Source organism: Microcoleus sp. PH2017_24_DOB_U_A, assembly GCF_020738205.1.
GTDB lineage: Bacteria > Cyanobacteriota > Cyanobacteriia > Cyanobacteriales > Microcoleaceae > Microcoleus.
The window spans coordinates 5,837-63,507 of the sequence record NZ_JAEQCT010000035.1 but is presented as its reverse complement, the minus strand read 5'-3'; the positions used below and the strand labels follow the sequence as shown (position 1 = coordinate 63,507).

Genomic DNA, 57,671 nt, shown 5'->3' with positions numbered 1-57,671 from the left:
TTCGCCTAATTCTGTAGTGACACTCCGGCAAATCTTCACAAAACCTTCGACGCAGCCGATACTTGCCGGGATTCCCTGCATGATACCAGTTGCAGATGTTGAGGAGTCGATCGACCTTTTCTGAGAATTCGGCAGCAGATTGCCGTAGACTACAGGGGGAATCGGGCGATCGCGATCGGCTAACAGGCGATCGCGCCTCAGGCTAATCGTCTCCTGAAAAGAAACACTCGCACCGCTGCGAATCCACTGCTGAATCTCCCCAAATTCCAGATAAAAAATATCTCCTGGTTCCTGAAACACCTGCATTTCCAATCCGCAAGCTTCAATTGCCAAAAAAGTCCAGCGGAGATGAGCCAACAATCGTGCGTAAATTTCACTAATTTGGCTTTTAACTATAGCTCGTTCCTGACATTTATTTAAGCGCCACTTCTGAGCAAAAGTCAAGCTTAATTTTCCAGTTGCTGCTGAATTAGCAACAGTAGGTTTTTGAGCCAAAGTTATCAGCAATTTGCGGTAAGTTTCAGACTGTTCTCGCCAAGTAGGAACAGCGATATCAGTTCCCACTTCGCTCAAATATCCGTAAATATCCAGCCACTGTTCAAAGTCTGCTTGCAAAGCCAGACTTTCAGTAAATATCTGTGCTAATTGTGCGGCTGAAACATTCTCGCCTGACTGGTAAATAGCAACTTCTCGCAATTTCTCAGCCAACTCTTGCAAAGCTCGCACCGAAGCGATTTCAGGAGCAGTATCATTAACAAGCCAATCATCATCAACGCGAAAAATTGCTTTGCGAATTGCCAGCCCGATCGGCCCCAAGATATTGTAGTAAGTAATCGGCTTCAGCCACTCCTGAATTTGCTCAGATTTATCCAACAACTCACTTAAATCTTGGTAATTGGGCATGGGGCATGGGGCATGGGGCATTGGGAATTGGGCATTGGGAATTGGGAATTGGGCATTGGGAATTAATATTCCTTCTTCATTCTTCCCTCTTCCTTCTTCCCTCTTCCTTCTTCCTTCTTCCTTCTCTGACTTCTCCAGACTTTCGATTGCTGGTAAAAAAATAGAAGTGCGATCGCCCGCAAAATCTGCATTCAGCGCCCGCTCCCGCTGCACCAGACGCCACAAACCGGGTAAAGAGGGCAAAATCTTCCCCAAAGGTGGCTTACCCATCTTCTGCCCTCTGAGCAAAAACTCCAAACCCTGCTCCGGCAATCCCATCATCCGAAAGATTTCGCCCAACAAAGTCGCGTTAAAATAGGCGTGGGAACCCAGCAAAGTCGCCGTTTCCTTGAAATTTAGATTAGCAGCGCGATCGGCCAAAACCACCCGAAAAATCTCTCCCCAAACCCCACAAGTCAGCGGCCGATTAATCGACCAAGTTAGCGGGCGAATTGCACCAGGAATCACTTCTGCGGCAATAGTTCGAGTCCAAAACGGCTGCAAATTAGTAATCGGGCGGCTTTGCAAAATCCAAACTTTTTCCCCGTCCCAACTCCACTCAATATCCTGCGGGATGCCGTGAAAAAAAGCTTCGATAGCTTGCGCTTGTTTGACTAATTCAGCTAGAAGTTTTGGGTTAACAATTGAATTAATTTCGAGTTCGTTTAAAGTTTGTTGTAAAATTTCAGGCTGGGTAAAATCAACTTCCAAATGTAACGGAGTAACTTGTCCGCCGACAACAGATTCAGCACCTCCCGGCAAAGCTTCAATAATTATCTGGGAACCGCCATCTAAAGGATTGCGGCTGAACATAACTCCCGCAATTTTTCCCTCAATATAAGGCTGAATCAAGACAGCCATTTGAGTATCCGGGAGTTGTCGCTGCTGGCGGTAAGCCACAGCTTCGGAAGTCCAATAAGACTGACGGCAGCGGTGAATGCCAGCGATTAATTCTGCTTCAGTGGAAACAGGCCCGATAGTTTCATATTGCCCAGCCGCCGAACTAATATCGCCATCTTCTCCCGCCGCCGAAGAGCGCACAATCATGCGATTTTCGATTTGCGATTTTAGATTTTCGATTAAAGAATTAGGGATTGACAAATTTTCACTGTTTTCTGAATGCCCGATGCCCGATGCCCGATGCCCGATGCCCGATGCCCGATGCCCGATGCCCGATTCATTCAATAATATCCAGCCAGAAGGAACATTAAAATTAGCGCGTTTTAGTTGAGACAATCTCGCAGCTTTATCGCCGCAAATTTTAGCATCTAACGAGTCATCGAGAGAAAACAATTGTTCCGATTTAGATAAAGCCATATCATCACCCTGACTGAGATTAATTGCAGCTAATAAAACTCCCAATCCTGCTGCTGCTAAGAATTCCGGCAAAGATTGATGCCACACCCAAACCCAGATAGGCGTGCACAGACAGCCGCAGCGGGAAGCAAAGAGTCTCGCCCGATCGCCCTTTTGCCACAACCGCCGTGCCAAACCCCACACCAGTAGCCCCCAAATGCCAGAAGAGACAGCCACCGGCGGCGAAAATACCAAAAGACCCCAAACCGCGTTAGTCACGCCTCCACCTCGGGCGATCGCATATCTGGCCGCAACCAGAGGAATTAACAGGGCGATCGCGATCGCAGGTGAATCAGGAAACCAAAATCTCCCCGCCAAAACCGGCAGAATACCCCTGGCAATTTCCGCCAACACCGCAGCAATTCCCGCCAACTTCCCCCCGTGAATAAAAGCAGCCGACACCCCCACATTCCCCGTGCCCAACCGCCTCAAATCTTTACCGCCCAGCAGCCGCACCGCCCAGCGAGTAAGCGGCAAAGCACCCAGAGCAAAACTGGCGGCTAACAGAAGTGCGATCGACAACAGCGGCATAAAGGGGATTTTTAATTTCAATCTCTAAGTATTATGGCTGCAATTCGCTCAAATTTTCAGTCTTCGGATATATTGCACGATCGCCAATAGCACATAAAATACTAGAGAAGTACAGTAAATAAGGATTTGAACCAAATGGTAGAGAACAACCTAATGATTCCGATCGCAGTTCTTGGTGTTGGATTTGTCGCTGCGGTTAGTATCGGCTCCATTGCGTGGTATAATTCCAAGCGCCCCCCGGGTTGGGAATCCAAAGAACGGCCTGATTTTGTTCCAAAAGTTGATAAAGATGATTTGATTGCAGATGTTTCTGAGTCCAAAGGTAAATAATAAAAAGTTTATTGAGACGAAGAAAAACTGAGATAGGACTTGTGAATTAATGAGAAAACTTTGTCGTTGCACCCAGAACGCTGCAATTTTAAGGGCTGGGTTTTCCATTTTTCGCACAAGTCCTGTATTTATATTGTAATGAAGAACATATTAATAAATATTCTGATATCCTGTCTGGTAGAACAACCACAAGCAAAAAAGTTTATATTAGCGAATGCGGCGTTGCTGCTGCAACGGCATGAAAGACTCAATGTGAAAAAATGAAACAAGCCAGTCAGTCAATATAGCTGAATTTTCAAGTGATTCATTTTCATACCCTAATATAAGCAAGGTCGTTTTTTTTGAAGAGCAAGAAATCGCTGTCGGTGCGGTTGAGTTCGATATAAATTGAAAGAGCCGGATCGATCGCCATCACATCGCCGTTTTTGTAGGTTGTGGAGCCGGAAGTCATCAAAAAATCGGATTTTTGTCAAAAGTATTTTCGAGAAGGTCGATCGCACGTTACAATATGTTAAGAGCCGGCACCGCCTTTTGCAGTCAGTAACTCAGCTCTAAAGAGACTGAGCTTGTAAGAAATTGCAAGCTGTGCTGACCAGACCCCTGTTACAAGGAGACGTTATTTAGGTCATGATACCGGAGAATGCGACGCTAGTTTTCCGCTCTATCGTTTGCAGTCAAACAAACTTAAAGTCACTCTCGTTAGTGCTGCAAACTTAACAAGCCTTTATAACCAGGTCGAAGCGAACATTACACGCAAGTGGAGGGACACAACAATGTCCAATTTTATTTTCGTAGTTGACACAAACAAAAAACCACTCACACCTTGCAAGTCGTCAATGGCTCGTAAGTTGCTGACGGCTGGTAAAGCGGCTATCTTCAGAAGATTCCCGTGTACCATTATCCTCAAAAAGGCAGTAACAGCAACCATTGAATCAATTACTCTCAAATTAGATCCAGGTTCCAAAACTACAGGCATTGCATTATTGCAAGGTGAAAAAGTAATTTTTGGTGCTGAATTAACTCATCGCGGTCAAACTATCAAAGCAAGTCTTGAGTCCCGTCGTTCACTGCGTCGAGGAAGGCGAAACCGTCATACTCGTTACCGCCAAGCAAGGTTTTTAAACCGTACCCGCAAAAAAGGTTGGTTGGCACCATCCTTGCAGCACCGGGTAGAAACCACCCTGACTTGGGTTGAAAAATTACGCAGGCTTGCACCTATCGGTTTAATTGTTCAAGAGCTGGTCAGATTTGACTTGCAACAATTAGAAAATCCTGAAATTTCAGCTATTGAATACCACCAAGGCGAACTACAGGGTTACGAAGTTAGGCAATATTTGCTTAACAAATGGAACCGAAAATGTGCTTACTGCGACGCCGAAAATGTACCATTGCAAGTTGAGCATATTCATCCCAAATCTCAAGGCGGAAGCAATCGAATTTCTAATCTTTGCCTTGCTTGTCAGAAATGCAACCAGAAGAAAGGTACTCAGAACATTGAACAATTCTTAGCAAAGAAACCTGACATTCTGAGTCGAATTCTTACACAATCCAAGCGCCCCCTAAAGGATGCTGCTGCGGTAAATTCGACTCGATGGACGTTATTTGGTCGCTTAAAAGAAACGGGGTTGCCTGTTTTAACTGGCTCAGGTGGACTGACCAAGTTCAATCGTAGTCGGCTGCAACTACCTAAAACTCATTGGCTTGATGCTGCTTGTGTCGGTCAAGTTGAAGCGCTAGAATTATTAACAAATAAGCCACTGCTAATCAAGGCAACTGGACACGGAACCCGTCAAATGTGTCGCACAGACAAATTTGGCTTTCCATCTCGGTACGTTCCTCGAAACAAGTTTGTTAAAGGCTTTCAAACTGGTGACATCGTAAAAGCAATCGTCATCAGTGGCAAGAAAATAGGTGAATATGTTGGTCGGGTTGCAGTTAGAACGACAGGTTCGTTCAACATCTCAGCATCAGAATTGGTGCAAGGAATTAGCCATAAATACTGCAAAATAGTTCACAAAAAAGATGGCTACAGTTACGCATATTAGGATTGACGGGGACTGAAGTCCCCCGCGTCGCTTCCCTCTCAAGGCTAAAGCCGTTGAGTTTCCCGCATCCCGTATTAATTTTTATGAATCCAGAATCAACTCTCGCCAGACTACAAGCTACACTTCCCGACGGAAAACTGCCTTCTAGCTACGGGGTATACTTCAAAAACACCCTAGTAGCCCTGTGTCACGCCCTAGAAGACCACATCTTGCAAACCAGCAGCGGGGACGATCTCGCACTCAAACCGCTGGTTTTGGTGACGTTTCAGCAGGGAAAATGGTATTTGCAAGAAGCCGATCGCTACTTCGATATTGCTAAGGCTTCTCGACAAGTTGTCATCGGTGCAGTAGCCGACAGCGGTTTCGCTACCCACAAAACCGGTCAATTAGAAAATGTATCTTTAATAGAACTTGATGAGATCGACCCCATTATCCAAGAATGGAATTTAATCATCCTGGCCCCCACATACAAAGCAATGGTGCTTTGTCGCGAACTTACGGCCCAGGAATACTTGCCAGAGGGCAAGCCAGAAGTCGATACAGAGCGAAAATTCTACGGTTTGTGGTCGTTTGACCAGTCGTTGGTGTCGGCGTCAGCAGAAATTTTTATAGAACAAACACGACATTATAATCCCTCCCTAGCCGACAGTTTGCTAGAAATTCATCACGAAATTCTTGCTACCAAAGGCCCGCCCTTGGCAGACATTAGTGGCGTAGTATCCCGCATCGTTACTTACCTGCAAAGTTCTCAGCAGCAAATGGTGGCAATTAACCGCCAAACTCGCGATTTGTGGGAATTGGAAGGTCAAGCTTTGCGCGTCAGCCGCAATTTGAACGCCAACAAACTGCAAGCTTTTCTGCGGATGGCCCAGCGCGTAGACGAACGCGACACCTCAAATCCCACAGCTTCTTTGCAGGTGGCGGCTTTGTCGGAAACTTTGGGTCAATTGTTGGATTTGCCGGCTTTGCAACTGCGAAGGCTGCGGCTGGCGGGATTGCTGTTTCGAGTCGGCTTGGTTTCGGCGCCGAATGAGGTGTTCGATCGCACTTCCGATAAATTCGACCAAGGAACTCTATCATTTTGGCGCGATCGCAGTTTCATCGGTTCCCAACTCCTCCAAGCAATGCCGGAATTAGCACCAGTCGCCGAAATTGTCAAGCACAAACTCGAAAATTGGGACGGCAGCGGCAGGCCCGAGGGTTTGCGAGGTGAAGGGATACCCGTTGCTTCGCGGATTTTGGGTTTGGTCGCTTGTTTCCAAGACTTGACTCAACCGCGGGGCGATCGTCCGGCTTTGAGTTTGACAGAAGCTTTGGAAAAGTGCCGCGAACTGTCGGGTACTCGCTTCGATCCGGCTTTGGTGGAAACTCTCGGGAATGTCGTCAGACTCGCAGATATGGGTTTGATGGAGTTACCCACCCGCCCCAGCCAACTGCCTAATATCTGGTTGGAGGATTTGGGCGATCGCACGATCGCGGCAACTCCGGCATTGTAAAATAAGTTGGGTAATTCAGTGGACAGTTGACAGTGGACAGTGGACAGTTATTGTATGGTGCGTCAGGACTACGGATTTAGTACGAATTCCGCAACCTAATTTTCTGTTTACGGTGTGTACCCTAGTAATTGACAACTGCCAACTGACAACTGCCAACTGCCAACTGCCAACTGACTTATGACTTATGACTAAAAACTAATGACTCATGACCTCGAAGCCATACGCCAAGGCAAAATTCATATATTGGCCGGCATAGATTTAGCCGGCGCAAACTTAGCGGGAGCCGATCTCGCAGGTGCCGACTTATCTCAAGCCAACTTAACAGGAGCTAATCTCACCGGTGCTAACTTGCAGCGGGCGGTGCTGCGAGCAAACCTCCGCGGCGCAGACTTGAGCGGTGCTGACTTGCGCGGGGCTGATTTTCGGAATGCTGACTTGCGCGGTGCTTCTTTTGCTAATGCTTTAGTCCGCGATGCAAGTTTTGGGGGTGCTTTTTTGACGGCGGCCTCGATCGGCAATTTGGACTTGAGCGGTGTCGATTTGCGGGGAGCCGATTTGCGGGGTGCTAATTTGGCTCGCGCCATCTTGCAGCAGGCAGATTTGAGCAATGCCAATTTGTCCGGCGCAGACTTGTCGGGAGCTGATTTAGAAGAAGCTATCCTGAATGGAGCCGTACTGCGCGGTGCTAACCTGACGGGGGCTAATTTGCTCTGTGCTGCGATCGAACATACCGTCTGGGATGGAGCTTTGCTCGATCGCGCTTGTCTCCAAGGCACGCCCCTGAGTCCTTAAATTTCCAAAATGTTACTTTCAAGGCAGACAAAAAACAACTTCTGCTTATAAAGTGAATAAGCACAAGCTATTTTAACATTTCTTAATGAGAGGCTATAATAGCGACTGTAGATCAGCAAACGAATAAATGGTAGCAGCTTTGTTTAGCGGTACATCCTTTCAAGGTCAAAGTGGCGATCGCCTTGTCAGCAAAGTAGCAGGAGCTGCGATCGCAGCCTTATTCAAACGTTCTGAAAAGGCAGAAGCCAACATCCGAGTCGAACCTGTAGCCAAACTCTTGCAGGGAAGCATCGACGGTTTCGACTTCGTTGGCAAAGGTATGTTGATGTATAACGGCCTGCGTATAGAAGTGATGGAACTCTACTTGCAAGCACTCTCCATTGATTTTGGGGCGATTTTTGCAGGTCAAGTCAAATTGCGGCAGCCTACCCAGGCAAATATGCGAGTAGTCTTAAGCCGATCGGATTTAACCACCTCATTCAATACACCTTTTGTAGTTGAAAAACTCCAAAAGCTGAAATACCAAGAGCAATCTCTGTACTTTCAAAACACTGAAGTCAGCTTCGGAACAGACAAATCAATTCGGCTTCAGTCCGAGATTACGATCGGCCAGGACAGCGAACCAGTCAAAATAGATATTACAGCTCAATTGCAAGTAGAAGACCGGCGCAAAATCCAATTTGTCAGCGTTACTTACGGCGGTGACGGGCAAGCAGTAGACTTGGCTCAAGCTATAATTGCCCACGTAAATAACTTGCTAGACTTAGACAAATTTGCTTTAGAGGGCACTCAACTGCGAGTAGACCGCTGTCGAGTTCAAAACGACGAGCTGGTTTTTTACGGCTGGGCTGGCATCGAACAGTTCCCCAAAGGCAAGCGCTAAGCCTCAGCGTGCTGAGCTTAGCCGACCAATCAGATTAGTGGGAAAAATTTTATAGCTTAACAAAACTACCCGCCCCGGCGGGTTTTGCTATTTTAGCCACAGTTTTTCAGCTATGGCGTTGCTAGCCTAAAGTCTCTCTGTATTCCGGCGTATTTCCAGAACTAATCTGTCGCGGATTTAATATGTCAGCAACTGCTGACTTAAATTATTTTGAGCGAGAATTCATAGCGCGCCATCAAGCTTAAATTTAAGTGCAACAGAACTTATACAACGCATAATATGCGGACTAATTGTTAAGTACGTTGTTACACTTCGGCGCTGTTTATATGAAAGAGCGCTGAAGCGCAACTACGTACCTGTGCAAAGTAGCTTATTCACGGAGATTCTAGATATCTGCTCAAAATCAGCACTCAGGTTGAGGCGATCGCCCAAATAGTCTTGATAAACTTAGAGTGTCTTGGAGACAGAAACCGGGTTTGAGAGACAAAATTCTCTGGTGGGGCGATCGCAAAGATGGGAGAACCCGGTAAATAAGAGTCGCAAGGACGCAAGTCCTATTACAAAATAAATAACCCATAAAGAGGAAAAATGCTTGGATTTTATTTATTTGGTCTCTACCTCGCAGTCTTGTCCGTGTTTGCCGGGCCCAGCCGCCGCAGCCCGGATAAATGGTGGGTAGAAATCATCACAGATTTTCCCTACTGTACCTACTATTTTGGCCCCTTCGACACCGACAAAGAAGCCTCCAGCCACACTCCAGGCTACATCGAAGACTTGGAAAGCGAGGGAGCCAAAAGACTTAGCATCCGCATCAAACGGTGTCATCCTTCCGATCTCACCATCTGCGAAAGTGAATTCTCAGAGGGTATTGCTGCTTAATAATTTTGATAGTTCAGACTGCCGAAACCGGGTTTTTTGACTGAAATACTCCCTCTATCGTGAGAAGTATCAGTTAAACATCTCGGTTTTTCCGCGTCAATAGTTCGTCATATCATATGTCGATACCATAACAAAAAAGGTTCGTAGTGCGGACTTCAGTCCGCAGCCAAAGAGCGGACTGAAGTCCGCGCTACGAACAAAAACGGTTTGTAGTGCGGACTTCAGTCCGCAGCCAGAGAGCGGACTGAAGTCCGCGCTACCAACAAAACTGTACAGATATCCGTTCTGTGTGACTTTTCAATTATCTAAAAAGAGAAATAGAAATCGGAAGAAGCAAGGCGAAATCTTCCGCAACGATTTCAGCAATTAAAAACTTCCTCATCGTCGGGCGTGGTTGGTATAACTCAAGCCTCAACAATAAAATTAAGCATCGTTTGATTCTAGTTCTTGCTTTGCGGATTTTTTGGTAGATGTCATTAAAACTCAGCCTCTTCTCCACCAAAATGCTGATGTTAGCCAGCATTGACTCTCAACAATTACGACCGTTAAATCAGCACTGAGGACGAGTCGATCGAGCTATTTGTCCTGCTAACTTAAGGACAGTAAAAACTACTTGACTGCGGGGACACCTACTATGTTTGGACTTTATATATTCAGTATGTACGTCGCTGCTTTCTGGATACTCACTCAACCGATTGGCGGCAGTAGAGGTCGCGAGTGGTGGGTAGAAGTTGACACAGATTCACCCAAACGCACCTATTACTTTGGTCCTTACGAAAGCAAGGATGAAGCTTCTAATAATACCAACGGCTACATCAAAGACTTGGAGAAGAAAGGAGCTAAAAAAATTAGCATTAACATCAAGCAAGGTCGCCAACCAAGTCAGCTAAGAGCTACTGATGAGTAATGCCATTTTTTCAAAATCATGCAATGCCTTCAACAGTTGATAGTTGACTCCCAGAGAGCGATCTTTACCTAGAAGTCGGAGGATTGGAGTAATGAATAGTCTGATTTTAATTTCTGCCTCAAAGGCGGGCGGGTTTTCAACCAATTCTTTCTGGTAAGTGAGCGGGTGTGGCTCCATCCTTCAATCTCTGGCATTTCAACTACAATCTAATAGCAACCCACCTTAGGAATGAGAATTAAATAACTTACAATTTTTATTGTTCTTGTGGGATGGGCGTCCCGCCCGTCCTATCTGGACGGGCGGGACGCCCATCCCACAAATAGGTGTAAATTATTTAATTCCCGATCCTTACACATTGGGTGGACTAAACAGCCCGGACGTTCATTCCGCCCAACAATTTTCTTGTCGCCAGCTTTTTTTAAAGGTATAATATAAAGTTAGGTGTAAGCTAGGTGTCACGAGTCAATTCGTAGAGTGCGCCGCCATTCTTAAATCTCTGGCATTTCACCTACAATCTAATAGCGACGCACCTTACCGATTGGGTGAACTAAACAAACCCAACATTTTTTTGTAGCAACCTTTTTTCTAAACGGTATTAGCCGATCGCACCAGTAGTTGCTTTTGATATTGAAGATTAAAGCCCCATCTGGTTTAAAGTGCTGCGGGGATTAAAAGTGCGATTAGCCTTGATTTTTTCGTAGCATTCGCGTTCTACAGCGGTTAGTTCTTTCGGTGGGACGATCGCAACTTTGACCAACAAATCCGTGCGTTCGTCTTTCTTCGGTTTCGGCCATCCCTTCCCCCGCAACCGCAAAGACTGACCGGATCGCATTCCCGCCGGAAATTTTACAGTTATCATACCTTCAGGCGCCGGCAGTTCAATAGAAGCTCCCAAAACCGCTTCATCGGGAGTTATCGGCACTTCGCAGATCAAATTCTCTCCCTCAAACTGAAAGAAAGCGTGAGGTAAAACTTCTAACTTCAGGTACAAATCTCCCTGCTGCTTCGTGTACGGGTCAATTTGACCTTTGCCTTTCACTCGAATTTTGCTGCCGGTTTTCACTCCCGCAGGAATCGAAACCTCACCAGTAGCAACTCGCTTGGAAGTTCCCCGAAATGCTTCCCCCAGAGTCAGCGAAATTGTCACCTCAGTGTCGCGAGTACCTCCGGCGCTGCGGTTCTCGTAGCCAGCGAAATCTTCAAATCCGCCAAAACCAGTAGGCCCGCCGGTGCCGGTGCGCTGGCTGCTGTAATTCCACTTGCTGCTGCGGCTGCTACTACTACCTCCACTGCTAGCTGCGCGCCCCAGCAAGGCATTAATAAATTCGTCAAAACTGCCGTACTGGCTGAAGTCAACGCCACCAAAGTCTACATTCGTAGCGCCCCCGCCCGGCCATCCGCTGGGAGTTGCCGCCGCTTGCTTCCAGTATTGGCCGTATTGGTCGTATTTTTTGCGTTTTTCTGGATCTGAAAGCACTTCGTAAGCTTCGTTTACTTCTTTAAAACGAGCTTCGGCTTCTTTGTTCCCCGGATTCATATCCGGGTGATATTTCCGGGCTAGTTTGCGAAAAGTTTTTTTTATTTCATCAGCGCTGGCGGTTTTGTTGAGTCCCAAAATAGCGTAATAGTCTTTAAAATCTGTTGCAGCCATTAAGTAATCCTCTCTTTATTAGTTATTAGTTGTTAGTTGTTAGTTGTTAGTTGTTAGTTGTTAGAAAGAATAAATCCCAAATTAGCAGGATGGCGAGTTATAGCAACCACGCCTGACGGTGAGGACGTTCTCGCGTTGCACCTCTTCCTTCTTCCTTCTTCCTTCTTCCTTCTTCCTTCTTCCTTCTTCCTTCTTCAAATTATAGGTTATCAAAGTTTTGGACTCGATCGAGTTCGGTTGTTGCTTGCGGGACATCGCAATTTCCGCACCCCGCTGCTGTTGGAGATTTTGAGGAGTGCTACGTCTTCGCGATTTTGGTGTGGCTGCGATAGCTGAGGCGAACCCGGGAAAGCTGCTGCGGTTGTGGGCGCGATCGCCCGTTGGGTTGACTGCCACTGACGATCGATCTTTTTTTTACGGTGCGCCGTGCGATGGCTACGCCCCGGCTTACGCCTACGAACTTTTCTTTCTTTAGCTTTTCGCTCAATGCAAATCCTAGCAGGTTCTCATCAGCAACTCCCGTTCAATCTGCCGCCTTAATTTTGAGAATATTTTACCATAAAGCGTACATTAATTCAACAACCCTTCTGTATATTTTTTTCTTACCCTACTGGTGCTATACTTTTTTATTTTAACAGCACATCTATAGCTTTAAGTCACAAAATATACCAGAATCTATCTGCTGTCTGTTAACTAGAACACACACTTTGAAAAAAATTAAGATAAAATGGTAGCTCAATAACTTGTTAACGTTACGAGGGTGATAACATCATGAATTATTTGCTAAGTTGGCCTTGCGGCTGCTGCGACGATTGGAAAGATAGTTCCGAAAGTTGTGTGATGCTAAGAAACGGGCAGCGCATTTGTCAGTCGTGCTACGATCGCAAATACAAGAATCAGAAGCAATCCGCCAGACGCAGGCGATCGAACATACGCGTATCACCGCAGACCGTAACAGAGACTGTTCCTTATTAATGCGCCTGAGTTTGAATGAAGCCAAATATTTCGACAGCCTTGCACCAACAGTTGCAATTAATAATGAAGTAAAAAAAATATTTTCTTCATCAGTCATCAGTCATCGGTCATTGGTTATCTGTCACTAATTTATTTATTTATCATCAGTCACTGGCTGGCAGATAACAGATTTTAACTTAAAAAACTAATGACTGACGACTAATGACTAATGACTAATAACTAAATGATAGTTCCATCAGGAATCGTGGCGTTTTTCAGAACTACGACAATGCCGCTGCGGATGTAAAAACCTTGGCTCTCGCGGTTGGCTTCTTCCACTCGGTCTTTATTAATGATTTGAACGTTCCGGCCGATGCGGGCATTTTTGTCCACAATCGCGCGACGAATTGTAGTATCTGCACCGATACCGAGGGCGACGCCACCGTGGTCTAAACTCGAATGCCGTTCCGCGTCGGGTTCGTAGAAGTCAGCACCCATAAGCAGGCTATCTTGAATCGTACATCCAGCTTCAATGCGCGCTCGAACTCCCAACACAGAATGGTCAATGCGGCACTGTTTGAGAATGCAGCCTTCAGCAATAATTGATTCCGTCACGTGAGTATCTAAAAGCTTAGTCGGCGGCAAGAAACGCGGGCGAGTATAAATCGGCGCATTTTCATCGTAGAAACTGAAAGGAGGCTTAGGCTGTTTTGTCAGCGCCAAGTTAGCATCATAAAAAGCCTCAATCGTTCCGATATCTTCCCAATAATCGTCAAACAAATAAGCTTGAACGTTGTGGTCTTTTGAAGAATTCGGAATAATCTCTTTACCAAAATCAGTTTGGTTGGGAGATTCTTTCAGGAGTTTAATCAGAACTTCTTTTTTGAAGACGTAAATCCCCATCGAAGCAATGTAAGGACTTTCCTGAGCCTGCTGCGCTGTCAGTCCCAGTTTAGTAGTATCCACCTGCATTTGTTTGAGCGCATCGCCTTTTGGCTTTTCGCTGAAAGAAATAATGCGGCCGTTGTCGTCGATTTTCATCAAACCAAAATCTGAGGCCCGCTTCTCGTCCATCGGCAAAACGGAGAGGGTGATATCGGCATTGGTTTCGCGGTGTCTATCCACAAACTTTTGGTAGTCCATGCGGTAGAGGTGGTCGCCTGACAGAATCAAGTATTCGTCAACGTCCCACTGTTCTAGCAGCGAAAGATATTGGCGAACTGCATCCGCTGTCCCTTGAAACCAGTTGGGGTTTTCCTGAGTTTGCTGGGCGGCGAGTACCTCGACAAATCCCTCGGTGAAGCCAGAAAACTGGTAAGTGCGAGAGATGTGCCGGTTGAGGGATGCCGAGTTGAATTGGGTGAGGACGTAAATTTTGACTATTTGCGAGTTGATGCAGTTGCTCACAGGAATATCGATGAGGCGATATTTACCTGCGAGGGGAACTGCGGGTTTGGCTCGCAGTTTGGTTAGGGGGTAAAGGCGGGTGCCGACACCGCCACCGAGGATGATGGCTAAGACTTTTTTCAAGGAACTTTCTCCCTAGGATCTATGAACTCTCCAAGTCCAGTGTCGGATGGTGAGGGCTTCTTGACAAGGGGGGGAGCGAGGAAGTTTTGAGTTAGGAGTTCAGTCGCTGGCGCTGAAACCGGGTTGTTTAATCCAAATACTTCGTTCAAACCCTCAACAAAACTTAAAAAACGAGGTTTATGAGAGTTGGAGTGCGTCCGGGACTGGTGTTATGAGTTTTGAGTTGTGAGTTAAAATACTCATCGATCAATCATGGATATTTAAAAAAGTTGGCAGTTTTGAGTTGAAATACCTATCAATAAATAAGGGCTGTTTAATGAAAGAATCAGGTTAGGGCTAGAATCAGTTGTCAATTTTGTGAGATAGACTGCAAATTTGTGTGATATTTTGCGATCGGTCGATCGACAAAACTCGATCGAGCGTCTATTCTCTACCAAAAGCTAGATCTCCTAGAAACATCTGCTAATGTAGCCTAAGCCGTAAAAGACAGGAAAATTGTATGCAAATCCAAACGCCGGACTGGGTTAAACACGCGGTATTCTACCAAATATTCCCCGATCGCTTCGCTAAAAGCAAACAGCCGCGCAAACGCCTGCTGCAAAACTTCATCTGGGAAGAATGGCACGAAATCCCCACCCTCCAAGGCTACAAAGGCGGCGACTTGTGGGGCGTGATGGAACAGCTAGACTACCTGCAAGACTTAGGCATTAACGCAATTTATTTCACCCCGATATTTCAGTCGGCCTGCAATCACCGCTACCACACCCACGACTACTATCAAGTCGATCCGATGTTGGGTGGCAATCCAGCGTTTAAAGAGCTTCTAGACGCTGCCCACGCTCGCAACATCAAAATCGTCCTCGACGGCGTATTCAACCACGCCAGCCGCGGCTTTTTCTTCTTTCACGATATCCTCGAAAACGGCCCCCATTCTCCTTGGGTAGATTGGTTTAAAATAGAAGGCTGGCCGCTATCTGCCTACGACGGTAATTTTCCTGCTAATTACGCAGGTTGGGATGGCAATCGAGCCTTGCCGGAATTCAATCACGACAATCCAGAAGTGCGAGAATACATCATGGAAATTGCCGAATACTGGATTAAATTCGGCATTGATGGCTGGCGGCTAGATGTTCCTTTTGAAATTAAAACTCCCGGATTTTGGCAAGAATTTCGAGAGCGAGTCAAAGCAATTAATCCCGAAGCTTACATTGTCGGCGAAGTTTGGGAAGATGCGAGAGAATGGCTAGACGGCAGTCAATTTGACGGAGTGATGAATTATCTGTTTGCGGCGCCGACTATTGCTTTTGCAGCGGGCGACCGAGTAGATTTAGCTCAAATTGAAGGTCGTTCTTACCATCCATATCCGCCGCTGTTTGCTCAAGAGTACGGCGACAAAATCCAGCACGTTTTGGAACTGTACCCGTGGCCGATACAGCTAACTCAACTTAATTTGTTGGCGAGTCACGATACAGCCCGGTTGATCTCAATTGCTGGAGGCGATAAAGCTAGCGTAGAACTAGCTAATTTGCTGCTGTTAACTTTTCCTGGAGCTCCCAGCATTTACTACGGCGATGAAGTTGGTTTACCGGGTGCCCTCGATCCCGATTCTCGCCGCGGTTTTCCCTTAGAAGCTCACTGGGAACTTGAGGTTTTAGATTACCACAAGCAGTTGATAGCTTTGCGGCACAAATACGCTGCCCTCCGCACCGGAGACTACCAAATTATATTTGCTGAGGGAACGGTTTACGTTTTTGCCCGAATTTTGGGGGATGAGGAAATAGTTGTTGCTGTCAATGTAGCGACTGAAGAGGCAAATGTTAGTTTTGAAGCAGCTACTTTGAAATCTCCTCACGAGAAATTGCTGTTTGGTAAAGGTGAGTTTGTTTGGAAAGGTGAAGGGGAAACTCGGCAGTTAGAATTGATGCTGCCGGCGCGATCGGGCTTGATTTTAGGTTCGGATAATTAGTTTAAAATGTCCGCTAAGGTGCAAGGCGCGGATTGCTTTGTTAAGATAGGTTTGTAGTGAGGACTTTAGTCCGCAATCAGAGGACTTTAGTCCCCATTATACCTCTTGCAAAAGTCATTTTAATCAAATTTTGGAACGGGCAAGATGCCCGTTCCACAAGCAAAAATGGTAGCTGTTCAGGAGGGGGTACGAAGTTGATGGGTTTGAGGTGCCATCAGACCTGAAAAATTGAAGAAATAGGTCTAAACTACCTGGTTGAAATGGCTGGAATCCGCACGATCTCGTTACCCCTCTGAACAGTTACCACGGTGCAAGGAATTTTTTGGTTTTAAAACTGGGGACATGGTACAAGCAACTTTGCCCGCAGGAAAATTTGCGGGTACTCATAGAGGCAGGCTGATTGTCAGAGCGAGTGGAGTTTTTGAAATGATGTGTGCCACAGGAAAAGTCAGTCCAGTTCGTTACAAATACTGTAGGGCAATACACCGCAATGATGGCTATATGTATGCGTTTTCCGCTATTGAGAGAGTGAATTGGCAATTAGAGGCGTAGCGATCGACCTTTTTGGCTTATCTTGGGGTGACATCCTCGCCTTTGCCCAAAAACTGCTGGAGAATCTCTCCGGGATCTCTGTCCCAGGTATCGATATGTTGGTAAATTAAGCCCTCTGGATCCAGCTTGTATGTAGAATAGCCGTTGAAGAAGATCCGAGCTTTCCAGGGTACGCGCAGTATCCCGCGAACAGTCCAAGTTGCCACAATAGTATCAGGGGCTGTCTGACTTACGTCGTGCAGGTCGAAGTAAATCTCGGTGAAAAATAGCTGCCCGTGAAATCGCAGAGTCCAAAAGATAATGCGATAGTTGATTTTTCCTTTAAATTTGTTAACAGGGTCTTGAAAAAAAACATCTTTTGTGTAGATGTCGTAGGAAATGTCTTTCTCAAAAAGCGTCGGGAGATCTGCTTTGAGGATATCTACTATTTGTTTGGCTTGCATTTGATATTATTTGAGAGCGCTGGAGCTACCACCTTGTGACAGTATTATCTGTAAGTTCAAATGGATAATCTCGATCGACAACAAGAGCATCCAAAACTTGATAAATCTAATTATATTGTCCGATCCCGCCTTTGGGCCGATCGGGACTTGTGACATCGAAACCTTGGCACAGATTTGACTGAACACCCCCACTCATCTGACATTCTCGCAGAAATCAACGGCGGCAAGCTGTTGATGGTAGATAGCCGTCGCCGAAACGGTCTAATTTTGATTAAAGGCTTCCATGCGGAGTTTGCCGGGCCTGGTGCTGCCGTTGGAGGTGCTTTTGATGCTGACTCGCAGCAGGCGATTCCTGTGGGGGATTTTTGTTTTGTTTGCCCTCTATCTCCCGCAGAAAGACAGAAAGCTTTCGGAATTAGGCGGCATTGGGTGCGGTTAACGGAACAGTTAACGGCAAAGTCTGTAGCTGCGGAACGCGCACAAATGATTTTAACTCAGTTTGAACAATATTTTGATTTGGAAACGGTGGCACAAATTCCCGATCGAGCTTTGGCACTTTTAGTAGGCGTATTTCCCCAAACCATTCGCGCGGCGCGACAGATTGATAATTAAAAATTACATATATCCTGTCCGGCAAAATAATCCCGATAAGTTCGATCGTTCGGACTTCAGTCCTCTCTCGTTTCCTGAGGACTGAAGTCCGAACGATCGAACCCATTTGTTAAGTCAAAATCGCAGCGAGGCGATCGCAAGTTCGCACATTTTCGTCGGGAGTACCCACGGTAATTCGCAAACCTCCGCCTGTGTGGCGAATTAAAGTACCTTGAGCTTTTAGCTGCTGCATGATTTGTTGGTGTTTTTGTTCTGCCGATTCGCCCTCAGCAGCTTTCACCCGCAGGTAAAGGAAGTTAGCTGCACTCGGCCAAACTTGCAGTTTTTGATGCTGAGTTAGCGCTGCAATTAATTTGGCTCTTTCTGAGATAGTTTCAGGAATTACTGCTAGCAATAACTGCCGCTGGGCGAGGGCAAACTCTGCTGCTGTTTGCGAGAAACTGGGAAGGTTGTAGGGGAGGCGGATTTTTTCTAAGGTGGCTGTGAGTTCGGGATGGGCGATCGCATATCCGACTCTCATTGACGCTAGGCGAAATGCTTTGGAAAATGTTCGCAAAATTATCCAATTCGGATGTTGGTGCAATCTTTCGGCTAAGGTATTTTGGCTGAATTCAAAATAGGCTTCGTCAATTACTACTAAGATATTTTCGGGCAAACTTGACAGCCATTCTATTTCATTGATTGTTAAAGCATTGGCTGTGGGGGAGTTGGGATGGACGACAAAGACGATGCGGACGGGGGGATTTTGATTTTGGTCTATCGCCCTTTTAGCTGCATTGATGTCGATCGCAAAGTTATCTTCTCGGCGCCGGGCACTGACAACGGGAATCCCCAGGGTGGTGGCGGTAATTCCGTACATGGAAAAGGTGGGATTGGCGACGAAAATTGAGCCTGCGCCGCCCAAGCAAGTAGCGATTAAGAGCGATCGAATTAGTTCGTCGGAACCGTTGCCGACTGAAATATTGTCGGCTGTAATAGCTGTTTTTGGCTCTGGAACCCCCCCTAGCCCCCCCTTGTTAAGGGGGGGGACATGAATAGATTCTGCCCCTAGCCCCCCCTTTTTAAGGGGGGGGACATGAATAGATTCAGCGATCGATTCGTTGACGTATTGGGCGATCGCTTCTTTGAGTGCTGCGTGCCCTCCGTCGGGATAGCGATTTGTCTCAATTAGCTGCTGGTAATTCCAAGCTAGCTTTTGCTTTAATTCCGCTGGTAAGTCGTAGGGGCATTCGTTGGTGTCTAGGCGATCGAGTACAATTTCCGAGTGCGCTGATTCTCCTGAAGCGCCGCCCGGATGGGGAGTGTATGCGGTAAGTTCGGCTAAGTCTTTGCGGATAAAGGGAAGCATGGTATGATTTTTGGTCTGAGATTGTAGATTTTATAATTACGATTTGGTTGGTCACTATTAGGATAATTAGTCATTAGTTTATGATGTCTAGCGTATAAATCCTTGATTGTCATCAATAACTAATAAGCTAATGACTAATGACCAATGACTAATGACTATTTTAATCGCGCCACAAAGCAATTCCGCCCAACAAACCGCTGACATTCGGTACTATTTTAACTTGTGGCGGTAAATCAAAAGCAATTTTTTTGGTATTGCCGCCGCCGATGTAAAGGCGATCGCAATTAAAGAGATTTTGCAGGAAGACGAGGGCTCTTTCCAGACGGCGGTTCCATCTTTTGGGGCCGACTGTATCTAAGGCGGCTCGCCCTAATTGCTGTTCGTAAGTTTCCCCTTTGCGAAACGGGTGATGTCCTAATTCTAGATTGGGTACCAAGATACCATCGACAAACAAACCAGAACCGAAACCGGTGCCGAGAGTAATTACTAATTCTACTCCCGTTCCAGCAATTGATCCCAATCCTTGAATGTCAGCATCGTTAGCCACTCGCACAGGTTTTCCCAATCGATCTTTGAGAGTAGTTGCTAGGTCAAAATCGATCCAAGATGGATCTAAATTGACTGCGGTTTTGATGATACCGCGGGACACGACGCCGGGAAAACCGACGGATACTCGGTCAAATTCGCCTTGTCCGCTGGCCAAAGAGGCTATGGTTTCCAGTATCGGTTCCGGCTTCGGCGGTTGAGGCGTTTCTAAACGGCTGCGTTCCGTTTGGGGTTCACCTTCAGCGTCCAAAACCATAACTTTGATGCCACTTCCGCCAATGTCAACGGCTAAGGTGCGAGTCGATTTATCTTGTTCAGTCATTTGATTTTTGAAACTTGCAAGTTGGTGAGTAGACTTGAGATTTTAGACTTGAGATTTTAGATTTACTCCACACAGGAATCTTGGAGTTTAAACGTTGTCTAAAATTTTTGTTTTTCACGACTTAAGTCGGAGGATTGTATCCATTTTTGGGGATTGTCAAATTTTAATTTTTGAATTTGCAAAAGTTTTGCATTGCTTCCCAAATTTCCGCTAGGACATTTCCCAAAGAATGATCGTCCTCTAGTTCGATTAGTTTCACCCAGGGACGATGCTCTGAAAAACTTCTGCTAGCTTGAATCGGTACGATCGTATCATGCTTGCCGTGCAGAATTAACGTCGGGACTGAGCGCATTAATTTTTCTTCAGGGTATTGAGCCATATCTGTCACAAATTCATAATTCAACGGCAAATAGCGCTGTTCGCCGTAGTGGTAAACTGGCAAATATTTCTCAGACTGCCACTTTTCTAACTGTTGCTGTCCCAACTGTGGCAGCCAATGAGAGAGAAATTGAAAAGCCGGTGCTAACAAAACTATTTGTTTTATTGATAATTGTCGCTGGGCCAGCCAAGCCGCTGTCAGCCCGCCAAAACTAGACCCAATGATGGTAACTTCCCCTAAATTTTTTACATTTTCTACAGATTCGGAGGATTGGGCTTGCAGAAATTCTGTTTCTATTTGGTCTAATTGGCGCGTGAGAGTGAGGCGCGAAAAATCCTTGTGATTGAGATCGGGAGTTTTGAGGTCAATTCCTAGGGAATAAAAGCGATCGCGGAAATATTTAGCCTTAGTTGAATCTGGACTTGACGCAAATCCGTGTAAATAAATGTAACTAGAATCGTTTTGTAGATTCATCCAGAAAATTTGATGAGATTTACCAACTAATTATTTTAACTTAAATTATCGAACTGGCGAGTGCACACCCGACAAGTTTATTTTTTAGTAGGGTGTGCAGTCGGTAGCGGTGTAGATTATTGGGATTTTTGGCTGTTTTGTTTCCTGGTTTTAGCAGCTTCCCTGCGCTGCTGCATCATTTGCGAGAACTGGCTGCGCTGTTCGGGTGTCAGCACTTCTCGCATGGCTAATGTACTTTCAAATTGTACCTCTTCTAACTGCTGCCTCAATCCCATGATTTGGCGGTGTTTGTCGCGCATTTGGCCGACATTTGCTGTCGTACCCGACATCATCGTTTCCAATTCTTGTCTGGCTTGGCGGATTGCTTGCATTCGCTGGGAAACTTGGTCTTTGTAGCGATCGCGAACAGCCTGCATTTTCTGCTTTTGATCGGCGCTTAAATTTAGTTTGTCAAACAGCCCGTTCTCTTTGCCACCAGCTCGATTGGGACGCTGGTTTTGGGCAATTGTTTCCGGTTGAGCGGGGCTGGGAGCGGCGGTTGCAGCGGCTGTAGTACCGAGGGTTAACATTAAAACTGCCATAGCCGAAAATTGGCGCATTGACATGAAAAATTACCTCTTTAAGATTAGTTAATTTGTTGGCGGTTCGGTGTCAGCAGTAACAGGGAAATCAAATAAATTTGTTTGTGGGCGATCGCTCATAGTTGCCGTGCGGGAATCGTTCAATACACCCTCCCAATTATTGACCAGAAATGCTTCCAAGTGAGCCGCTTCATCCGCCTGTAATTGTGCGGTAACTAGGACGCGATAGCCCGAAGCAAAAACTAGCAGGCCAGCGAAGATTGCAGCCGGAAAACCCCACTTGGGAAAACCGAGGAATTTTGAGCTTTTACTAGACTCTGTAAATCGCAAATAGCCGAGACCATTTAGCTCTCTCGCCCTGTCATTCCTATCTATTGCTGCTAAAACTCTTTGCTCAAGATCGGGGGTAGCGTCCGGAACTTTTGGGCTATTTTGCTTCAAGAAATTCACTAATCTTTTGTCGCTATTTTCATCGTTCACAGTTCGTCTACCCCCTGTTTTTGCAAAAATTGTCGCATGGCATTTCGGGCATAAAACACGCGAGATTTAACAGTTCCCGCTGGCATTCCCAGGATTTGGGCTACTTCTTTTTGCGGGATGTCTTCTAAGTCGTGCAGCACCAAAACAGTGCGGTGTTCAAAGCTCAATTGCTCCAGTCCTCGCTGCACTAAATCTTGATAGTGCAACTGCATCAAGTCTGATGTGTTATTATTGGGAATAACGCGATCCATTGTTTCTTGATTTTTGAGTTGGGAGTCAAAAGAATGCTGTTTGGCAAATGCTTTTCTTTGGTCGGATGCCACGTTCCAAGTGATGCGATACAACCAAGTTGAAAAGTTTTCCTGTTGTTTGAGTTTGGGTAATCCTTTCCAGACTCGCAGAAATACTTCTTGGGTTAAGTCGTCTAGAAGTGATGAACCGCAGAGTTGGTAAAGGGTTGACCTGACTTTTTGTTGGTAGCGCCCGTAAAGGTGACGAAAGCAAGTGCGATCGCCCTTTAAGCATTTATCAACTAAGTCGGAGTCGGAACAATCATCGATTAAAACATTGGCTGGCACACCTAACACCTGTGAAGTATCCCTCACCTGTTCGTTATCTGAGGGGTTTAGACAGGACAAGTTCAAAAAAGGTTCAATTTGTTTAAAATATTATTTTGAGCATGAATCCGCTTAGAAGGTCAGTAACAGGCAAGATGCCTGTGCCACAAAATTAACAGGCAAGATGCCTGTGCCACAAAAAACAGGCAAGATGCCTGTGCCACAACAGATAAACTCTCTTGTGGAACGGGCATCTTGCCCGTTTTTCATAATTATGAAATACCCTATTTATCGCAGAGTCACAAACTCTTCAGCAGTCGAGGGGTGAATACCGATCGTCGAATCGAAATCTTTCTTGGTAGCTCCCATATTAACGGCGATCGCCATTCCTTGAATAATCTCGCCCGCGTCTTTCCCAACCATGTGCACGCCCAAAACTTTGTCAGTATTAGTTTCAACAACTAACTTGACAAAAGTCTTTTCATCTGCACCTGTCAAAGCGTGAAACATCGGCCGAAACTTGGCTGTGTAGCACTTAATTGAGTCGGGAAATTTAGCTTTGGCTTGTTCTTCAGTTAAGCCGACTGTAGCAGCTTCCGGCTGGGAAAATACCGCTGATGCGACATTTTCGTGACTGATTGCTCTCGGATTGTTGCCAAATTCCGTATCTGCAAAAGCGCGTCCTTCGGCGATCGCAATTGGCGTTAAATTAATCCGGTTGGTGCAATCTCCGACAGCAAAAATGTGCGGTTGATTGGTGCGGCTGTCTTTGGTAACTGCGATCGCACCTTTCTCGGTTTCAACTCCGGCATTCTCCAAAGCCAGTTTTTCCAAATTGGGCGATCGTCCGGTAGCGCACAAAACTGCGTCTACTGTCAAGGTTTCTTCAGATTTTCCCCACAATTTTAACTTTAAGCCTTCAGGAGTTTTCTCTATCCATTCGATCGAGCTTCCTGTGACGAAATTGATGCCGTGTTTAACCATTCCTTCTTGGACGTTGGCGCGAAGTTCTTCGTCAAAGTAGTGCAAAATGCGATCGCGCCGGATGATTTGAGTTACTTCACTTCCCAAGCCATTCATGATGCAAGCAAATTCAACGCCGATGTAGCCGCCGCCCAAAATTGCCAACCGTTTCGGCTGCTCTTTTAACAAGAAGATTTCGCGGGAAGTGATCGCGTGTTCGATGCCAGGAATATCGATTCTGTGAGCTTCGCCGCCGACAGCAATTAAGATTTTAGCAGCGGTGTATTTTTTGTCACCAACTTCGACAGTGTGGGGGTCGATAAATTTGGCATATCCTGAGATTAATTCAACTCCGGCTTTTTCGAGGAAGCTGATGTGGAGTTTGCTGAGTCGTCGCACTTCTGTGTCTACAGTGGTGACGAGTTTTTCCCAGTTGAAGCTGGTTTCTACAGGGCTCCAACCGTAGCCGATCGCATCTTCGTACAGGTGCGAAAATGTTGAAGCGTACACCATGAGTTTTTTGGGTACACAGCCGCGAATGACGCAGGTGCCGCCTACTAAGTCATTTTCGGCGATCGCCACCTTCGCCCCGTAGGATGCCGCCCGCTTAGAGCTCGCCAATCCGCCAGAGCCTGCACCTATCACAAACAAGTCGTAATCGTATGTCATAATTGTCGCTAGTTGCCTATCTCAGTTTTACGGTTTTTGTGCTTTACTTTTTTTAATGATATCTCAAAAAAAATTTCATTTTTTGGAGGGGAGATTGCTTTACTTCTTGCAGTTGACATGATACCATTTAATAATGGAAACATGTGCATTAAATTTAAAATTGCTCACACTTCCATTATTAGAGTATAGCACAAGCAACTGGCAAAAAACATATAAAAATATAACTATTTTTGGGCGGCCGCTAGGGCAGTTTTATTGCAGTCAAACAAATTAGGTACGTAGTTGCGCTTAAGCGCTCTTTATAATATTAGGAAAGAGTGCAAAGAGCATAACAACGTACATTAGCCCAAGCGCGAGCCGACCTTTGAGCTATACTTTTGGTAGTTTAATATTTCCTATCCTGATAATAAAACTATCCACCTCCTCGAAGTCGCGGGGAGAGTTGGGGGAAGTCAAAAATTTACGACTCACTGAAAATTGCTATATTATAGAGATAAATTTATTTGTCGGGCTAGCTTTATGATTGATTGGCTTTTGCTGTGGGGAGTAACGCAAGGAGTCGGCATTCTCGTCAAACCCATCTTAGAAGAGTTGGCAGTAGACGGCGCGAAGGATTTAGTAAAAGATTTTTTTAAAGATTCCCTAAAAAACGTCTTATTTGGCGAAAAAGACCCCCGACAAGTCGCAGGGGGGAAAGCCCTCAAAAAGTTTTTGGAGTTAGTGCAACAGCAGTTAAAAATCAGCGGACTTTCCCCAGAACAGATTAAGCTGTATATTAAAGATGTTAAAAAGTTTATCGGCAACAAGTCAGTTAAGGAAATTTTGGGTAAGGCCTTTGAGAGCGATCGCGAATCCCTAGATGCAGAACTTCTCGAACAAACCTGGACTCAACTAGATTTAGCAGCTTTACCCGCCAGATTTAAGTGGCAAACCATCGCCAATCAGTATCTCGCCGAAGTCCAAGAAATTCTCTTTGACTCAAAAGACTTGCGGGATATCTTGAATGCTCAAAATCTGGACAGCATTCAGAAAAACACTCAACAAATTGCTGGGATAATCCCCGATTTTGATTTGAGGCAATATCAAGAGGCTTTGTGCGAACGTTACAGCAATCTGGATTTAAGCAGCGTCGATAGCAATACCTACGATTATCGCGAAAAGCTGAAAGTTTGGCAAATCTTTATTTTCCAAGATGTGCGCTTAATTTACGAGTCATTTCTGCCCCAAGCTTACGAAATTCCCAAGGAACATCAACGGCGGTTGGAAGATAGCGATCGACTAGAGGCGATCGCACTTGAAAATTTAGAGAAATATCGACGCGGTTATTTTTCACAGCCGATCGTATCCGTGGTAGATGTCATCAATGACAAGTCAAATTATCCCTACATTGTGATTTTAGGCGATCCGGGTGCGGGCAAATCTACTCTGTTACAATATTTAGCATTAACCTGGGCGCGATCGCCTTTAAATAGCGTAACATCTCTGCCGGTGCCGCTGCTAATAGAATTGCGGATTTACATTCGCAACGTGGAATCAAAACATTGCCAGAATTTCCTGGAATTTTGCCATAAAAATTCCGGTTTTATTTGTGACTTGAATCAGCATCAATTGCACGAACAACTTAAAGCCGGCGACGCTGTGGTGATGTTCGACGGATTAGATGAAATTTTCGATTCGGGGAAACGAGAAGATGTAATTACCGCGATTCATCGGTTTACCAACGAGTATCCGCGCGTGCGAGTGATTGTCACGTCTCGGATTATTGGTTACAAGCCTCAACGGTTGCAAGATGCCCAGTTTCATCACTTTATCCTGCAAGACTTGAATCCGGCACAGATTCAGGATTTTGTGCACCGCTGGCATGAGTTGACTTTTGCTGATGCTAGGGAAAAAGTGCGAATTTGCGATCGGATGAAAAGAGCGCTAGAGTATTCATCAACAATTCAAGATTTAGCCGGAAATCCGTTATTGTTAACGATTATGGCAATTTTGAATCGCAGTCAAGAATTGCCAAGAGACAGGGCAGAACTTTACAATCAAGCTTCGCGGATATTGCTGTATCAATGGGATGTGGAAAGGTCTTTAGTAGAGGATAGCAGGCTCGATCCAAAAACGATTGATGCTAAAGACAAGCAAGAAATGCTGCGGCGAGTTGCTTGGGAAATGCAAGCAGCACCTGAAGGGTTGGCTGGCAATATTATTAGTGCGGGAGATTTGGAAGATATTCTGACAGCATATCTGAAGAATAAAGATTTTGACCAACCGAGAAATCGGGCGAAGTTAATCATTAATCAACTGCGAACTCGCAACTTTATTTTATGTTATTTGGGTGCGGATAGTTACGGATTTATACACCGGACTTTTTTGGAATATTTCTGTGCATCGCAAGTTGTGAATAGGGTTCAGGCTTTATAACTATCGCTGGATGAGTTGAAAGCAGAAGTTTTTGGCCCGCACTGGGATGATGAATCTTGGCAGGAAGTTTTGTGTTTGATTGCGGGATTGATTGCGGGAAAGTTGACAGGGGAATTGATTCAATTTTTGATTGAGCAAGATGGGGAAGCGCAAAAGTTTACAAATCTGTTTTTGGCGGCGAAGTGTTTGGATGAGGTGAGGGATAGAAAGGTGATTGCTGCTGTTGATAGTCAATTGCTGGAGCGATTGAAAGAGTTAACGAAGTACGACCTCAATTACTATTATGATTTTTATGGAGAAAAGGCAGATTTAGTTAGTAAAATTCGCAGTAAAGCAGTAAGTGCGATCGCTTTTACTTGGAAAGATGACCTGGAAACCTTACCTATCCTCAAACAATGGACTCACTCTAACTATAATTGGAATCTGCAACAAGCAGCAGTCCAAGAAATAGCACGGGGGTGGAAAAATGACCCGGAAACCTTACCTATCCTCAAACAATGGGCTCAATCTGGTGATAGTTTGACTGTGCGACTTGCAGCAGTCCAAGAATTAGCACGGGGGTGGAAAGATGACCCGGAAACCTTACCTATCCTCAAACAACGCGCTCAATCTGATGATAGTTTTACTGTGCGACTTGCAGCAGTCCAAGAATTAGCACGGGGGTGGAAAGATGACCCGGAAACCTTACCTATCCTCAAACAACGCGCTCAATCTGACGATGATTCGATTGTGCGACTTGCAGCAGTCCAAGAAATAGCACGGGGGTGGAAAGATGACCCGGAAACCTTACCTTGGATCAAACAACGCGCTCAATCTGACGATGATTCGTATGTGCGATGTGCAGCAGTCCAAGAAATAGCACGGGGGTGGAAAGATGACCCGGAAACCTTACCTTGGATCAAACAACACGCTCAATCTGACGATAATTTCATGGTGCGATATGCAGCAGTCCAAGAATTAGCACGGGGGTGGAAAGATGACCCAGAAACCTTACCTCTCCTCAAACAATATGAACAAGTCCGCGAATTTGCCGAGAAACAATTGGCAAAACTAGACAAGCTGTGATATAAACAAAAAAAGGAGAAACAAGTTATGACCGTAGCCACTAAAATCCCCCAAGCTTATGCAGAAATAGTTGAGTTTTTTGCTGCTGGTGCCACTCCCGAAAGCATTGTCAACTTTCAACTATCCGAAGAAGCAAAAGAGCATATCGCCGACCTAATTTACGCACACAACAACCAAGATTTGAGCACCGATGAAAAAACAGAATTAGACAATTTTCTGGTAATAGAACATCTGTTGACTCTCATCAAAGCAGTCGCTCACAAACACGTCGTCAAAGAGTAAGTTTTTTATGCCTCGTCCTTACATTAGCGTCGAACTTAGGCGTTTAGTTGCTCTCCGTGCCGATCGCATTTGCGAATACTGCCTCATTGCAGAGACAAACAGAGCATCAGGCTGTCAAGTTGACCACATCATCAGCGTCAAACATGGTGGAGAAACAACAGCCGATAACCTCGCCTATGCTTGTATTTTCTGCAACCTCCAGAAAGGAACCGATTTAGGCTCAATTGTTTGGCGCACTGGAGAATTAGTGCGTTTTTTCAACCCGCGCAGAGATTTTTGGGGAGAACATTTTCGCTTAGATGAAGCTGCAATTCAACCAAGAACAGATATTGGAGAAGTGACAGCAAGAATTTTAGAATTTAATCATAATGAGCGGATTAGAGAGCGACAAGTTTTGATAGAAGTTGGTGCATATCCGTCACCAGCCGCGCAACAACGGATGACTCAGTAACTCAATAAATATCACCCAATCTAGTATAATTAAACCTATATAGTTCTCGGAGACAACCACAATGCAAGTCACAACCGCAGAAATCATTTATCCATCCAGCGACGGTCAACCAATGGCAGAAAGCACAATTCAATACAAATTAATTGTCAAAATCAAAGAAGGCTGCGAATCGCTGTTTAAGAATGACCCAAACGTTTTTGTGGCCGCCGATTTACTCTGGTATCCAGTTGAAGGTAGACCAGACATTTCTCAAGCACCGGATACGATGGTAATATTTGGTAGACCAAAGGGCGAGCGGCCTTCCTATATGCAATTTCTAGAAGAGAATATTGCTCCCCAAGTCGTATTTGAGATTCGCTCCCACAACGATCGCCAAACTAAAATGAATAAAAAACTTTCATTTTACCAGCGTCATGGAGTTGAGGAATATTACCTTTACGATCCAGAAAGAAATGAGTTGGAAGGTTGGCAAAGAATTGAGGGAAACTTAGAAGTTATTGAGCCGATGGAGGGATGGATCAGTCCTAGATTGGGAGTACGATTTGAGTTGGGCGAGGATGGGCTAGAAATTTATCGGCCAGATGGACAAAGGTTTCTTTCTTATGCGGAATTGGAGGAGCAGGGTGAATTAAACCGTCAGCGTGCCGAACAAGAAGCTCAAAGAGCCGAAGAAGCAATTCAAAGAGCCGAACAAGAATCTCAAAGAGCTGAACAAGAACGTCAAAGAGCCGAAGAAGCAGTTCAAAGAGCAGAACGTTTAGCGGCAAAAATGCGCGAATTGAACATCGATCCCGATCGCATTTAAGCCACAAATTGTTTAATTTAGGACTTACTCACCAACACCACAGCAACCGGGTTTTTATCGTTTCTGCGCGCTCTAACGAATTATTTTCGTCAAAAAACCCGGTTTCTGACTACCCGTGCGTAAGTCCCGCAACCGTCCAAACATCGCCCTTCCACCCCCGAAAACCGCTCAGAAGTGTTAACTTAGTAGTAAGTTGTGTCGATCGCACATAAAAACAAATGCCTGAACTACAAACCGAGACCCACCAAGACCTCGACCTGCAAACCACCTCAAAACCCGTCATCCTCGGTCTCAAAGACGTAACCAAAGTCTACGGCATCGGCGACCTCGAAGTGCGCGCCCTCAACGGGATCAGCTTGACGGTAATGCAAGGAGAGTATTGCTCAATTATGGGCGCATCCGGTTCAGGCAAATCTACAGCTATGAATATTATCGGTTGTCTCGATCGACCTACGAGCGGCAGTTACTACCTAGACGGCGTAGATGTCGCCCAAATGCCCGAATCAGAATTAGCCGGAATTCGCAACTTAAAATTAGGGTTTGTCTTCCAACAATTTCACCTATTGGCTCAACTAACAGCATTAGAAAATGTCATGTTACCGATGGTTTATGCAGGCATTCCCTCATCAGAAAGACGCGAACGCGCAGAGGAAGCTTTAACCAAAGTTGGTCTAGAAAGTCGCATGAAAAACAAACCAAATCAACTATCAGGAGGACAGCAGCAGCGCGTAGCCATCGCCCGCGCAATTGTTAACCGTCCCGTGTTGTTGCTTGCAGATGAACCGACTGGTGCATTGGATACAAAAACTACTCAAGAAGTAATGGATATTTTTACAGAATTTAATGAAGCCGGCATGACTGTTGTGATGGTAACTCACGAACCGGAAGTTGCGCGACAAACTCGCCGGGTTGTCTGGTTCCGCGACGGTGAAGTTATTCATAATAATCTGAATCCGGCAGAACTTTCGCACGCGGTGTTTTAAGTATTTTAAACTAAAATAATAGTCTTCTTCAACCTGCGGAGGCAGGTTTTGTTTGTCTCGACGCGGTTTCAACCGCCGTGTCTTATTCAAACCTGCGGAGGCAGGTTTTGTTTGTCTCGACGCGGTTTCAACCGCCGTGTTTTCTTCAACCTGCGGAGGCAGGTTTTGTTTGTATAGACGCGGTTTCAACCGCCCGGTATTTTTGCGGTTTCAACCGCCGTGTCTTTTTACGGTTTCAACCGCCGTGTCTTTTTACGGTTTCAATCGCCGTGTCTTTTTGCGGTTTCAATCGCCCCGTCTTTTTAATGAAAAGCGCTCGGAAAAGCTGCCCAAACTCGATCGACAAAATCTCTAAGTTGCCGAGAGGCGATCGTGCTATCCTTGCGATCGGAGTCCAGAGACTGCAACTGGGTTAACAGCGAAATCACCTCCGTATCCAGCGCCGCCCGAAACAAACTCAGTGGCCACAGCAAATCCGCACCATCCCGCAAATCTGATAAAGTGTATTCTTCCGGCCACCTTTGGGGGAAATCCTTCCCCGAAACCAATCCAACCAACATCAAAGGGCGCACCCAACAAATTTGACGTGCTTCAACCACTTGAATTACCTCTGAATGCAGGCACGCATCTCCACATTCCAAACTAACAATTTGACCAGGCTTAAAGTTCAAACCACAATCCATTAATGCTGACTCTTAATACAGACACAACCAAGCAAAATAAGTGCCGCAACTCTCAACAGCACCAAAAAATATTATATCACAATTAATTAATTCTTCCTTCTTCCTTCGGTCAACCATCAACTACCAACTGCCAACTACCAACTGCCAACTGCCAACTATCAACTGCCAACTATCAACTATCAACTGTCAACTGCCAACTGCCAACTGCCAACTGCCAACTGCCAACTGTCAACTGTCATCAAGAGTTTTAAGAGCCATTTCGAGTTGGGCCGTCAACAATTTTGCTTCTTTTTTACCACTACCACCATTAGCATAATCTGCCACAGAAATCGGAGAACCGATCGCAATTTTAACCCTCGAACGCCATCGAGGAATGCGCGGGCGATAGCGAATACTCATCGGTACAATCTTCACCCCCAAACCCGGTGTGTTCAACTCCGCTTGCATGGCCAAACGAGCCAATCCAGACTTCGCAGGGTGAACTTCACCATCTTGAAAAATTCCACCTTCGGGAAAAATTACCAACATTTGCTTGTCGAGGAGCAATTCCACCCCGTAACGGAGACTGCTAATTGCCGGATGCCGGATATCGACAGGAAAGCCTCCCAAATGTCTGATAAACCAACCTTGCACTCCTTTGACTTCATCAGCAGTTACCATGAACCGCAAATCGCGTCCAGTCACCTTCTGTCCCGTTGAATAGGGCATCATCAGCGCATCCCACCGGGAACGATGCGTCGGGGCTAAGATTACAGGCCCGTCTTTCGGCAAGTGTTCCTGTCCGGTTATCTCAATCTTGCCAAAATAAAACGGTAGGACAATATAGTGACCTAGCGGATAGAACAAGGAGGTTAACCAAGGAGAAACGCGAGAGGTATTAGATGCTACCTTGGCAGGCATTGGCTTCACTAGAGAGGATTTACTGAACTCAACGGCGATCGCGGCAGTATGATGCATGGCAATTACCCTGCTATATCGATATATAGAGTGTGAACTACCCGCCAGCAATCGGAGTACCGATATGCTGGGGGCTTCCCAATTCAATGGCAACAGCCTCGGCGACAGTGGATTTTTGCCCATACCGCTTTGGTCTTACATTGCCTCCAAGGGCAGTAACGCTGGTTCCCAACGTCAATATCCGTAAGCCCTCATTTCTGATATTGACTGCCGCATTAATGTCTCTATCGTGCCGCTTAGAGCAGTGGGGACAATTAAATTCACGAACAGACAGATCCATTTTCGGCAACAACAGTAAAGTCTCAGAACAAAGGTGCGATGACGGAAAAAATCGACCGACTTCTAGGTAGACTTTGCCCTCTGCCTCTGCTTTGTATTTGAGCATCGTACAGAACATTCCCCAGCCAGCATCACTGATGGATAAGGCAAGGTTATGATTCTTTACCATGTTCTTTACTGCCAGATTTTCTACGACAATGACTTGGTTTTTATCGACTATCTTACGGGATAGTTTATGCCGGAAATCTTCTCGAACTCTAGAGATTCTGGCGTGGACTTTGGCAACAGCCAATTTAGCCTTGCGCCGCTTGTTGGTAGTTTTGTCCCGTTTACGACATAACTTACGCTGTTTGCGCTTCAGGTTGCGCTCGTGTTTTCTCAGATGTCGAGGATTTTGGTATTTAGAGCCATCAGATGTAACAACAAAGTCAAGCAATCCGAGGTCGATACCAATGGCTTTGCCGTCTTTGTTTGTAGCGGGCTTGTCAATACCATCCTCCATCAGCAATGATGCGTAGTAACGACCATCAGGCATCTTAGACACCGTAACCGTCTTCAAACTACCCACTAATTCGCGATGAATTTTAGCTTTAACCACTCCAAGATTACCCGGAAATTTAATCTCGTCATTTCCCAAAACTTTAACGTTCTGTGGGAACTGAATCGATTGTTTTCCGTGACGTTTTTTGAAAGTTGGGTATGCTGCTCGACCATCAAAGAAGTTGATAAACGCTTGAGACAAATTCAAAACCGAAGACTGAAGGCATTGAGAATAACAATCTTTGAGCCATTCAAACTCAGTTTTCCAGACGGGAATCTGTTTCTTCATCGTGAAAGCAGAAATACCTTTCCCAGTCTCTTTGTAGGTTTGGGACATGGTAGCCAATGACTGATTCCATACCCAACGGACACAACCAAAAGCTTGCGCTAGATGGCTCTGTTGTTCAACGCTTGGATAGATTCTGACTTTGACTGCTTTTAACACGATATTATTTATCACAATCGGCATACCTATGATAATACAGGCACAAAGAAAAGGGTGAAGATTTGCTCATCTCCTCATCCACCCAACCGCCCGCCACCGAGCGACGAAGAGTCAGATTCCGGTGGGGTGAAATCGTCGCAAAGCTCGCCTTTCATCCATCGCGGGATAACGGTACTCCGTTTCGCGCGATGGATTCCCGTCTGTTCTAGCTAAAGATATGTTGCTTGGCAAATCTTTAGTCTTTCGATGGGGACACTTTTGCTATTGGCCTTTGCCTCCGCAAGCGATCGCACCCAAAACAGATAATCTGTAAGCAGGTAAAATACGATCCCAGCCGACAGCACTACCGCACAGCCGTCAAGGGATTTTAGATTTTAGACTTTAGATTTATGCCACAGATTAATCTGGGAATTGGAGCTTTGGTCTAAAATCAGGAGTTCACCGCGACGAGTGTCGGCAAGCAAGTATCCGTTTTTAGGCGGGGTCAACCGCCGAGAAAGCTCGATCGGGCAATTACCGATCTATTATTTCAGTTAAAGAGCCAAGTTAGACTAAACATCGGCTATGGGAGAGTAAAAAACTTTACCTGTTAAATTTGCCGGCGGGCTTCAAACCAAGCAAGCAACTGATCTCGACAAACAGACTCCATAATACCGCCGAGCACCTGTAAGCGGTGACACGAAGGCGCGCTATCTGGAAGATTAGCCACCGTCCGAATTGTGCCAGTTTTCGGGTCATCTGCTCCGTATACCAGCAAACCGATCCGAGCTTGTACGATCGCACCAGCGCACATCGGGCACGGCTCCAGCGTCACGTAAAGCGTGCATTGATTGAGATGCCAGTCTTGCAAAACCTTGCCCGCCGCCCGCAGCGCCAAGACTTCAGCATGAGCAGTCGGATCGCAGTCTCGCTCTCGCCGATTTTGCGCTTCGGCAATCAATTTGCCAGCACCGTCAACAATGACAGCACCCACTGGCACTTCGCCCGCATCACCGGCTGCTCGTGCCAGTTCCACAGCCCTACTCATCCAGTGTCGGTGAATAGCATAATTAGAATCACTACTACACAACGGCTCTGTTGGCAAATTCACGGTATACCTAAGTATCTGAAAACACTTAATATAATCTTATTTATCCACTTGCTGTGGAGAGAAGTAAGTGCGATCGCTAAGAAAACAAGTTTTTTACGGAATTCATGGCATACTTACCTAGCTGAAAACACTTAAGATCGAGAAATAAAGTTACACTACAGCCCCATCCAGAGTAATTTTGAATTATGGACACCACCCTGATTAGCACTGAAGTTGTTGAGCTGTTGTCCCGGATTAGCCGCCAAAAGCTCCGCGAACAAGATATCACTCCTTTGGTAGTGTTTGTGACTGCTCTGATTTCCATCCTGCGGGGAGTGATGATTATCGACAGGACGATCGCAGTTGAAGAAGAAGAACGGCTGCAAAAGACTCTCAAAGCCTTTGCCAGCGGCGATCCACATCGGATAGAACTAATTCAGCGCCTTGTCAAAGGAGTCTCCAAACAGCAGGTTTACTTCAACCCCACGGAACTGCTAACCCTGACAGCTTTCTTCTCAGAATCAGAAAAGCTGTTGCTCATCGGTTCCGGCTACGAAATGTCAGCGGTAGACGGACACATCGATTTGAGGGAGCAAATGTACTTACAGTCGATCGGCAATCGGCTCGGCCTCGACTCCAGACACATTGCAGTCGTAGACACTTTATTTACCAAAGAAGGAACCCTCAACCAAGAAGACTTTGCCGAAGTTAAAGCTTTACTAGCTCCCAGCGAATTTGAGTCCCGCGATCCGGTATTTGCCAAAGCAGCAAAGCACCTGCTGTCTCTGTTAACGCGCAAATAATGCAACGCAAATTATTTGCTGCGTCAAAATTTGAGACTGTTGGGATGGGAGACGGGAATTGCGCGCTCTTGTATTAAAAACCGGGTTGTTTAACCGGCAACAAGAGCGCTTCACAGTTGATTTGGGGAAGTCGGTTTGGGCCACGAGTCCCGCTTAATTTTTTTTCCCAAGAGTCGATCGACCTTCGTATCCCATTGAACCGAATCCATCTAAAATCTAAGGAATGAGAATTAAATAACTTACAATTTTAATTATTGTGGGATGGGCGTCCCGCCCGTCCTTTATAGACGGGCGGGACGCCCATCCCACTTTTAAGAGTGTAAATTATTTAATTCGCGATCCTAAAAGCGAATTATTCCTGCATCGATCGCCCCAGCTCGCTCTCAAATCTCAACTTAACCCCGCATCAACGGGTACCTTGCCCCCGACGCTGTTGAGCGAGTGGATGATCCCCCAAATTTAGACCAAAGTTCCTACTCCGGTGATTCATCTGCCGAGTAAATCTAAAATCTAAAATCTAAAATCTAAAATCGACTGATTGATTATGCAAATTGAATGGCAAACCGCCAAAACCTACGAAGACATTCTCTATCAAAAAAGTGGCGGTACCGCCAAAATTACCATCAATCGACCTCACAAACGGAACGCTTTCCGTCCCAAAACCGTGCAGGAATTGTGCGATGCCTTTACTGATGCCCGTGAAGACACAAAAATCGGCGTTGTCCTCTTCACCGGTGCGGGGCCTCATACAGACGGCAAATACGCCTTTTGTGCCGGCGGCGACCAAAGCGTGCGAGGTTCTGCGGGATATGTAGACGAAGGTGGCATACCCCGGTTGAACGTGCTCGACTTGCAGAAGTTGATTCGATCGATGCCCAAAGTTGTGATTGCTTTAGTTGCAGGATATGCGATCGGCGGCGGTCACGTTTTACACTTAATTTGCGACTTGACGATCGCTGCTGACAATGCTATTTTCGGGCAAACTGGCCCCAAAGTCGGCAGTTTCGACGGCGGTTTCGGGGCCAGCTATCTCGCCAGAGTTGTCGGCCAGAAAAAAGCCCGAGAAATTTGGTTTTTGTGCCGTCAGTACAGCGCCCAGCAAGCTCTAGAAATGGGTTTAGTCAACTGCGTCGTACCCGTCGAACAACTCGAACTTGAAGGGATGCAGTGGGCCCAGGAAATTCTGGAAAAAAGTCCGATCGCGATCCGCTGTTTAAAATCCGCTTTTAATGCCGACTGTGACGGTCAAGCCGGTCTCCAAGAACTGGCTGGAAATGCCACTTTGCTGTATTACATGACCCAGGAAGGCGCCGAAGGCAAACAAGCCTTTTTGGAAAAACGGGAACCCGATTTTAGTCAATATCCTTGGCTGCCGTAGCTCGATCGAGAAATAAGTTTTGGGATTCCCTCATTCAAGCTACAGATATTATTGATTGCTGTGAGTTGAATGACCCGAGTTTAGTCGATCGTCCAAAAGTATCAGTATGGATACCAATTGCCAAAAAGAATGAAACTGCTTTGCCAGATCCAAATCATAATAGATAATAGTTATCAGTGATTTCCCAATCGCCAATCGAAAATGATACAATCTGTCCTGTTGCCGACGGACTAAACCGAGACTGCTGCTGATTTTTCGGTTAATGTTGTGCCTGTTAACTGGCAGGCGTTGCGTTCAGAAACAGGAACAGCGGTCTCATGCGGAGTCGCAGTCTGTTCTTGCCACAGTTCAATTTCTGTGATGTTTTCCCAAGATCCCCCAAAAGGCGAAACTGCCAAAGAACAAGCTTTCCACTGACTTTGCACCGGCACGGTCAACAGAGCACAAATTCCTCCGCGTCTCCCCTCAGGGGTATAGTGGCGGCAGTGACGACAAGCAGAAATTAATGGGGTTTTCATAAAAGTGTTGGCGGAAATCAGTTTCATCTCTAATTCTCCTGTGTAGAGCTAGGAGGTTTTAGAGCATCCCAGCCCTTATCCTGTCTGGGTTATAGCGATCCCCGAAGCATAATAAACCTTAATGATTTATTTATAATCTTGTTATATATAGAAACAATCACCTCAGTCCTTCCTCATTTTGTAGCGAAAAAGACAGGTTAAAAGTTTATAAAGGGTCAGGGATCAAGCAAAAGGACAAATACGGAACGACTATGAGATCTTCTAAATAAACGGTTGCTCCGATGCCAAAATCTGCTGAGAGTCGGGTAAGCAGCCTCCGGGACACAGTAAGAATTAAGGTTTCAGTTGACAGTTGACCAGGGACAGTTGACAATTAACAGCGACCTCTACCTGGAAGGAAGAGGATTAGAGTAATGAATCGTCTTCTTTTAATTTATCAAGGGCGATCGGGCTTGGGGCTTTAAACCAATTCTTTATGGTCAAACGAAAATGAAAACAGAGCAAATGGCGATCGACACTTCGGGCCCAAAGGCAGCAGTTGCCTTGACACCAAAAGCAGCTAATCCTAGAATAAGCAAGTTTTAAAGCTTCTTGTTGATAAAAAAAGTTCGGCAAGCGGAAAACGAGCGAGTCTTTAGACCTTCCATGAAAGCGGCACGGGCGGTTCAAACCGCCGTGAATCTTTCTTGATTTTTAAAATTTTTAGCAGTGTAAAAAGGGCTTTTGCCGTTACACTCTATTGTTGGGATGAATACACAGGTGTAAACCTGGGAAGCAAATGCCTACCATATATTCAAGGTACGCGGGGACTCCACGGAACCAAGGGCTAAGCCCCTTAAACGCTTGAGGAGCTTGCTGAAAGGCAAGGATAGCAGCCCACCATTTTTTGGCAAGAGGATTGCGCCCAAGAACCCTAGTAATAGGGATATTAAGAACGAAATTTCTTAAGAATCTCAGTCGCCAAGAGCGCTGAGAGTGTCAACTTTAGAATCAAAACATTAAAATCAATTCAGAGGCGGTAGGAGTTTTGCTAATGAGTAAGCGTTCTTCAGTGGAATCCCCAAGTCAATCCTCATCAACCCCAATCAAACCTGCTTTGCAAGCAGTCCTCGGGTGTTTGGATGTCAACCTAGAAGCAGAACTGACAACATACAGAAGACACAGGCGGCGCGCCGAACAGTGGGTGTCGCCATCAGTTCGCAGCGGCCAGCCAACAGCCACAACCGAGCCACAAAAAAGCCAAAACCTACCGCAGGCTGCGGAGGAAGCCCAGCAACCGCTGTCGCTGCCCCTATCCCTTGGCGGCGTCCAGGGCGATTCCCCGCTAGCAACTACCGTGGGTGGGACAAAAATATCTAGCAATACCTTTGCACCCAACAATTATCTCGAATCCAGCGAAAAACTGATCGAAAGTTTGGACGAAGCAAAAGCTGAGCCTGCCCAAGAACGCAGTTTGGCCGCGAGTCTGTTAACTCCCTTGGGACTGAGTTCGATGTTGCTGTTTCTGTTGTCGTGCACAGCTTTGGGTTATGCAGTGATGCACCCGTCAAGTCTGGTTAAAATGGCAGGCCTGAACCGTTTTCTCGATCGCACAACCCCCTCTACTAACGAAAGTCCGGCAGCTACAACCATAGATAGCAGTAGCAGCAGCAAGGAACTGCCGAAAGCTCCAAATCTGGCATCCAAAGAATTTGTCGAGCTAGATTTGAACACTCTCAGCAACGTCAATCCCACAACCAGCCCCATTGCTTCCCCGTCGCCCAAAGCATCAATCCCCCCCAATCCGCCAGCACCTCCTGCCCCCATCGGCGCTGTCCCAATTCCGACAGAAGACGGCAACCCGGCCAGAGGTAGGGAACAAGGACTCAACAATATTAGTACCGCTTTGCTTCCCAGTCCCAGCCCCAGCGCCACCCAGACAGTCCCGACACTGCCGACACTGCCTCCCACACCCTCCCCAGCCCAGCCAGCCGCCGCATCCCCTGCCACAGCAGCCCCGACAGCCACAGCAGCCCCGGCCGCAGCAGCCCCGCTAGGAAGACCGACACGGGCTAGCGACGGCTTTTACTACGTTGTCACCGATTACACCAATGAAAAAGCGCTGCAACAAGCCAGAACCGCAGTTCCCGATGCCTACGTGCGGAACTTCTCAAAGGGTGTCAAAATTCAAATGGGGGCTTTGAACGATGCTGCCTCAGCAGAACGTTTGGCAAAGGAACTCCAAGCCAAAGGGATGAAGCCGCAATACTATCAGCCGTAAACTCGTTCAACAGTTGACAGTTGACCGCTTGACAGTTTGACAGTTTGAGAGCGACTTCTACCCTTAAGTCCGAGGATTGGAGTAATGAATAGTCTGATTTTAATTTCTCCCGAGCAGGCGGGCGGGCTTTCAACCAATTATTTCTGGTAAAGGTTCAAAAACTTTAACGAAATTGTTAGACAAAGCTAGACAATGATGAATGTTTTGTCTAACACACAATTGGTTTTTTAACTCAGACAAGTTCCCACACAGAATGCAACTGTAGACGCCCGATCCAAACCTTACGCTGACCAGTCAATCGATTTGAGATTTTAAATTTTAGATTTTAGATTTGCTGACAGCGCAGTGAATCTGGGAGATTGAACTCTTAGTCTAAAATTTGGGAATCGACCCTGACGCTCGCGTTGGGGGCTTGTACCTATTTTTGGGCTGGTCAATCGAAAATCGCAAATAATAATATTAATTTCCAGTCCTAAATCTAAAATTTAAGAAAATCGGGAGATAGGTAAAATGGGATTATTCGATCGCCTGTGGCGAGTGATTCGAGCCAATATTAACAGTTTGGTCGGAGCAGCCGAAGATCCAGAAAAAATTCTGGAACAAGCTGTAATGGATATGCAGGAAGATTTAATCCAGCTCAGACAAGCCGTAGCAGGAGCGATTGCCGCTCAAAAACGCACCGAACGCCAGTGTTCCCAAGCTGAGTCCACAGCCGCAGAATGGTACCAGCGGGCGCAGCTAGCTTTGCAAAAAGGCGAGGAAAATTTAGCGCGGGAAGCTCTGACGCGCAAGAAATCCTATCAAGAAACGGCAACGGCGATGAAAGCCAGTCTCGGACAGCAAAACGCTGTGGTTACTCAACTTAAAGAAAATATGCGATCGCTCGAAAGTAAAATTTCTGAGGCAAAATCAAAAAAAGATATGTACATTGCCCGAGCTCGATCGGCCAAAGCGTCGGAAAGGCTGCAAGAAATGATGGGAAATCTCAGTACCGGCAGTGCTTTGAGCGCCTTTGAAAAAATGGAAGAGAAAGTTATGCAGCTAGAAGCTCGTTCCGAAGCCATCGCAGAACTTGGAACAAACGATTTAGAAAAGAAGTTTCTCTCTCTCGAAGCTGCCGGCGATGTCGATGCCGAGTTGGCGGCGATGAAAACACAAATGCTTCCGAGCAAGAATACACCAAAATTGCCGTCGGGCGAGCCACCCACATCCTAAACCCCACTCAACACAACAATAGTTGGGATAATTGGCCAAACTTCTCAACAGATGGCCCATCAGCGTATTGGGGAATTCCCGGATCGAAGTTAAACTCAATAGATAGGTGCATCAATTAGCTTGGCTGCACCACTGACTCGATCGCTTTAAACTGTATTTACTATGTTTGCAAAATTGCTTCATGCTCGATCGCACTAAAAATCTGACCAACTGAGTCTCACCATCGCGGGCTAACGCTATCAAGCCTGCTTTGGGCCTACTTCGTACACCTCACCCAGGAAAAATAGCATTATGGGATTATTTGACCGCATTAGCCGAGTCGTCAGAGCCAATCTTAACGATATGGTCAACAAAGCTGAAGACCCGGAAAAGATTTTAGAACAATCCGTTACGGATATGCAGGAAGACTTGGTGCAGTTGCGTCAGGCCGTTGCCAGCGCGATCGCCACTCAAAAACGCACCCAGACTCAGTACAATCAAGCTGAATCCCAGTCTAACCAGTGGCAGCAGCGCGCTCAACTCGCCCTGCAAAAAGGAGACGAGACTTTAGCCCGCGAAGCTCTAGTACGCAAAAAGTCTCACGCTGAAACGGCTGCTACGCTGAAAGCGAGTCTGGAACAGCAATCGGGTCAAGTGGAAAGCCTCAAACGCAACTTGATCGGTTTGGAGAGCAAGATTTCCGAAGCCAAGACTAAGAAGGATATGCTCAAGGCGAGGATTTCTGCTGCTAAGGCTCAGGAACAGCTCAACAATACCATTGGCACCTTGAATACTGGCAGTTCAATGGCAGCTTTCGAGCGCATGGAAGAAAAAGTTTTGCAGATAGAAGCCCGCGCGGGAGCTTCCGCAGAGCTGGCGGCTGGCGGGAGCAATTTAGAGGAACAGTTCCGCTTGCTTGAAAGTGGTGGCGATGTTGACGACGAGTTAGCTCAGATGAAGGCTCAACTGAGCGGAGGTTCTGTGTCTCAAGGTCAATTGCCGGCTGCGGGTAAAACTGCTGCGGCTCCTAGTAGCTCGGAGTCGAGTCCGGTGATTGACGCGGAGTTGGAAGAATTGCGATCGCAGCTCAATAAAATGTAGTAATTTCTATCAAAATTCACCGATTTCTCAGATAACCCCGCCCAACAATGGGTACCAGCCCCCGACCCTCGTTTAGGGTCGAGTTCAAAATTTTAGACTAAGGTTCAAGCTCCCAAATTGCATGAGAGAGTAAATCTAAAATCTAAAATCTAAAATCCAAAATCTAAAATCGACTGATAACTTTGATAGAACGCTCCGCCTACCTACAGCGCTAGCTTGGGTAAGTCGGAGCTTTTTTCTGGATTTTTTAGCAAATCACAAAAAATATTTTTTGTCAAGTATATTTATGTTGAATTTAATGACTTAAGTCTTAAACAAAAGTGATAAAGTTACTTTAATCTTTGTAATTGCGCCAGGAACCCCTGCTCGTAAGTGTAAATAACTATCAATTATTATTAATCAATGATGCCCCTGCCACATTCCAGAGGGTTTTGTAAAATCAAGTTTTTTAGCGCAATAGCACTTGGTTGTTCAATTACAGCTATTTGCTTCGCATCGTCAGCAGCTCAAAGTGTTGGCGATCCGATCGTTGCTGGTGAATCAGGCGGGCGATCGCCTTTTGTTAATAACAATTTACAGTCTCAATTAAAACTTAATCCAGAAACAGCAGACGATCGCGATCGACTTTCTGGCGATTTATACTCAGGCTCAGAATTAGATAGATACAGTAAAGAGCCAGAAACCGACATCCCGGAATTTGCAGCAGCAGCGCCAAGTCAGGAACCTGAAACTCTCGCCCAATTGCCCAACCGAGGAGACAACCGACAAGAAATTCCCATTCCCAATCCTGTACTGCCAAATCCGGCTCCCCTCCCAGAACCCGCGCCAAGAAAGCCCCTACCTCCGATAGAACAGCTTTTGCCACCCGTCCCCGTACCGAGACGGACTGAAGAATTGCCGAATATTCCGGTACAATAACGGTCGATCGATGTGAAGTAGTTGGCAGTACCGTCTTTAGCAAACAAGAATTAGATGCTGCACTCAAAAACTTTGTAGGCCGCCCGCTGACTTTCGCCGAACTGCTGGAAGCTCGTTCTGTGGTGAGCCAACTCTACATCAGCAAAGGTTTTATCACTTCGGGTGCACTGCTGGAAGCTCGTTCTGTGGTGAGCCAACTCTACATCAGCAAAGGTTTTATCACTTCGGATGCCCTGATTCCCCCACAAACCCTTGCGGTTTTCCACTGTCGCCCGGGGCGGATGCTCGCGGTAGAACTCGGGTTTCGGCGCTGAGACTGTTTCAGGATTTTACTCAGCGGGGAGAGAGGGATGTCTTGGCGGCGCGATCGCAGTTCAATCTGGGAGTCTCAGCATTTGGCGCTACCGCGAGCAACAGGGAGCCTGACGGTCAATTTTTGACGTGGCGCGGTCAATTGCAGTACGTGCGGTTGTTGGCTCCCCAGACGCTGCTGGTTGTGCGCTCCCAGGCGCAGTTGGCAATCGCTGAGCTTTTGCCGATCGAACAATTTGGTTTGGGCGGCCCGGATACAGTGCGGGGCTACCGTCAGGATGCAATGCTTGCGGATAGCGGACTTTTTGCTTCCGCCGAGTTGCGGTATCCGATTTTGCGTACCGGGGACAAAAAAGGTCTTTTGCAGGTGACGCCGTTTGTGGATGCTGGCAATGTTTGGAATAGCGGGGGAAGGGTGGCTCTGGAAGCAAATACTCTGCTATCAGCGGGATAGGGCTTGCGGTGGCAGTACGGCGAGAGGTAGAATTCTCGGTTCGGCTGGGGCATTCCTTTGATTGGCATCAAATCGGGCGAGAGGAGTTGGCAAGAGCGCGGGCTGTATTTTTTCGTAGAATTCAAACCTTTTTAGGAAAATAGCCGTTCTGCCCTTAGCGGAACTGAGTAATTTGGCTATATAGTAATAAGTATCATTTGGCACTCATCTTGAGGTGCCAAGAGTGCATTTTACTGAAAATTTTTACATTAAACTATGTCTAAGGTGCGGTTACTGGTTTTAAGTTCTTTTGCTTCCGGTTTTGGTTTTTGCTCAATCATTTTGGCGATGTTTACGATGATTTACGGGCTGTCGTTTACGTCTTTTTTTGTGTTTGTTTTAACCTTGGTATTCTTTGGAATCAATATGGTGTTTGCTTTGCATTATTACACATCAATCACTAAGCAGTTGAATGTGAAAAGTAAAAGGAAAGCTAGAATTTAGCGGTTGTGAAGCAGCAGCGGATAAAGGCATGGAGAGCGGGAGCATCTCAGTTTTTGATTTGTATTGCTGTCGGGAAATCGCGAGTTTTATATAGATCGCGAGCTTGGACAGCACTAGAAAAAAAGCTTTTTACCAAAATGAGATGCTCCCTGGAGAGTTCTTGATATAATTTGAATGGAATCAGAAAAACGCCTCTAGGTTAGGACAATTATCTAGCTGCTGTAAATCATAATTATTGTAGGTCTAATTATTTAGGAGGTGCGATCGTGGTCATTGCTCAAACCAACCCGCCAAACCTTGCTTCAGATGCAACAAAGACTAGCTTCACTCCTGATGAATACCGGGCCATGGAGGAAACCGCCGAAGAACGTCACGAATATTGTAACGGAGAGATTATTGCTATGCCCGGAGGTTCAGAAGTCCACAGCGCGATCGCCTGTAACTTGTTAATTCACTTGGGATTTTTGCTCAGAGACACCGATTTTCGCTTGTATAACAGCGATTTGCGGGTTTGGATTCCCGAATATAACTGCGGAACCTACACTGATTTGATGGTTGTCAATGGGGAACCGGAATTCCATGGATCTCGCACGGATGAAATTCTCAATCCTTTACTGATTGTCGAGGTTCTTTCGCCCTCTTGTGAATATCTGCTGGTCAGTCAAGCTGAACCATATATTGAACAATATCACAATCTCGATCGCCCGTCGGGCGATCGCTGGCAATGGCAAGTGTACGATCGGGTTGAAGGGGCGATCGTCCTGCACAGCTTAAATATAGAACTGCCGATGGCTGAAATTTACCGCCGGATTAGTCTTTAAGGGCGATTTATCTAGCTTTCTTATCTGTCATAGGTTAGCAGCAGAAGTTTTATGAAGAAGGATATTGAGAACGAAATGGAAGACGAATTACTTGCTGAGTATGACTTTACTCAGATGAAAGGAGGTGTTAGAGGTAAGTATGTTGAGCGATATCGTGCAGGGACAAACTTAGTGCTTTTAGATCCAGATATTGTGCAAGCTTTTCCCAATGATGCAGCAGTGAATGAGGCATTGAGGATGTTAATCGAGATGGTAGCATCTCTGTTTTGCATTTATAGTGCTGTCCCCGCTCGCGATTGGTAGCAGACGCGAGCGGGGACAGCACTATAATAAAAAAAATGCTTTTTGCAAAATTGAGATGCTAATCCAGATTGCACAGCGCCAGCAGTCAAATCACGAAGAAACTAAACTTTTATGACGCGATGTCAGGAGATTGTGCGATCGCTCAGATTCTTAAAATCCCGAAAAAGCGATCGCCTCTGGGTTAGGACAATTATCTAGCTGTAAGTCATAATTATTTAAGGTCTAATTATTTAGGAGGTGCGATCGTGGTCATTGCTTCAACCAATCCGCCAAACCTTGCTTCAGATACCACAACTCGCTGCACTCCAGATGAATACCGGGCGATGGAGGAAACCGCCGAAGAACGTCACGAATATTGTAACGGAGAGATTATTGCTATGCCCGGAGGTTCCCCCGCTCACAGCCGTATTGCCGTAGACACTACGACTTTTCTCAATGTGGCTCTCCGAGACACCAATTTTCAAACCTATAACGGCGACTTGCGAATTTGGATTCCTAGCTTCAATCACGGAACTTATCCCGATGTTATGGTAATTGATGGCGAACCGGAATTCAATGGATCTCGCACGGATGAAATTCTCAATCCTTTACTGATTGTCGAGGTTCTTTCGCCCTCTACCGAAGCCTACGATCGAGGTGAAAATGTGAATATCTGCTGGTCAGTCAAGCTGAACCATATATTGAACAATATCACAATCTCGATCGCCCGTCGGGCGATCGCTGGCAATGGCAAGTGTACGATGGGATTGAAAGGGCGATCGTCCTGCACAGCTTAAATATAGAACTGCCGATGGCTGAAATTTACCGCCGGATTAGTCTTTAAGGGCGATTTATCTATCTTTCTCATCTCTCCACACACAAAAACCGGGCAACTTCACAGCTACCCGGCAATCTAAACTTTAGACTTCAGATAAATCTAAAATCTTCAACCTAAAATTATTAAACAGCGACAGTCTTCTTAGCAGTAGAGCTCAATTCGCCCTTTGCATACTTAGCTGCAAAATCATCCAAAGACATTTGCTTGATCTTTGTACCTTGACCGGCGCAACCGAAAGAGTTGTAGCGATCGCTACAAACTTTCTGCATATACTTGATCGACGGCTTCAAGAAGTGGCGCGGATCGAATTCATCTGGCTTAGCAAACAAAGCTTCGCGCACCGCAGCGGTAATCGCCAAACGGTTGTCAGTGTCGATGTTGATCTTGCGAACGCCGCACTTGATGCCTTTTTGAATTTCTTCGACAGGTACGCCGTAGGTTTCGCGGATAGTGCCGCCGTTGCTGTTGATGATTTCCAGCAATTCTTGGGGTACAGAAGATGAACCGTGCATTACCAAGTGAGTATTTGGCAGGCGGCGGTGAATTTCTTCAATGCGGCTGATTGCCAAAATTTCGCCAGTCGGTTTGCGGGTGAATTTGTAAGCGCCGTGGGAAGTGCCGATCGCCACTGCGAGAGCATCAACGCCGGTTTGCTCGACGAAATTAACAGCTTCTTCAGGATCTGTCAGCAATTGATCGTGGGAAAGCGCGCCTTCAAAGCCGTGGCCGTCTTCTGCTTCGCCCATCCCTGTTTCCAGAGAACCCAAGCAACCCAGTTCGCCTTCAACGCTAACGCCGATCGAATGAGCAACTTTCACCACTTCGCGAGTAACTTCAACGTTGTACTCGTAGCTGGCGGGAGTCTTAGCATCCGCTTCCAAAGAACCGTCCATCATCACGCTGGTGAAACCTTGGCGCATGGCAGAATAGCAAGTGCCGGGGGCATTGCCGTGGTCTTGGTGCATGGAGATGGGGATGTGAGGATAGGTTTCAACTGCTGCCAAAATCAAGTGGCGCAGGAAATTTTCGCCAGCGTAGGAACGAGCGCCGCGAGAAGCTTGCAAGATCACGGGGCTGTTGGTTTCGTCAGCAGCGCGCATGATCGCTTGGATTTGCTCCATGTTGTTGACGTTGTAAGCCGGTAGGCCGTAACCATTTTCAGCCGCGTGGTCGAGCAGCAGTCGCATAGGTACAAGCGCCATAGATATTCCTCCTAATTATTTGTGTTTCTGGACAGTGGATTTTGAACAAGCTGAATTCTTACGATAATCTTAAGACAATTTGTTGCCGATCGCGCATTATGTTTCCAGATTTCAATTTAGGCTTAAAAAATCCACATTGCCCAAAACTAAATTCGGGGCAATCCCGCTGGGATTGCCCCGAATTCGTGATGAAAGCTAGATTTTATTCTGCTTTCTACTTTTTACGTTCTGTCTGAAAAATGGGTCGCCCGGGATTTGAACCCGAGACCAATCGGTTAAAAGCCGAATGCTCTACCGCTGAGCTAGCGACCCGCGAAAACATTGTTACCGCACACAATTTCTAATAGTAGCACCCATCATTTCAAATAGCAAGTGTTTTTCAAAAAAAAGTTGCAGTCATGCGAACCAGCATCTCGCAAGTCGCTCCCGGCTGCAAATAAATCAAGTGTTCGCCAGTATTGAGGGCATTTCTAGGAGCCGTCCAAGGTTCCAAACAGTAAAAATCCTTGCCTTTCAAAGTCCAGAAAACCAACTTCCCATAGCTGGAGTTGTAACTGACGGTGAGCCGCAAGCCGCGGGCCTCGTCAGTTACAGTAGCAGCAAGACCTGTCAGTTCGTCAAAGGAAACATCTATTTCGTCGAGAGTCGGGTCAAAAACCCCTGTGAAATAACCTTTCTGGTGAGTGTGGTGATCTCTGTACTGCATCCCGGGAATCTCAAAGCGCAGATTTGTCTTGTCGGGTGCTAAAAAGTAAGGATGCAAGCCGCTAGCAAAGGGCATTGGTTCGTCACCAAGATTGGTGTATTCCTGCACAATTTCCAAAGAATTGCCTTTAATTTGATAAGTAAAAGCTAATTGGAAATCAAAGGGATAAACAGTCTGGGTTTTCTCGCTGCTTTTGAGCACTAGGGTAAGAGCCGCGCAACCCTCGGTAAATTGTTCCGTCGCCGTCCAAGGCAAGTCGCGAGCAAAGCCGTGCTGTTTGAGCTGCCGCTCCACTCCCTTGTGGGTGTAAGTGTCGTCGGGGAGATTGCCACAGATGGGAAACAAGATGGGAATCCCGCCGCGTACAGTCCGATCGGGATTGGCGAACCGTTCCGCGTCCAAGTAAAACATTTCTTTGCCTTCAACCAGCCAGCTAGTGGCAATACCGCCCCGTTCCGGCACAACTTCTAGGGTAGAGTTTGCGGTTTCGTCGGAGAGGATATAGGTTTTGTACTGCTTTTGCTTCAGCGCGATCGCAAACACATTTGTCATTGTTAGTAGGTCGTCGATCATTGGTTGTTAGTAAATCGGTCGTTATTAATTGGTCGCTGGTAGTTGATAATTAAAATCAGACTATTCATTACTCCAATCCTCTTCCTTCTAGGTAGAGGTCGCTCTCAAACTGTCAAGCGGTCAACTGTCAACTGTCAACTGTTGAACTCCCTTTTGCTGCCCCTGTATCCTCCCTCGGACTCCCACTGGCCGTCCCCACGTTCGCAGCTATAGGAGGCAGGGCGAGCCGCAGCGAGCCGCGATCGCTGCTTTTGCCGGGAACGACTCTGTTTGTCGGCTGCTCTTTGAGTGCGACTTTGAAAGATACATCGCCAGTTGGGGGAATATAGCTTTGGGGACTGAGTACCCCTCCCGAACTCGGAGATGGGGGCGAAATAAACGGTTCTTTGATGAATGGTTCTTTGGTAAACGGATCTGGTTCCCGGCTGGGATTTTCAGGTTTAGTGCGATAGACGCGCGATGGCAAATCTTGACTCGGAGGCGGGTTCGACGACCTAGCAGGCCCTGCCCCGTTCTGGAAAACTGAGGAGTTGTCCGGCTGTTTGGGCAAAGCCGGTACAGCGGGCAAAATCGGAGTAGGTTTGGGTTGTCCTGGGCCTGGCAGATTGGTTTCTCCTGTCAGGGGGACTGGGGAAGCCGACCCGGGCCCGTAGGTACCGCTTTTTGGTGCTCCTGGCAAGGTCGAATTTGGAGTTTTTGGTGCCAATCCTGGGTTGATTGGGGCCTCTAGAACCACAGAAGAGCGCATCGGTCGATCGAATATACTAGAAATTTGTTCGACGCGTTTGAGGATGCGATCGCCCGCTGCTCCATTCACCACTTTCGGCTGAAACTTTTTCACCTCCACAGGCAAAAATTCTACCTTCATATTCCTGTCTTTGAGCGATACTTTCAGGACTGCGGTATCGTAATCGCTGCGAGCATTCGCGCCGAATATAAAATTACCCAACGAGTAAACAATCGGGCGACCCTTGTAAACTTCGGCACCTTGTAGGACATGGGGGTGGTGTCCCACTACCAAATCTGCACCTTGATCGATCGTGAACCGAGCCAAATCTATCTGCCAGTCCCCGGGATAATCTGCCAATTCGACTCCCCAGTGGTAATTAACAATAATCCAGTCTACCTGACCTTTGAGAGCTCGAATATCCTCTGCCACCCGATTGTTACGCCGGGGGTTGGTGCCAGCCTTACCTTGGTCGGCAGCATGAAGGTCAGCATCGTAATAACCGAGGTACGCGATCCGCTGACCCTTAACCTCAATAATATCTGGACGCCTTGCTTCTTTGATATCTCTACCGGCTCCCAGATGCCCTATACCAGCATTATTTAGAGTATTTATAGTTTCCACCAGCCCCGGTTCCTCGTAATCCATAGCGTGGCTGTTTGCCAGATTGACAATATCCACTCCTCCTGCTGTTAATACTTTCACCGATTCTGGATCGGCTTTAAAATTTAATTGTTTTTTGCCAGAACCCAAGGTAGAGCGAGTCAGGGGGTTTTCTAGATTAACCATCGATACATCTGCTTGCCGGTACTCGTCCATATTGGCAAAAGCCCAATGGTAATCGTTGCCAGCAGATGCGGCGATCGCATCCGATAGATTCACATTTCCTCCGAACATCAGCGTTACGGTGGGGTCGTAGGGATTAGCAACCTGCTTTTGTTGCACTACAGGTACTAATTCTAAGGCCGCTTGCACCGCATCCGGACGTTTGGGAGGCGGCCCCGACATTACCGCAGCTTGCTGGTAAGGGGAGGCTGGAGACATTAGCCGTAGGGCTACAGCCTCGTGGTAGCTCAGCCAACACCCTAAAATAAATGATGCCAGTGCCGAGCCCACTAGCAGCAGAGAACGATATGTTTTAAATTTAACCCAATCGACGACTAATAGGGAACGGTAACGCCGCTGGTTGCGGTTTGCCGGAGTCACTATTCGGACTGACTGTTTCCAGAGAATCTCTGGTTCCCCAGCCAAGCGCGCGTGAATTCGCACTCCTTCTACTGCTGGCGAGTTGAGTCTCCAGAGTTGGTGACAAATAAATTTAACTAAGCCTTCGCGGAGAGTGCTCCCCAGTAATGTATTCTCTGGTGCAAATCCGCGTTGGAATTCTACTAGGATTTGGACGCAGCCGGCTTGAGCCTGTTCGACGCGGGCATAAATCCCTTCGGGTCGCAGCAAGCTGTCAATCCAGTAATTCAGGGCCTGAAAGTTGCCCGATCGCGCTAGCTCCAAGATAGACGGCTGCGACCAATTTTCTGCATATACCATCAATTAGCCTCCTTAACACGTTCGAGCGATGACTTCAATTTGTTTTGAACGGAACTACAATTTTTTTAGCTTAACCGCCACTTCGCTGCCCGTTTTGAAGCTAGTTGTTGGTCGCCACCATTTTTTACATTTAGGTGATGCTTGCTGTCAGTGATTTTTATCACATTTTGGTATCTGGATTGTAGATTTTTGATTTTTGATTGGAGATTTGACATTTGAGATCGATTGAAATACTCACCGACCGTCGCGGACGGTGATTCTTGACGCTTCACCGACTGATGCTACCGGAGTAGTCTTACTCTGTCTCTGCGCCCATTTAGAGTCGTGGCGATTCCCCATCCCGACTTGCTCTATATTTTTAGCAGCATTTTCGTCTCTATCTTGCTCAGTGCCACAACTCAGACAAAGCACTGAACGAATAGATAAATCTATTTTGCCCCATTTGAAGCCACAGTCTGAACAAACTTGGCTAGTCGGTTCCCATCTACTAACTACTTTAAACTCCCTGCCAAACTTCTCAGACTTGGCCTCACAGAGAGTCCTAAACTCCCTCCACCCTTGCAAGCTAATCGCTCTGGAAAGCCTCCGATTCTTGACCATTCCCGACACGTTCAAATCTTCCAAAACAATCACTTGGTTTTCGTTGACTATTTTGGTTGATAATTTGTGCAGAAAATCTTTACGGGTATCAGCAATTCGGTTGTGCAGCTTGGCGATTTTGATTCGAGTTATATTTCTCCTCCTAGAATCTTTGGGTTGACGGGCTAACTTACGCTGTAGTTTGCGAACTCTTCGGTCTAGCTTTTTATAGCTAGGGCTTTGGGCTTTTTCGCCATTGCTCATCACCGCAAAGGTCTTAACCCCTAAGTCTATCCCAATACTAGGATTTTTCGCCTCAATCTGAGTTGGTTGAATCTCTACTACAAAGCTCAGAAAATACCGATTAGCACAGTCTTTGATGACTGTAACAGAACTAGGTTCTGATGGTAATTCTCGTGACCAAACGGGTTTGACAATACCAATCTTGGCTAGATAGACACCATCACCTTTGAGCGAGAATCCATAGCGAGTGAGTCTTGCCGATTGACTATTCGTCCTCTTTTTGAATTTAGGATAGCCAATTTTACGACCTTTCCGCTTTCCTTTACCGGAGTTGAAAAAGTTCTTGAAAGCCGTTTCTAAATCCGCTACAGATTGTTGCAACGGGATGTTTGATACTTCACTTAACCAAGCTCTTTTTTCAGTCTGTTTTGCCTGAGTAATTACTACTTTTTGAAGTTCGGCAGATTTGGGTTTCTTTTCAGACTGTTTAGAAAGGGCAAGAGCATCATTCCAAACTACCCGAACACAACCAAACAATTGAGCCAATTTCTGTCGTTGTTGGTCGGTTGGATAGAATCTGTATTGATACCTTGCTTTCATTGTTTTCGGTTCTTTACTTTGTTCTATTATACTACAATACCGTTTACTTAAGAGCGCCATGGGGGTAAAACCCTATGAGAAATAGATACGGAGATTGCTTCGTTCCTCGCAATGACCATCTTAAGTAAACCGTATTGTATTATACTAGGTTTTACTGATAGAATTAGGAAGATTCAAAGAAAATTAAAGCCGTCCTAGAAGGACGGGGCTTGTTACCCGCTTTTTTGGTCAAGGGATAATTGAAGTTGAGATTTTCCAATTTTAGCGGTAATTGCGGGCGATCGCGATCGGCAAAAAAGATGCTGCTAGGGGCGATAACTCGTACAAGGCGTGTCAACAACCCGCTAAGTAGTATTGTCTGCTGGCGAGCGAGTCAGTTCGATTTATGGTTTACAATTCGGGAAATTTTCGTTCTCTAACTTCTAGGGAATAATCTTGGACAGCTTGGGTAATTGTCGATCGCAAATTGACGTAAGCTTTCGCAAAAGGCGGTTGTTTTTCGGAAAGTCCCAACAAATCGGAAGTAACCAAAACTTGTCCGTCGCAGTGTGCCCCCGCACCGATACCAATGGTGGGAATAGTTAATTTTTGGGTAATTTGAGCAGCTAAGTCTGGGGGAATGTGTTCTAGGACGATCGCAAAGGCACCTGCTTCTTGAAGTGCGATCGACTCGGCTTTGATGCGATCGGCAGATTCGGCTGTTTTGCCTTGTTTTTTGTAACCGAGTTGGTGTACCGACTGGGGAGTTAAACCAACGTGACCCATCACCGGAATCCCGGCGGATGTTAGCTGCAAAACGGTAGCCGCCATTGCTGGATATCCGCCCTCCAATTTTACAGCTTGAGCGCCAGTTTCTTTCAAAACTCTCCCGGCCGAGTGCATGGCTTGCTGGGGACTTTCCTGGTAAGTCAAAAACGGCAAATCCACAACAACTAATGCTTGCTTGACTGCGCGACGGACTGCTTTAGCGTGGTGCAGCATTTCATCGAGGGTTAGCGGTAGCGTAGTTTCGTAGCCCAATATTGGCATGGCGAGGGAATCGCCGACTAGGATGATGTCAGTGCCTGCTTGGTCGAGTAGTTGGGCGATCGCATAATCATAACCGGTCAGCGCCACAATTCGACGCCCTTGCTGTTTCCACTGAATCAGTTGATGTGTAGTTACTGCCATTTTATTGCAAAAATATATAGCCTTTTTTAGATTGATGAGGTACTATGCGGCATTGGGCATTGGGCATTGGGCATTGGGCATCGGGCATCGGGCATACCTCACTTTTTTGAGAACCGCTATAGCCTTTTTTAGATAGATGAGATATCAATACTTCGGACAGTTTTAGGCACGATTGAATATTTAAAACCCATACTAGCTATTGCTTGGACTATTTTTTCAAACTTTAAGTTTAGCCTTCAGGCAAGAAAAAAAGATTAAAAATGCCAAGGCTTGTGCTGTAAAGATTACAGAGGCTTTAAAAAATTGTCCGAAGTATTAAGGTATGTCTGGCAATTGCTAATTGCTAATGGGGAGGAAAGGTTTTGAACCACAAGTTTTTCGGTGATTGCCGATTACCTTTTTATCTGAGTAGCGATTAGCGATTAGCGATTAGCGATTAGCGAATCGTACCTCATATTTCGATCGAACTGCTATATGAATTGTCGATCGCCAATTTTTGCCTAGTCTCGCTCGAACGCCTCGCAGCATCCGCTAATTTCAAAGCGTACAAACTACTGGTATTCTTGACGTACAACGGCGTACCGTTTAACAAACAGTCTAACACCATATCCGTATCCTTAGCAAACAAACCGCGCCGCGTTCCTACTGCGATCGCCTGCCGAGTTTCTCCCTGAATCAATTGACCGGATTCGGGAGTAAAAATCAGCGTTCCTGCTTCTCCGTAGATGGTAAAAATGTTTTCCGACTGCCAAAAAGTCTCTCCTTTTCCATAAACAGCTTCAGCGACAACGCCATTGGTAAAGCGTAACTGTGCGTTGCACAAACAAGCTTTGTAGAAATCCGGCTGAGTGTCCCAAAATTGAGTTTGACAGTTAACGGTTCCGACTTCTCCGAACAAATCAGTAAATCGGTGAAGTCGAGAAATTGCCCCGATTAAGGGAAAGCCAAATAGGGAATGCTGAAAAGTCCAGCGCTGCGGTACGGTACGCTGAGGGGTAATAGTAATGTAGCGGGCATAAAAAACTTTACCGATTAATGGTAAGGATTCTTTGATTGCTTGATGCAAACCGCCTAACAGTTCGATGTGTTCGATGTGGAGGAGTTTTTGCTTTTGGGCGGCAAGGGCGATCGCCCTTTCGGCCTCAGACACATCTAAAGATAGAGGATATTCGACCACAACGTGCTTGTCATTTTCCAACGCCGCCAGGACGATCGCCCCATGATCGCGGTTCACTGTACAGACAATTACCAAATCTAAATCATCTCTTTCTACCAACTTGCGCCAAGAAACCTCAGCCTCGGCGCCGAATGTTTGACAAAATGCTGCGGTTTTATCCGGGTTGCGGCCCGCGACTGTTACTAAGTGCGATCGGGCGTCAGCTACCAACGTCTCGGCCCTCAACTTAGCCGCAAAACCAGTACCCACAATCCCCACGCGAATAGGAGAATTTACTTTAAAACCAATGCCAGTATTGATTTGAGTCATAGGATTTTAGATTTTAGATTTTAGATTTTAGTATAGTTAAAGACTTGCAGTGCAGGAGCCCAGAGTTCCATCGTGCAGATTTTAGGCTGTGGTGCGATTTAGGCGGGCTTTGAGCACCCAAGTCTGGTGCGATATATCGCAACCGCCACATCGGTGAGGACATAAATAATCTCATGAATAGAGCCGATACCCTTTAAGCATAAATGGTTTGATTCCCGTAGTGTGCAACTGTCCACTGTGCAACTGTCCACTGTCCACTGTGCAACTGTCCACTGAGGGCGGGCACGGCGGGGCACCGCCCCTACCAACTGTCAACTGTCAACTGTCAACTGTCAACTGTCAACTGTCAACTGTCAACTGTCCATGGCTGCGGGGACAAATTCCAGCAAGTCTGGCTGAAAGTCGATGACACACCCCATAGCAAAAATCGGATTTTTTGGTTGTCGGGTTCAAAATAGGATTTTTTTCTGCAACCGGGTTATTTGGCGTAAGTCTTGCGGCAACAGTATCACAAGGCTGAGCGCAACATAGGTATAAGTAATCAAGATGAAATTAGAAAAAGTTATAACTAATCCCATTCAAATCTTTTGTAAATAAGTGTTGCAACCTTACTTCTTTCCCCTACTATCATAAAGGGAACGAACCTAAGAGCTCACCTCAAAGCTGATAGAGCCTTGAAGTTTGCATTAGGAAAACTTATCAATATTGTTGAATTTTTGAGAGGATTAGTGCATGGCAACTTACAAAGTTACCCTCATCAGCGAAGCCGAAGGAATCAACCAGACCATTGACGTTGATGACGATACTTACATTCTTGATGCTGCCGAAGAAGCAGGACTCGACCTCCCGTATTCTTGCCGCGCTGGAGCTTGCTCCACCTGCGCTGGCAAAATTACTGCTGGCGAAATTGACCAATCTGACCAATCTTTCTTGGATGATGACCAAATCGAGGCCGGATTTGTTCTGACCTGCGTCGCTTATCCTAAGTCTGATTGTACGATCGAAACTCACCAAGAAGAATCCCTCTACTAAGAAAGGATTCACAGGCGCGGTGCGCTAATTAACCCGGTTTCTTGTTTGCGTAATTGAGCTGTTTCAGCTTAATTACGTTAAGAAACTGGGTTTTTGTATGGAAAGATGGCGACAAAGATCCGACGTGCGGTTAGAAACCGCGTCTATACAAAAAATGTCCGCAGCAGACGTACGGTTAGAAACCGTGTCTATACAAACGATGTCCGCAGCAGACGTACGGTTAGAAACCGCGTCTATACAAACGATGTCCGCCTCCGCGGACTGAAGAAAGAAGATAACGTAATTTTAACCGGCCACTCTTCAACCCACGCACCATCCGGGTTTTGTTTGTCTAGACGCGGTTTCAACCGCCGAATCTTATGCCGAATCTGATGCTATTCCCGCCAAAATGTAATGGAATCGTTGAGGGGCACAACTTGAGCGCCGGGAAAATAAAAACTCAGAATACGATCGCCATTCCAGCCCAAATTAGCTAAATTGTAAGAACCAGTTTGACTCATTCCCACGCCGTGTCCGAAACCGCCTCCGACAAAAGCATAGCCGTTAAGAGTTTTGTCAGGATTGTAAATTGGATCTAGATAAAACAGCGTGCTAATCGGCGGATAAAAAGCATTGCGAATCTCATCTTTGTCAATATCGATGGGGCCCAAATCAGTTTGTACCTTCATCTGCAAAACTCGACCAGCGGCCGACCTTTCCACCACTTCAACTTTGGTGAGAGTTTTAAAATTAGCTAGCGGGTGCTTTTTCTTCTGAAGATACTGCCGCAGAAATCCACCAATTGATGTCAGTGAGACTTCTTCGCGCCAGCGGAAGGTTTCTTCTTTTTCCTCATTAAAGCCTGCTTTGAGAGTCATAAAGCGGCGGAAGTTGGTTTCGTCAGACAAGCTCTGCTTTGTCAAGTCCCAGAGGTTTTTGGGGGAATCGACGATCGATCGCAAATATGGACGTTCTGGGCCGTGCCACACATCGCCAAAAGTCGCCGTTACGCCGCCGCTAGACGCTGAATAGAGCGCGTCTACGAGCTGATTTTCGTAAGTTAGGACTAAACCTGCTGTTTGGGCGATCGCGCGATCGCTCTGCGGGAAAACTTCGGTCAAACCTTTATAAACTTGACAGTTAACATCAGCGCACAACTCGTAATTATCCACAGCAAACCGGCGCAAATTTCTCAGCGCGTAAGTTCTCGCCAAAATAGTTTGAGCGACAATCGAAGCGTAGGGCGAAAAAGCCCCTATTTCGTGAGGAACAACACCGCGCAAATAAGTTTCCGTCGGCACATTATTGACTAAAGTATAAGTACCGTAAGAATTTTTTTGTAAGTGCAAACTGCCACCGTAACGGCGAGTTTGTTGAATAGCTTTTTCTGGATCGATAGCTGTCGCCTCTTGGGTAGTTTGTTCAAATACCTCAATTACATTTTTTCCCGCCGTGACATCCAACTCATTGCGGTTGAAACGAAAGCCATTTAAAAGCCAAAACGTTTGAGGTATTTGTTTAAAAACTTTCGTATCTAAAAAAGCAGTTTTGTTACCTTGAGCTTGCAAACTTTGCAACAGCCAGCGCCGCACTATAGGAGAATTATAAGTATCTCTTTTTGCCCAAACTTGCCAGCGCAAAGGTTGAGCAATTTCCACATCAATACCCTTGGCGCGCCACTGATTGGCGCTATCTTCTGCACTCTCAAAACTGCGGTGGGAGCTCAGAACAACTCGTTCTTCTACTAATGGCGCTTCCAGAGGTTTATTCGCTATTTCTAGCTGGATGCTGGCGGTAGTTTTAGTTTCTATGCCTTGGGGAGTTTTGTAACTTAATGTTAAGCGATCGCCAGGTAAAGCTTTCAGCGTCAGTTTATCGGTGGGTTTGGTGCCAAACCGCTGCACCACGCCGATTTTGATGAGTCTATTTTGGGGAGTTTGGGCGTATCCAGCAGCGTTGGAAAGGGGCAACAGGCACAATGCGGTGAAAACAGTGCTAGAAATGCAGCTAAACCATTTGTAATTGGGAGTTGGAGGTGCTTGAGCGAACACGGTTATCTATCTCCCGATAGTTGAAATTTGGGGATTTGCGATCGCTACGTTAGCACATTTGGCCGCTGGTACAGCGAAATTCCCAAAGATATGCCAGTCGTAGGGTGTGTCGCCTGCGATAAATGCCTAAAAGAGCGACTTTTCGAGCAAAATAATTGTGTCCTCAGAAACCGGGTTTCTGCGTAGATTTCTCGCCACTAAACACAAAATTTCGTAGAAACCCGGTTTCTAGCCTCCCATAAAAATAGTTGTGT

Annotated in this window: 57 protein-coding genes and 1 tRNA gene (1 of these 58 cut by a window edge); 30 read left to right on the top strand and 28 right to left on the bottom strand. The window is 46.3% G+C overall.

The window, feature by feature from the left end; all coding sequences use genetic code 11:
* A protein-coding gene (locus JGK07_RS10465) for a glycerol-3-phosphate acyltransferase (protein WP_293232619.1) crosses the window boundary here: on the bottom strand, window positions 1-2,850 show its 5' portion. Its footprint begins 228 nt before the window's first position; 2,850 of the gene's 3,078 nt are visible here — the first part of the coding sequence; it begins with the start codon at window positions 2,848-2,850; its stop codon lies beyond the left edge, outside the window.
* Window positions 2,851-2,964: 114 nt separating this feature from the next.
* Between JGK07_RS10465 and JGK07_RS10460 the strand changes: the two genes are divergently transcribed.
* Complete coding sequence (locus JGK07_RS10460) at window positions 2,965-3,159, top strand: hypothetical protein (RefSeq protein WP_293146752.1); 195 nt, start codon at window positions 2,965-2,967, stop codon at window positions 3,157-3,159.
* A 310-nt stretch (window positions 3,160-3,469) separates the two neighbouring features.
* Here JGK07_RS10460 and JGK07_RS10455 read toward each other — a convergent pair whose 3' ends face one another.
* Window positions 3,470-3,610, bottom strand: coding sequence for a hypothetical protein (locus JGK07_RS10455; protein ID WP_293177118.1), 141 nt, complete (start codon window positions 3,608-3,610; stop codon window positions 3,470-3,472).
* A 322-nt stretch (window positions 3,611-3,932) separates the two neighbouring features.
* Between JGK07_RS10455 and iscB the strand changes: the two genes are divergently transcribed.
* From iscB to JGK07_RS10425, 6 genes are all read left to right on the top strand, one after another.
* Window positions 3,933-5,204 carry an RNA-guided endonuclease IscB gene (gene iscB, locus JGK07_RS10450; RefSeq protein ID WP_293177120.1) on the top strand — a complete coding sequence of 424 codons (1,272 nt, stop codon included), beginning with the start codon at window positions 3,933-3,935 and terminating at the stop codon, window positions 5,202-5,204.
* Window positions 5,205-5,287: 83 nt separating this feature from the next.
* A complete protein-coding gene (locus tag JGK07_RS10445) occupies window positions 5,288-6,700 on the top strand; it encodes an HD domain-containing phosphohydrolase (protein ID WP_293190557.1) in 1,413 nt (470 codons plus the stop codon).
* A gap of 198 nt (window positions 6,701-6,898) precedes the next feature.
* Entirely contained in the window at window positions 6,899-7,492 is a 594-nt protein-coding gene (locus JGK07_RS10440) for a pentapeptide repeat-containing protein (RefSeq protein WP_293177124.1), read from the top strand.
* 127 nt (window positions 7,493-7,619) lie between these two features.
* Complete coding sequence (locus JGK07_RS10435; RefSeq protein WP_293177126.1) at window positions 7,620-8,375, top strand: DUF2993 domain-containing protein; 756 nt, start codon at window positions 7,620-7,622, stop codon at window positions 8,373-8,375.
* Window positions 8,376-8,963: 588 nt separating this feature from the next.
* Window positions 8,964-9,254: a DUF1816 domain-containing protein gene (locus JGK07_RS10430; protein ID WP_293177128.1), complete on the top strand. Its 291-nt coding sequence runs from the start codon at window positions 8,964-8,966 to the stop codon at window positions 9,252-9,254.
* Between the two features lie 634 nt (window positions 9,255-9,888).
* Window positions 9,889-10,161 carry a DUF1816 domain-containing protein gene (locus JGK07_RS10425; protein WP_293177130.1) on the top strand — a complete coding sequence of 91 codons (273 nt, stop codon included), beginning with the start codon at window positions 9,889-9,891 and terminating at the stop codon, window positions 10,159-10,161.
* A 634-nt stretch (window positions 10,162-10,795) separates the two neighbouring features.
* Here JGK07_RS10425 and JGK07_RS10420 read toward each other — a convergent pair.
* From JGK07_RS10420 to JGK07_RS10405, 4 genes are all read right to left on the bottom strand, one after another.
* Complete coding sequence (locus JGK07_RS10420) at window positions 10,796-11,812, bottom strand: J domain-containing protein (RefSeq protein WP_293177134.1); 1,017 nt, start codon at window positions 11,810-11,812, stop codon at window positions 10,796-10,798.
* Window positions 11,813-11,893: 81 nt separating this feature from the next.
* Window positions 11,894-12,208 (bottom strand): hypothetical protein, encoded by a 315-nt coding sequence (locus JGK07_RS10415; RefSeq protein ID WP_293177136.1) that lies wholly within the window; start codon window positions 12,206-12,208, stop codon window positions 11,894-11,896.
* 373 nt (window positions 12,209-12,581) lie between these two features.
* A complete protein-coding gene (locus JGK07_RS10410) occupies window positions 12,582-12,884 on the bottom strand; it encodes a hypothetical protein (protein ID WP_293190556.1) in 303 nt (100 codons plus the stop codon).
* 122 nt (window positions 12,885-13,006) lie between these two features.
* A complete protein-coding gene (locus tag JGK07_RS10405; RefSeq protein ID WP_293177138.1) occupies window positions 13,007-14,296 on the bottom strand; it encodes a glucose-1-phosphate adenylyltransferase in 1,290 nt (429 codons plus the stop codon).
* A 499-nt stretch (window positions 14,297-14,795) separates the two neighbouring features.
* Between JGK07_RS10405 and JGK07_RS10400 the strand changes: the two genes are divergently transcribed.
* Both JGK07_RS10400 and JGK07_RS10395 read left to right on the top strand, forming a co-directional pair.
* Entirely contained in the window at window positions 14,796-16,262 is a 1,467-nt protein-coding gene (locus JGK07_RS10400; RefSeq protein ID WP_293177140.1) for a glycoside hydrolase family 13 protein, read from the top strand.
* Window positions 16,263-16,604: 342 nt separating this feature from the next.
* Window positions 16,605-16,814, top strand: a complete 210-nt coding sequence (locus JGK07_RS10395) for a hypothetical protein (RefSeq protein ID WP_293177142.1) — start codon at window positions 16,605-16,607, stop codon at window positions 16,812-16,814.
* A gap of 17 nt (window positions 16,815-16,831) precedes the next feature.
* Here the strand turns inward: JGK07_RS10395 and JGK07_RS10390 are convergent, their stop codons facing one another.
* A complete protein-coding gene (locus JGK07_RS10390) occupies window positions 16,832-17,257 on the bottom strand; it encodes a DUF2358 domain-containing protein (protein ID WP_293177144.1) in 426 nt (141 codons plus the stop codon).
* A 174-nt stretch (window positions 17,258-17,431) separates the two neighbouring features.
* Between JGK07_RS10390 and JGK07_RS10385 the strand changes: the two genes are divergently transcribed.
* Window positions 17,432-17,869: a hypothetical protein gene (locus tag JGK07_RS10385; protein WP_293177146.1), complete on the top strand. Its 438-nt coding sequence runs from the start codon at window positions 17,432-17,434 to the stop codon at window positions 17,867-17,869.
* Between the two features lie 109 nt (window positions 17,870-17,978).
* On the opposite strand, the gene JGK07_RS10380 is transcribed toward JGK07_RS10385, so the two are convergent.
* From JGK07_RS10380 to gor, 7 genes are all read right to left on the bottom strand, one after another.
* The gene (locus tag JGK07_RS10380; protein ID WP_293241787.1) at window positions 17,979-19,217 is read right to left on the bottom strand and encodes a histidinol-phosphate transaminase; all 1,239 of its coding nucleotides are present in this window, start codon (window positions 19,215-19,217) and stop codon (window positions 17,979-17,981) included.
* Window positions 19,218-19,377: 160 nt separating this feature from the next.
* Complete coding sequence (locus JGK07_RS10375) at window positions 19,378-20,085, bottom strand: ROK family protein (protein WP_293177150.1); 708 nt, start codon at window positions 20,083-20,085, stop codon at window positions 19,378-19,380.
* Window positions 20,086-20,248: 163 nt separating this feature from the next.
* Window positions 20,249-20,938 (bottom strand): YqiA/YcfP family alpha/beta fold hydrolase, encoded by a 690-nt coding sequence (locus tag JGK07_RS10370; protein ID WP_293177152.1) that lies wholly within the window; start codon window positions 20,936-20,938, stop codon window positions 20,249-20,251.
* 116 nt (window positions 20,939-21,054) lie between these two features.
* The gene (locus tag JGK07_RS10365; RefSeq protein ID WP_293190554.1) at window positions 21,055-21,519 is read right to left on the bottom strand and encodes a Spy/CpxP family protein refolding chaperone; all 465 of its coding nucleotides are present in this window, start codon (window positions 21,517-21,519) and stop codon (window positions 21,055-21,057) included.
* A 48-nt stretch (window positions 21,520-21,567) separates the two neighbouring features.
* Window positions 21,568-21,999 (bottom strand): hypothetical protein, encoded by a 432-nt coding sequence (locus JGK07_RS10360; RefSeq protein ID WP_293217324.1) that lies wholly within the window; start codon window positions 21,997-21,999, stop codon window positions 21,568-21,570.
* Window positions 21,996-22,586 carry a sigma-70 family RNA polymerase sigma factor gene (locus tag JGK07_RS10355; RefSeq protein ID WP_293190570.1) on the bottom strand — a complete coding sequence of 197 codons (591 nt, stop codon included), beginning with the start codon at window positions 22,584-22,586 and terminating at the stop codon, window positions 21,996-21,998. Before JGK07_RS10355 ends, JGK07_RS10360 begins: the two co-directional genes overlap by 4 nt.
* 258 nt (window positions 22,587-22,844) lie before the next feature.
* Entirely contained in the window at window positions 22,845-24,188 is a 1,344-nt protein-coding gene (gene gor / locus JGK07_RS10350) for a glutathione-disulfide reductase (protein WP_293211672.1), read from the bottom strand.
* A gap of 519 nt (window positions 24,189-24,707) precedes the next feature.
* Here gor and JGK07_RS10345 point away from each other — a divergent pair.
* From JGK07_RS10345 to JGK07_RS10320, 6 genes are all read left to right on the top strand, one after another.
* A complete protein-coding gene (locus tag JGK07_RS10345; protein ID WP_293241784.1) occupies window positions 24,708-26,603 on the top strand; it encodes an NACHT domain-containing protein in 1,896 nt (631 codons plus the stop codon).
* Between the two features lie 15 nt (window positions 26,604-26,618).
* Window positions 26,619-27,668, top strand: a complete 1,050-nt coding sequence (locus tag JGK07_RS10340) for a HEAT repeat domain-containing protein (protein ID WP_293196878.1) — start codon at window positions 26,619-26,621, stop codon at window positions 27,666-27,668.
* A 27-nt stretch (window positions 27,669-27,695) separates the two neighbouring features.
* Window positions 27,696-27,950 carry a hypothetical protein gene (locus JGK07_RS10335; protein ID WP_293177162.1) on the top strand — a complete coding sequence of 85 codons (255 nt, stop codon included), beginning with the start codon at window positions 27,696-27,698 and terminating at the stop codon, window positions 27,948-27,950.
* A gap of 7 nt (window positions 27,951-27,957) precedes the next feature.
* Complete coding sequence (locus JGK07_RS10330) at window positions 27,958-28,401, top strand: HNH endonuclease signature motif containing protein (protein ID WP_293177164.1); 444 nt, start codon at window positions 27,958-27,960, stop codon at window positions 28,399-28,401.
* Between the two features lie 61 nt (window positions 28,402-28,462).
* Window positions 28,463-29,206 carry a Uma2 family endonuclease gene (locus JGK07_RS10325; protein ID WP_293177166.1) on the top strand — a complete coding sequence of 248 codons (744 nt, stop codon included), beginning with the start codon at window positions 28,463-28,465 and terminating at the stop codon, window positions 29,204-29,206.
* Between the two features lie 218 nt (window positions 29,207-29,424).
* Window positions 29,425-30,189: an ABC transporter ATP-binding protein gene (locus JGK07_RS10320; protein ID WP_293177168.1), complete on the top strand. Its 765-nt coding sequence runs from the start codon at window positions 29,425-29,427 to the stop codon at window positions 30,187-30,189.
* 302 nt (window positions 30,190-30,491) lie between these two features.
* On the opposite strand, the gene JGK07_RS10315 is transcribed toward JGK07_RS10320, so the two are convergent.
* The 4 genes from JGK07_RS10315 to JGK07_RS10300 all read right to left on the bottom strand — a co-directional run bounded on the left by JGK07_RS10315 (window position 30,492) and on the right by JGK07_RS10300 (window position 34,120).
* Window positions 30,492-30,872 (bottom strand): hypothetical protein, encoded by a 381-nt coding sequence (locus tag JGK07_RS10315; RefSeq protein WP_293177170.1) that lies wholly within the window; start codon window positions 30,870-30,872, stop codon window positions 30,492-30,494.
* 228 nt (window positions 30,873-31,100) lie between these two features.
* Window positions 31,101-31,829 (bottom strand): 1-acyl-sn-glycerol-3-phosphate acyltransferase, encoded by a 729-nt coding sequence (locus tag JGK07_RS10310; protein WP_293177172.1) that lies wholly within the window; start codon window positions 31,827-31,829, stop codon window positions 31,101-31,103.
* Window positions 31,830-31,866: 37 nt separating this feature from the next.
* Window positions 31,867-33,093: an RNA-guided endonuclease TnpB family protein gene (locus JGK07_RS10305; protein WP_293177174.1), complete on the bottom strand. Its 1,227-nt coding sequence runs from the start codon at window positions 33,091-33,093 to the stop codon at window positions 31,867-31,869.
* Between the two features lie 589 nt (window positions 33,094-33,682).
* Window positions 33,683-34,120, bottom strand: coding sequence for a nucleoside deaminase (locus tag JGK07_RS10300; protein WP_293177342.1), 438 nt, complete (start codon window positions 34,118-34,120; stop codon window positions 33,683-33,685).
* Window positions 34,121-34,368: 248 nt separating this feature from the next.
* Here JGK07_RS10300 and JGK07_RS10295 point away from each other — a divergent pair, with 248 nt between their 5' ends.
* The 3 genes from JGK07_RS10295 (at window position 34,369) to JGK07_RS10285 (ending at window position 36,510) form a co-directional block, all read left to right on the top strand.
* Window positions 34,369-34,965 (top strand): TerB family tellurite resistance protein, encoded by a 597-nt coding sequence (locus JGK07_RS10295; protein WP_293177176.1) that lies wholly within the window; start codon window positions 34,369-34,371, stop codon window positions 34,963-34,965.
* A 544-nt stretch (window positions 34,966-35,509) separates the two neighbouring features.
* A complete protein-coding gene (menB, locus tag JGK07_RS10290; RefSeq protein WP_293177178.1) occupies window positions 35,510-36,343 on the top strand; it encodes a 1,4-dihydroxy-2-naphthoyl-CoA synthase in 834 nt (277 codons plus the stop codon).
* Entirely contained in the window at window positions 36,331-36,510 is a 180-nt protein-coding gene (locus tag JGK07_RS10285; RefSeq protein WP_293177180.1) for a hypothetical protein, read from the top strand. Before menB ends, JGK07_RS10285 begins: the two co-directional genes overlap by 13 nt.
* Before the next feature lie 63 nt (window positions 36,511-36,573).
* Here JGK07_RS10285 and JGK07_RS10280 read toward each other — a convergent pair whose 3' ends face one another.
* The gene (locus JGK07_RS10280; RefSeq protein WP_293177182.1) at window positions 36,574-36,888 is read right to left on the bottom strand and encodes a hypothetical protein; all 315 of its coding nucleotides are present in this window, start codon (window positions 36,886-36,888) and stop codon (window positions 36,574-36,576) included.
* Between the two features lie 1,006 nt (window positions 36,889-37,894).
* Between JGK07_RS10280 and JGK07_RS10275 the strand changes: the two genes are divergently transcribed.
* From JGK07_RS10275 to JGK07_RS10235, 9 genes are all read left to right on the top strand, one after another.
* A complete protein-coding gene (locus JGK07_RS10275) occupies window positions 37,895-39,121 on the top strand; it encodes an SPOR domain-containing protein (protein ID WP_293177184.1) in 1,227 nt (408 codons plus the stop codon).
* 510 nt (window positions 39,122-39,631) lie between these two features.
* Window positions 39,632-40,336 carry a PspA/IM30 family protein gene (locus JGK07_RS10270; protein WP_293190549.1) on the top strand — a complete coding sequence of 235 codons (705 nt, stop codon included), beginning with the start codon at window positions 39,632-39,634 and terminating at the stop codon, window positions 40,334-40,336.
* A gap of 291 nt (window positions 40,337-40,627) precedes the next feature.
* The gene (locus tag JGK07_RS10265; RefSeq protein WP_293177188.1) at window positions 40,628-41,416 is read left to right on the top strand and encodes a PspA/IM30 family protein; all 789 of its coding nucleotides are present in this window, start codon (window positions 40,628-40,630) and stop codon (window positions 41,414-41,416) included.
* Window positions 41,417-41,818: 402 nt separating this feature from the next.
* Window positions 41,819-42,334 carry a hypothetical protein gene (locus JGK07_RS10260; protein WP_293177190.1) on the top strand — a complete coding sequence of 172 codons (516 nt, stop codon included), beginning with the start codon at window positions 41,819-41,821 and terminating at the stop codon, window positions 42,332-42,334.
* Entirely contained in the window at window positions 42,310-42,648 is a 339-nt protein-coding gene (locus tag JGK07_RS10255) for a POTRA domain-containing protein (protein ID WP_366025764.1), read from the top strand. Before JGK07_RS10260 ends, JGK07_RS10255 begins: the two co-directional genes overlap by 25 nt.
* Window positions 42,600-43,100 (top strand): ShlB/FhaC/HecB family hemolysin secretion/activation protein, encoded by a 501-nt coding sequence (locus tag JGK07_RS10250; protein ID WP_363319720.1) that lies wholly within the window; start codon window positions 42,600-42,602, stop codon window positions 43,098-43,100. Before JGK07_RS10255 ends, JGK07_RS10250 begins: the two co-directional genes overlap by 49 nt.
* 749 nt (window positions 43,101-43,849) lie before the next feature.
* Window positions 43,850-44,404, top strand: a complete 555-nt coding sequence (locus JGK07_RS10245; protein ID WP_293200921.1) for a Uma2 family endonuclease — start codon at window positions 43,850-43,852, stop codon at window positions 44,402-44,404.
* 51 nt (window positions 44,405-44,455) lie between these two features.
* Window positions 44,456-44,707 (top strand): hypothetical protein, encoded by a 252-nt coding sequence (locus tag JGK07_RS10240; protein WP_293177193.1) that lies wholly within the window; start codon window positions 44,456-44,458, stop codon window positions 44,705-44,707.
* A 245-nt stretch (window positions 44,708-44,952) separates the two neighbouring features.
* Window positions 44,953-45,483 carry a Uma2 family endonuclease gene (locus tag JGK07_RS10235; RefSeq protein ID WP_293290855.1) on the top strand — a complete coding sequence of 177 codons (531 nt, stop codon included), beginning with the start codon at window positions 44,953-44,955 and terminating at the stop codon, window positions 45,481-45,483.
* A 163-nt stretch (window positions 45,484-45,646) separates the two neighbouring features.
* On the opposite strand, the gene fba is transcribed toward JGK07_RS10235, so the two are convergent.
* The 8 genes from fba to JGK07_RS10195 form a co-directional block, all read right to left on the bottom strand.
* Window positions 45,647-46,726 (bottom strand): class II fructose-bisphosphate aldolase, encoded by a 1,080-nt coding sequence (fba, locus tag JGK07_RS10230; protein WP_293177199.1) that lies wholly within the window; start codon window positions 46,724-46,726, stop codon window positions 45,647-45,649.
* A gap of 240 nt (window positions 46,727-46,966) precedes the next feature.
* Window positions 46,967-47,038 (bottom strand) — tRNA-Lys (locus JGK07_RS10225).
* A 67-nt stretch (window positions 47,039-47,105) separates the two neighbouring features.
* Entirely contained in the window at window positions 47,106-48,005 is a 900-nt protein-coding gene (locus tag JGK07_RS10220) for an aldose epimerase (RefSeq protein ID WP_293177201.1), read from the bottom strand.
* A gap of 127 nt (window positions 48,006-48,132) precedes the next feature.
* Window positions 48,133-50,277, bottom strand: a complete 2,145-nt coding sequence (locus JGK07_RS10215; protein WP_293190469.1) for a CapA family protein — start codon at window positions 50,275-50,277, stop codon at window positions 48,133-48,135.
* 234 nt (window positions 50,278-50,511) lie between these two features.
* Entirely contained in the window at window positions 50,512-51,699 is a 1,188-nt protein-coding gene (locus tag JGK07_RS10210) for a transposase (protein ID WP_293177205.1), read from the bottom strand.
* A gap of 163 nt (window positions 51,700-51,862) precedes the next feature.
* On the bottom strand, window positions 51,863-52,036 hold the full coding sequence (locus JGK07_RS10205; RefSeq protein ID WP_293212111.1) for a hypothetical protein: 174 nt from the start codon (window positions 52,034-52,036) through the stop codon (window positions 51,863-51,865).
* Window positions 52,037-52,089: 53 nt separating this feature from the next.
* Window positions 52,090-52,869: a 3-methyl-2-oxobutanoate hydroxymethyltransferase gene (gene panB, locus JGK07_RS10200; protein ID WP_293190468.1), complete on the bottom strand. Its 780-nt coding sequence runs from the start codon at window positions 52,867-52,869 to the stop codon at window positions 52,090-52,092.
* Between the two features lie 451 nt (window positions 52,870-53,320).
* Window positions 53,321-54,355, bottom strand: a complete 1,035-nt coding sequence (locus tag JGK07_RS10195; protein WP_293190467.1) for a Gfo/Idh/MocA family oxidoreductase — start codon at window positions 54,353-54,355, stop codon at window positions 53,321-53,323.
* Between the two features lie 259 nt (window positions 54,356-54,614).
* Between JGK07_RS10195 and JGK07_RS10190 the strand changes: the two genes are divergently transcribed.
* Both JGK07_RS10190 and JGK07_RS10185 read left to right on the top strand, forming a co-directional pair.
* Window positions 54,615-54,764 carry a hypothetical protein gene (locus tag JGK07_RS10190; protein WP_293203040.1) on the top strand — a complete coding sequence of 50 codons (150 nt, stop codon included), beginning with the start codon at window positions 54,615-54,617 and terminating at the stop codon, window positions 54,762-54,764.
* Between the two features lie 323 nt (window positions 54,765-55,087).
* Window positions 55,088-55,387, top strand: a complete 300-nt coding sequence (locus JGK07_RS10185; protein WP_293129326.1) for a ferredoxin — start codon at window positions 55,088-55,090, stop codon at window positions 55,385-55,387.
* A 374-nt stretch (window positions 55,388-55,761) separates the two neighbouring features.
* Here JGK07_RS10185 and JGK07_RS10180 read toward each other — a convergent pair whose 3' ends face one another.
* Window positions 55,762-57,417, bottom strand: a complete 1,656-nt coding sequence (locus tag JGK07_RS10180) for a SpoIID/LytB domain-containing protein (protein WP_293205281.1) — start codon at window positions 57,415-57,417, stop codon at window positions 55,762-55,764.
* Window positions 57,418-57,671 lie beyond the last annotated feature (254 nt).

Bases quoted from the DNA above. Each gene is read 5' to 3' on its own strand.
- JGK07_RS10440 (WP_293177124.1), top strand. From the start codon at position 6,899: ATGACTCATGACCTCGAAGCCATACGCCAAGGCAAAATTCATATATTG.
- JGK07_RS10370 (WP_293177152.1), bottom strand. From the start codon at position 20,938: ATGAATCTACAAAACGATTCTAGTTACATTTATTTACACGGATTTGCG.
- JGK07_RS10320 (WP_293177168.1), top strand. From the start codon at position 29,425: ATGCCTGAACTACAAACCGAGACCCACCAAGACCTCGACCTGCAAACC.
- JGK07_RS10330 (WP_293177164.1), top strand. From the start codon at position 27,958: ATGCCTCGTCCTTACATTAGCGTCGAACTTAGGCGTTTAGTTGCTCTC.
- JGK07_RS10300 (WP_293177342.1), bottom strand. From the start codon at position 34,120: ATGAGTAGGGCTGTGGAACTGGCACGAGCAGCCGGTGATGCGGGCGAA.
- JGK07_RS10335 (WP_293177162.1), top strand. From the start codon at position 27,696: ATGACCGTAGCCACTAAAATCCCCCAAGCTTATGCAGAAATAGTTGAG.
- iscB (WP_293177120.1), top strand. From the start codon at position 3,933: ATGTCCAATTTTATTTTCGTAGTTGACACAAACAAAAAACCACTCACA.
- JGK07_RS10345 (WP_293241784.1), top strand. From the start codon at position 24,708: ATGATTGATTGGCTTTTGCTGTGGGGAGTAACGCAAGGAGTCGGCATT.
- JGK07_RS10215 (WP_293190469.1), bottom strand. From the start codon at position 50,277: ATGGTATATGCAGAAAATTGGTCGCAGCCGTCTATCTTGGAGCTAGCG.
- JGK07_RS10210 (WP_293177205.1), bottom strand. From the start codon at position 51,699: ATGAAAGCAAGGTATCAATACAGATTCTATCCAACCGACCAACAACGA.
- JGK07_RS10390 (WP_293177144.1), bottom strand. From the start codon at position 17,257: ATGCAAGCCAAACAAATAGTAGATATCCTCAAAGCAGATCTCCCGACG.
- JGK07_RS10185 (WP_293129326.1), top strand. From the start codon at position 55,088: ATGGCAACTTACAAAGTTACCCTCATCAGCGAAGCCGAAGGAATCAAC.
- JGK07_RS10435 (WP_293177126.1), top strand. From the start codon at position 7,620: ATGGTAGCAGCTTTGTTTAGCGGTACATCCTTTCAAGGTCAAAGTGGC.
- JGK07_RS10400 (WP_293177140.1), top strand. From the start codon at position 14,796: ATGCAAATCCAAACGCCGGACTGGGTTAAACACGCGGTATTCTACCAA.
- JGK07_RS10420 (WP_293177134.1), bottom strand. From the start codon at position 11,812: ATGGCTGCAACAGATTTTAAAGACTATTACGCTATTTTGGGACTCAAC.
- menB (WP_293177178.1), top strand. From the start codon at position 35,510: ATGCAAATTGAATGGCAAACCGCCAAAACCTACGAAGACATTCTCTAT.
- JGK07_RS10375 (WP_293177150.1), bottom strand. From the start codon at position 20,085: ATGACTGAACAAGATAAATCGACTCGCACCTTAGCCGTTGACATTGGC.
- JGK07_RS10265 (WP_293177188.1), top strand. From the start codon at position 40,628: ATGGGATTATTTGACCGCATTAGCCGAGTCGTCAGAGCCAATCTTAAC.
- panB (WP_293190468.1), bottom strand. From the start codon at position 52,869: ATGGCAGTAACTACACATCAACTGATTCAGTGGAAACAGCAAGGGCGT.
- JGK07_RS10395 (WP_293177142.1), top strand. From the start codon at position 16,605: ATGGTACAAGCAACTTTGCCCGCAGGAAAATTTGCGGGTACTCATAGA.
- JGK07_RS10410 (WP_293190556.1), bottom strand. From the start codon at position 12,884: ATGACTGATGAAGAAAATATTTTTTTTACTTCATTATTAATTGCAACT.
- JGK07_RS10445 (WP_293190557.1), top strand. From the start codon at position 5,288: ATGAATCCAGAATCAACTCTCGCCAGACTACAAGCTACACTTCCCGAC.
- JGK07_RS10460 (WP_293146752.1), top strand. From the start codon at position 2,965: ATGGTAGAGAACAACCTAATGATTCCGATCGCAGTTCTTGGTGTTGGA.
- JGK07_RS10275 (WP_293177184.1), top strand. From the start codon at position 37,895: ATGAGTAAGCGTTCTTCAGTGGAATCCCCAAGTCAATCCTCATCAACC.
- JGK07_RS10220 (WP_293177201.1), bottom strand. From the start codon at position 48,005: ATGATCGACGACCTACTAACAATGACAAATGTGTTTGCGATCGCGCTG.
- JGK07_RS10430 (WP_293177128.1), top strand. From the start codon at position 8,964: ATGCTTGGATTTTATTTATTTGGTCTCTACCTCGCAGTCTTGTCCGTG.
- fba (WP_293177199.1), bottom strand. From the start codon at position 46,726: ATGGCGCTTGTACCTATGCGACTGCTGCTCGACCACGCGGCTGAAAAT.
- JGK07_RS10425 (WP_293177130.1), top strand. From the start codon at position 9,889: ATGTTTGGACTTTATATATTCAGTATGTACGTCGCTGCTTTCTGGATA.
- JGK07_RS10240 (WP_293177193.1), top strand. From the start codon at position 44,456: ATGAAGAAGGATATTGAGAACGAAATGGAAGACGAATTACTTGCTGAG.
- JGK07_RS10260 (WP_293177190.1), top strand. From the start codon at position 41,819: ATGATGCCCCTGCCACATTCCAGAGGGTTTTGTAAAATCAAGTTTTTT.
- JGK07_RS10295 (WP_293177176.1), top strand. From the start codon at position 34,369: ATGGACACCACCCTGATTAGCACTGAAGTTGTTGAGCTGTTGTCCCGG.
- JGK07_RS10315 (WP_293177170.1), bottom strand. From the start codon at position 30,872: ATGGATTGTGGTTTGAACTTTAAGCCTGGTCAAATTGTTAGTTTGGAA.
- JGK07_RS10280 (WP_293177182.1), bottom strand. From the start codon at position 36,888: ATGAAACTGATTTCCGCCAACACTTTTATGAAAACCCCATTAATTTCT.
- JGK07_RS10310 (WP_293177172.1), bottom strand. From the start codon at position 31,829: ATGCATCATACTGCCGCGATCGCCGTTGAGTTCAGTAAATCCTCTCTA.
- JGK07_RS10365 (WP_293190554.1), bottom strand. From the start codon at position 21,519: ATGGCAGTTTTAATGTTAACCCTCGGTACTACAGCCGCTGCAACCGCC.
- JGK07_RS10270 (WP_293190549.1), top strand. From the start codon at position 39,632: ATGGGATTATTCGATCGCCTGTGGCGAGTGATTCGAGCCAATATTAAC.
- JGK07_RS10195 (WP_293190467.1), bottom strand. From the start codon at position 54,355: ATGACTCAAATCAATACTGGCATTGGTTTTAAAGTAAATTCTCCTATT.
- JGK07_RS10380 (WP_293241787.1), bottom strand. From the start codon at position 19,217: ATGCTTCCCTTTATCCGCAAAGACTTAGCCGAACTTACCGCATACACT.
- gor (WP_293211672.1), bottom strand. From the start codon at position 24,188: ATGACATACGATTACGACTTGTTTGTGATAGGTGCAGGCTCTGGCGGA.
- JGK07_RS10325 (WP_293177166.1), top strand. From the start codon at position 28,463: ATGCAAGTCACAACCGCAGAAATCATTTATCCATCCAGCGACGGTCAA.
- JGK07_RS10455 (WP_293177118.1), bottom strand. From the start codon at position 3,610: ATGACTTCCGGCTCCACAACCTACAAAAACGGCGATGTGATGGCGATC.